General features: G+C 69.8%; 52 protein-coding genes and 2 pseudogenes (1 of these 54 running past the window's edge). 27 read left to right on the top strand and 27 right to left on the bottom strand.

What is annotated here, in order from left to right; genetic code table 11:
• From ACMGFE_RS24275 to ACMGFE_RS24245, 7 genes are all read left to right on the top strand, one after another.
• Positions 1-269: the 3' portion of a DUF7283 family protein gene (locus ACMGFE_RS24275; RefSeq protein WP_436927854.1), read on the top strand. 208 nt of this gene lie to the left of the window's left edge; the window shows 269 of its 477 coding nt (coding positions 209-477); the start codon falls outside the window, past its left edge; the stop codon is at positions 267-269.
• A complete protein-coding gene (locus ACMGFE_RS24270) occupies positions 247-639 on the top strand; it encodes a DUF7285 family protein (RefSeq protein ID WP_436927853.1) in 393 nt (130 codons plus the stop codon). The genes ACMGFE_RS24275 and ACMGFE_RS24270 overlap by 23 nt, the downstream gene beginning before the upstream one ends.
• On the top strand, positions 630-1514 hold the full coding sequence (locus ACMGFE_RS24265; RefSeq protein WP_436927852.1) for a DUF7284 family protein: 885 nt from the start codon (positions 630-632) through the stop codon (positions 1512-1514). The genes ACMGFE_RS24270 and ACMGFE_RS24265 overlap by 10 nt, the downstream gene beginning before the upstream one ends.
• Positions 1511-4762 (top strand): DUF7286 family protein, encoded by a 3252-nt coding sequence (locus tag ACMGFE_RS24260; RefSeq protein ID WP_436927851.1) that lies wholly within the window; start codon positions 1511-1513, stop codon positions 4760-4762. The genes ACMGFE_RS24265 and ACMGFE_RS24260 overlap by 4 nt, the downstream gene beginning before the upstream one ends.
• Positions 4763-4782: 20 nt before the next feature.
• Positions 4783-5205: a DUF5791 family protein gene (locus tag ACMGFE_RS24255; protein WP_436927850.1), complete on the top strand. Its 423-nt coding sequence runs from the start codon at positions 4783-4785 to the stop codon at positions 5203-5205.
• 1 nt (position 5206) lies between these two features.
• Positions 5207-6112 (top strand): SDR family oxidoreductase, encoded by a 906-nt coding sequence (locus ACMGFE_RS24250; RefSeq protein ID WP_436927849.1) that lies wholly within the window; start codon positions 5207-5209, stop codon positions 6110-6112.
• Positions 6113-6259: 147 nt separating this feature from the next.
• Positions 6260-7450: a DHH family phosphoesterase gene (locus tag ACMGFE_RS24245; RefSeq protein WP_436927848.1), complete on the top strand. Its 1191-nt coding sequence runs from the start codon at positions 6260-6262 to the stop codon at positions 7448-7450.
• Between the two features lie 160 nt (positions 7451-7610).
• Here ACMGFE_RS24245 and ACMGFE_RS24240 read toward each other — a convergent pair whose 3' ends face one another.
• The gene (locus tag ACMGFE_RS24240; protein ID WP_436927847.1) at positions 7611-8711 is read right to left on the bottom strand and encodes a glycosyltransferase family protein; all 1101 of its coding nucleotides are present in this window, start codon (positions 8709-8711) and stop codon (positions 7611-7613) included.
• Positions 8712-8935: 224 nt separating this feature from the next.
• Here ACMGFE_RS24240 and ACMGFE_RS24235 point away from each other — a divergent pair, with 224 nt between their 5' ends.
• Complete coding sequence (locus tag ACMGFE_RS24235; protein ID WP_436927846.1) at positions 8936-9106, top strand: HVO_0758 family zinc finger protein; 171 nt, start codon at positions 8936-8938, stop codon at positions 9104-9106.
• A gap of 57 nt (positions 9107-9163) precedes the next feature.
• Here the strand turns inward: ACMGFE_RS24235 and ACMGFE_RS24230 are convergent, their stop codons facing one another.
• Complete coding sequence (locus ACMGFE_RS24230) at positions 9164-10255, bottom strand: aldo/keto reductase (RefSeq protein ID WP_436927845.1); 1092 nt, start codon at positions 10253-10255, stop codon at positions 9164-9166.
• Between the two features lie 95 nt (positions 10256-10350).
• Between ACMGFE_RS24230 and ACMGFE_RS24225 the strand changes: the two genes are divergently transcribed.
• A complete protein-coding gene (locus ACMGFE_RS24225) occupies positions 10351-11685 on the top strand; it encodes a DUF6298 domain-containing protein (RefSeq protein WP_436927844.1) in 1335 nt (444 codons plus the stop codon).
• A 33-nt stretch (positions 11686-11718) separates the two neighbouring features.
• Here the strand turns inward: ACMGFE_RS24225 and ACMGFE_RS24220 are convergent, their stop codons facing one another.
• Positions 11719-12000 (bottom strand): PadR family transcriptional regulator, encoded by a 282-nt coding sequence (locus ACMGFE_RS24220; protein ID WP_436927843.1) that lies wholly within the window; start codon positions 11998-12000, stop codon positions 11719-11721.
• A gap of 114 nt (positions 12001-12114) precedes the next feature.
• Here ACMGFE_RS24220 and ACMGFE_RS24215 point away from each other — a divergent pair, with 114 nt between their 5' ends.
• The 3 genes from ACMGFE_RS24215 (at position 12115) to ACMGFE_RS24205 (ending at position 14049) form a co-directional block, all read left to right on the top strand.
• Complete coding sequence (locus ACMGFE_RS24215; protein ID WP_436927842.1) at positions 12115-12390, top strand: DUF7111 family protein; 276 nt, start codon at positions 12115-12117, stop codon at positions 12388-12390.
• Positions 12391-12499: 109 nt separating this feature from the next.
• A complete protein-coding gene (locus ACMGFE_RS24210; RefSeq protein ID WP_436927841.1) occupies positions 12500-13666 on the top strand; it encodes a thiolase domain-containing protein in 1167 nt (388 codons plus the stop codon).
• Positions 13663-14049 carry a Zn-ribbon domain-containing OB-fold protein gene (locus ACMGFE_RS24205; RefSeq protein WP_436927840.1) on the top strand — a complete coding sequence of 129 codons (387 nt, stop codon included), beginning with the start codon at positions 13663-13665 and terminating at the stop codon, positions 14047-14049. The genes ACMGFE_RS24210 and ACMGFE_RS24205 overlap by 4 nt, the downstream gene beginning before the upstream one ends.
• Positions 14050-14073: 24 nt before the next feature.
• On the opposite strand, the gene ACMGFE_RS24200 is transcribed toward ACMGFE_RS24205, so the two are convergent.
• The 5 genes and pseudogenes from ACMGFE_RS24200 to ACMGFE_RS24180 all read right to left on the bottom strand — a co-directional run bounded on the left by ACMGFE_RS24200 (position 14074) and on the right by ACMGFE_RS24180 (position 18484).
• The gene (locus ACMGFE_RS24200; protein WP_436927839.1) at positions 14074-14292 is read right to left on the bottom strand and encodes a hypothetical protein; all 219 of its coding nucleotides are present in this window, start codon (positions 14290-14292) and stop codon (positions 14074-14076) included.
• A gap of 48 nt (positions 14293-14340) precedes the next feature.
• Positions 14341-15732, bottom strand: a pseudogene (locus ACMGFE_RS24195) (rhamnogalacturonan lyase); the annotation flags it as partial.
• A 52-nt stretch (positions 15733-15784) separates the two neighbouring features.
• Entirely contained in the window at positions 15785-16738 is a 954-nt protein-coding gene (locus ACMGFE_RS24190; protein ID WP_436927838.1) for an alpha/beta fold hydrolase, read from the bottom strand.
• A 124-nt stretch (positions 16739-16862) separates the two neighbouring features.
• A complete protein-coding gene (gene meaB / locus ACMGFE_RS24185) occupies positions 16863-18068 on the bottom strand; it encodes a methylmalonyl Co-A mutase-associated GTPase MeaB (RefSeq protein ID WP_436927837.1) in 1206 nt (401 codons plus the stop codon).
• A complete protein-coding gene (locus ACMGFE_RS24180; protein ID WP_436927836.1) occupies positions 18065-18484 on the bottom strand; it encodes a cobalamin B12-binding domain-containing protein in 420 nt (139 codons plus the stop codon). The genes meaB and ACMGFE_RS24180 overlap by 4 nt, the downstream gene beginning before the upstream one ends.
• Before the next feature lie 156 nt (positions 18485-18640).
• On the opposite strand from ACMGFE_RS24180, the gene ACMGFE_RS24175 reads away from it, so the two are divergent.
• Both ACMGFE_RS24175 and ACMGFE_RS24170 read left to right on the top strand, forming a co-directional pair.
• Positions 18641-19297, top strand: a complete 657-nt coding sequence (locus ACMGFE_RS24175) for a DUF420 domain-containing protein (RefSeq protein ID WP_436927835.1) — start codon at positions 18641-18643, stop codon at positions 19295-19297.
• 64 nt (positions 19298-19361) lie between these two features.
• Positions 19362-20621, top strand: a complete 1260-nt coding sequence (locus tag ACMGFE_RS24170) for an ATPase domain-containing protein (protein WP_436927834.1) — start codon at positions 19362-19364, stop codon at positions 20619-20621.
• Between the two features lie 48 nt (positions 20622-20669).
• Here ACMGFE_RS24170 and ACMGFE_RS24165 read toward each other — a convergent pair whose 3' ends face one another.
• From ACMGFE_RS24165 to ACMGFE_RS24150, 4 genes are all read right to left on the bottom strand, one after another.
• A complete protein-coding gene (locus ACMGFE_RS24165) occupies positions 20670-21461 on the bottom strand; it encodes an ABC transporter permease (protein ID WP_436927833.1) in 792 nt (263 codons plus the stop codon).
• Positions 21458-22399 (bottom strand): ABC transporter ATP-binding protein, encoded by a 942-nt coding sequence (locus ACMGFE_RS24160; RefSeq protein WP_436927832.1) that lies wholly within the window; start codon positions 22397-22399, stop codon positions 21458-21460. The genes ACMGFE_RS24165 and ACMGFE_RS24160 overlap by 4 nt, the downstream gene beginning before the upstream one ends.
• A gap of 362 nt (positions 22400-22761) precedes the next feature.
• On the bottom strand, positions 22762-23937 hold the full coding sequence (locus ACMGFE_RS24155; protein WP_436927831.1) for a polymer-forming cytoskeletal protein: 1176 nt from the start codon (positions 23935-23937) through the stop codon (positions 22762-22764).
• A 91-nt stretch (positions 23938-24028) separates the two neighbouring features.
• The gene (locus ACMGFE_RS24150; protein WP_436927830.1) at positions 24029-24259 is read right to left on the bottom strand and encodes an Rdx family protein; all 231 of its coding nucleotides are present in this window, start codon (positions 24257-24259) and stop codon (positions 24029-24031) included.
• Positions 24260-24730: 471 nt separating this feature from the next.
• On the opposite strand from ACMGFE_RS24150, the gene ACMGFE_RS24145 reads away from it, so the two are divergent.
• Positions 24731-29797: a right-handed parallel beta-helix repeat-containing protein gene (locus ACMGFE_RS24145; RefSeq protein ID WP_436927829.1), complete on the top strand. Its 5067-nt coding sequence runs from the start codon at positions 24731-24733 to the stop codon at positions 29795-29797.
• A gap of 71 nt (positions 29798-29868) precedes the next feature.
• Here the strand turns inward: ACMGFE_RS24145 and ACMGFE_RS24140 are convergent, their stop codons facing one another.
• Both ACMGFE_RS24140 and ACMGFE_RS24135 read right to left on the bottom strand, forming a co-directional pair.
• Positions 29869-30549 (bottom strand): DUF7546 family protein, encoded by a 681-nt coding sequence (locus ACMGFE_RS24140; RefSeq protein WP_436927828.1) that lies wholly within the window; start codon positions 30547-30549, stop codon positions 29869-29871.
• Between the two features lie 3 nt (positions 30550-30552).
• The gene (locus ACMGFE_RS24135) at positions 30553-31941 is read right to left on the bottom strand and encodes a heme o synthase (protein ID WP_436927884.1); all 1389 of its coding nucleotides are present in this window, start codon (positions 31939-31941) and stop codon (positions 30553-30555) included.
• Positions 31942-32204: 263 nt separating this feature from the next.
• Between ACMGFE_RS24135 and coxB the strand changes: the two genes are divergently transcribed.
• Together coxB and ACMGFE_RS24125 are read left to right on the top strand one after the other, a co-directional pair.
• A complete protein-coding gene (coxB, locus tag ACMGFE_RS24130) occupies positions 32205-32993 on the top strand; it encodes a cytochrome c oxidase subunit II (RefSeq protein ID WP_436927827.1) in 789 nt (262 codons plus the stop codon).
• Between the two features lie 94 nt (positions 32994-33087).
• Positions 33088-33525, top strand: a complete 438-nt coding sequence (locus tag ACMGFE_RS24125) for a MaoC family dehydratase (protein ID WP_436927826.1) — start codon at positions 33088-33090, stop codon at positions 33523-33525.
• Between the two features lie 45 nt (positions 33526-33570).
• Here ACMGFE_RS24125 and ACMGFE_RS24120 read toward each other — a convergent pair whose 3' ends face one another.
• Positions 33571-33846: a hypothetical protein gene (locus tag ACMGFE_RS24120; RefSeq protein WP_436927825.1), complete on the bottom strand. Its 276-nt coding sequence runs from the start codon at positions 33844-33846 to the stop codon at positions 33571-33573.
• Between the two features lie 137 nt (positions 33847-33983).
• Here ACMGFE_RS24120 and ACMGFE_RS24115 point away from each other — a divergent pair, with 137 nt between their 5' ends.
• Positions 33984-34565 carry a response regulator gene (locus ACMGFE_RS24115; RefSeq protein WP_436927824.1) on the top strand — a complete coding sequence of 194 codons (582 nt, stop codon included), beginning with the start codon at positions 33984-33986 and terminating at the stop codon, positions 34563-34565.
• Between the two features lie 137 nt (positions 34566-34702).
• Here ACMGFE_RS24115 and ACMGFE_RS24110 read toward each other — a convergent pair whose 3' ends face one another.
• Positions 34703-35176, bottom strand: coding sequence for a redoxin domain-containing protein (locus ACMGFE_RS24110; protein ID WP_436927823.1), 474 nt, complete (start codon positions 35174-35176; stop codon positions 34703-34705).
• Between the two features lie 110 nt (positions 35177-35286).
• Between ACMGFE_RS24110 and ACMGFE_RS24105 the strand changes: the two genes are divergently transcribed.
• Both ACMGFE_RS24105 and ACMGFE_RS24100 read left to right on the top strand, forming a co-directional pair.
• Positions 35287-36063, top strand: coding sequence for a DUF7388 family protein (locus ACMGFE_RS24105; RefSeq protein WP_436927822.1), 777 nt, complete (start codon positions 35287-35289; stop codon positions 36061-36063).
• Positions 36064-37206, top strand: a complete 1143-nt coding sequence (locus ACMGFE_RS24100) for an NAD(P)/FAD-dependent oxidoreductase (protein ID WP_436927821.1) — start codon at positions 36064-36066, stop codon at positions 37204-37206.
• Positions 37207-37234: 28 nt separating this feature from the next.
• On the opposite strand, the gene ACMGFE_RS24095 is transcribed toward ACMGFE_RS24100, so the two are convergent.
• The 3 genes from ACMGFE_RS24095 to ACMGFE_RS24085 all read right to left on the bottom strand — a co-directional run bounded on the left by ACMGFE_RS24095 (position 37235) and on the right by ACMGFE_RS24085 (position 39542).
• Positions 37235-37804, bottom strand: coding sequence for an Hsp20/alpha crystallin family protein (locus tag ACMGFE_RS24095; protein ID WP_436927820.1), 570 nt, complete (start codon positions 37802-37804; stop codon positions 37235-37237).
• Between the two features lie 85 nt (positions 37805-37889).
• Positions 37890-38048 carry a DUF7559 family protein gene (locus ACMGFE_RS24090; RefSeq protein ID WP_436927819.1) on the bottom strand — a complete coding sequence of 53 codons (159 nt, stop codon included), beginning with the start codon at positions 38046-38048 and terminating at the stop codon, positions 37890-37892.
• 81 nt (positions 38049-38129) lie between these two features.
• A complete protein-coding gene (locus ACMGFE_RS24085) occupies positions 38130-39542 on the bottom strand; it encodes an ATP-binding protein (RefSeq protein ID WP_436927818.1) in 1413 nt (470 codons plus the stop codon).
• 170 nt (positions 39543-39712) lie between these two features.
• On the opposite strand from ACMGFE_RS24085, the pseudogene ACMGFE_RS24080 reads away from it, so the two are divergent.
• Positions 39713-41613 (top strand): annotated as a pseudogene (locus ACMGFE_RS24080) (ABC transporter ATP-binding protein).
• A 204-nt stretch (positions 41614-41817) separates the two neighbouring features.
• Here the strand turns inward: ACMGFE_RS24080 and ddfA are convergent.
• Positions 41818-42075: a DdfA family disk-determining factor gene (gene ddfA / locus ACMGFE_RS24075; RefSeq protein WP_436927817.1), complete on the bottom strand. Its 258-nt coding sequence runs from the start codon at positions 42073-42075 to the stop codon at positions 41818-41820.
• 7 nt (positions 42076-42082) lie between these two features.
• Entirely contained in the window at positions 42083-43282 is a 1200-nt protein-coding gene (locus tag ACMGFE_RS24070) for a DUF7344 domain-containing protein (protein ID WP_436927816.1), read from the bottom strand.
• A 303-nt stretch (positions 43283-43585) separates the two neighbouring features.
• Here ACMGFE_RS24070 and ACMGFE_RS24065 point away from each other — a divergent pair, with 303 nt between their 5' ends.
• A complete protein-coding gene (locus ACMGFE_RS24065; RefSeq protein WP_436927815.1) occupies positions 43586-45391 on the top strand; it encodes a radical SAM protein in 1806 nt (601 codons plus the stop codon).
• Positions 45392-45529: 138 nt separating this feature from the next.
• Positions 45530-47377, top strand: coding sequence for a flippase-like domain-containing protein (locus ACMGFE_RS24060; RefSeq protein WP_436927814.1), 1848 nt, complete (start codon positions 45530-45532; stop codon positions 47375-47377).
• A 22-nt stretch (positions 47378-47399) separates the two neighbouring features.
• On the opposite strand, the gene ACMGFE_RS24055 is transcribed toward ACMGFE_RS24060, so the two are convergent.
• Both ACMGFE_RS24055 and yjjX read right to left on the bottom strand, forming a co-directional pair.
• On the bottom strand, positions 47400-47606 hold the full coding sequence (locus ACMGFE_RS24055; protein ID WP_436927813.1) for a hypothetical protein: 207 nt from the start codon (positions 47604-47606) through the stop codon (positions 47400-47402).
• 71 nt (positions 47607-47677) lie between these two features.
• Positions 47678-48199 (bottom strand): inosine/xanthosine triphosphatase, encoded by a 522-nt coding sequence (gene yjjX / locus ACMGFE_RS24050; protein WP_436927812.1) that lies wholly within the window; start codon positions 48197-48199, stop codon positions 47678-47680.
• A gap of 253 nt (positions 48200-48452) precedes the next feature.
• Between yjjX and ACMGFE_RS24045 the strand changes: the two genes are divergently transcribed.
• From ACMGFE_RS24045 to ACMGFE_RS24030, 4 genes are all read left to right on the top strand, one after another.
• On the top strand, positions 48453-49421 hold the full coding sequence (locus ACMGFE_RS24045; RefSeq protein ID WP_436927811.1) for a transcription initiation factor IIB: 969 nt from the start codon (positions 48453-48455) through the stop codon (positions 49419-49421).
• A gap of 183 nt (positions 49422-49604) precedes the next feature.
• Positions 49605-50513: a methyl-accepting chemotaxis protein gene (locus ACMGFE_RS24040; RefSeq protein WP_436927810.1), complete on the top strand. Its 909-nt coding sequence runs from the start codon at positions 49605-49607 to the stop codon at positions 50511-50513.
• Between the two features lie 121 nt (positions 50514-50634).
• Positions 50635-51345 carry a type I 3-dehydroquinate dehydratase gene (locus ACMGFE_RS24035; protein ID WP_436927809.1) on the top strand — a complete coding sequence of 237 codons (711 nt, stop codon included), beginning with the start codon at positions 50635-50637 and terminating at the stop codon, positions 51343-51345.
• Between the two features lie 33 nt (positions 51346-51378).
• On the top strand, positions 51379-51816 hold the full coding sequence (locus tag ACMGFE_RS24030; RefSeq protein WP_436927808.1) for a DUF7575 domain-containing protein: 438 nt from the start codon (positions 51379-51381) through the stop codon (positions 51814-51816).
• A gap of 45 nt (positions 51817-51861) precedes the next feature.
• Here ACMGFE_RS24030 and ACMGFE_RS24025 read toward each other — a convergent pair whose 3' ends face one another.
• From ACMGFE_RS24025 to ACMGFE_RS24010, 4 genes are all read right to left on the bottom strand, one after another.
• Complete coding sequence (locus ACMGFE_RS24025) at positions 51862-52902, bottom strand: glycosyltransferase family 4 protein (protein WP_436927807.1); 1041 nt, start codon at positions 52900-52902, stop codon at positions 51862-51864.
• Positions 52899-53231 carry a winged helix-turn-helix domain-containing protein gene (locus ACMGFE_RS24020; protein WP_436927806.1) on the bottom strand — a complete coding sequence of 111 codons (333 nt, stop codon included), beginning with the start codon at positions 53229-53231 and terminating at the stop codon, positions 52899-52901. The genes ACMGFE_RS24025 and ACMGFE_RS24020 overlap by 4 nt, the downstream gene beginning before the upstream one ends.
• The gene (locus ACMGFE_RS24015; protein ID WP_436927805.1) at positions 53224-53967 is read right to left on the bottom strand and encodes a hypothetical protein; all 744 of its coding nucleotides are present in this window, start codon (positions 53965-53967) and stop codon (positions 53224-53226) included. The genes ACMGFE_RS24020 and ACMGFE_RS24015 overlap by 8 nt, the downstream gene beginning before the upstream one ends.
• Positions 53968-54268: 301 nt before the next feature.
• Positions 54269-55444 (bottom strand): 3-dehydroquinate synthase II, encoded by a 1176-nt coding sequence (locus ACMGFE_RS24010; RefSeq protein ID WP_436927804.1) that lies wholly within the window; start codon positions 55442-55444, stop codon positions 54269-54271.
• Positions 55445-55682 lie beyond the last annotated feature (238 nt).

Below are 55682 nucleotides of genomic sequence, written 5' to 3'. Positions count from 1 at the left end.
ACCGCCTCGGGCTCCGCGGCCCCGGCGGGGACGCACACGCGTCGTTCGCGTACGGTCCCGTCGTCCCCGCGAAAGGAGGCGACGGCGACCGGCTCGACGCGGTCTTACACGGGGTACCGCCGGACCGCGCGTTCGCGAGCCGAGCCCGCTTCGAACGGGCACTAAACCGGTCGCGGACGCGCGACCCGTCGTGGCAGCCAGCGCCCGATGGTCTCGTCGTTCGCCGGGTCACGTGGGGGGAGGTCAATGCCACGCTGGTCGGCGAATAGTGGCCAGACCGAGCCGATCGCGGCCGTGGTCGCTGTATTCGTGGTCGCGCTCGCGCTGGCCCTGTACGCGGGCGCGTTCGAGGCCAGCCTGCCGGGACCCGCCGATCGGAACCACGCAGAGGCTGCCGCCGACCGCGTCGAACGAGCGGTGACGGTCGGGGGCGTCGCCAGGGAAGGACGGTTGGACGCCGCGCTCGACCGCGCTCCGGGCGGATTCGAGGCCAACGCGACACTCACAGTGGGCGACCGGACCGAGCACGCCGGTCCCACCGCACCCACGACCGCGGACGTTGCGAGCCGGCGGGTTAGCGTCCGCATCGACGCCGGACGCGTGATCCCGGGCCGACTGGAGGTGCGCGTATGGACGTGAGAGCGTCGAGTACGGCCTTCGATACCGTGATCTTCGTCCTGCTCGTGGGCGTCGCCGTCGGCGTCCTCGCCGGCGTGGACGCCAGGGGCGACGTCGACGGGAACCGCGTCGCCGAGGAGACCGCCGACGTGCTCGCGACGAGCACGGCCGAGGTGACCTACACCCGCTCGGTGACCGTGGCGTCGTCGCTCCTCGGCGGCAGTGAGAGCCAGTCGGTCAGCGTCACGCGGACCGCTCGCGGCACGCACGCGGAGTTGCTCGCCGCCTCCGCGGTCTCGACGCCGTCGCTCGGCGGGACGTCGCTTTTCGGCACTGGCGGGGAACTCCGTGCGGAGAGCCGCGCCGCGGCCGAGCGGGTGCTCCACACCCGCGAAGCGAACCTCCAGGTCGCCGTCGCCTGGCGACCGTATCCCGGCTCGACACTCGGGTCGTCGTTCGTCGTCGGCGACGCACCACCCCGAGACGCGGACGTGTCTGTCGCGACGGTGACAGCTGCGAGCGGTTTGCCGAACGTGACGTCCGAGGCCCAGCGAGCGGCCCGGCGCGGCGGGTACGGGGGCGTCGCGACCGCGGTTTCCCGGTCGGTCGTCGACGGTCTCTTCCCCGAGTCCGAGATGCGCGCCGCGCTCTACAGCGAAGGGCCGGACCGTGCGCTGACGGCCCACCGGTACCGCCGGACGTCCAGCGTCCTGGGCGTCGAGACGCCCGGGCTATCGCATCCGCGGGGCGTCGAGCCGGCCAACCGGAAGCTCACCCGTGCGCTCGCGAAGCGACTGCACGCGGACCTGCGACGTCGGTTCGAGACGCCAGAAGCGGCCGCGCGTGCCGTCAGGTCCCATCAGGTACGGCTCGTCGTCAGGACGTGGTCGCCGTGAGCCGGCGCGGATTCGAACTGGGGACGCGCGGTCGGGTCCCGTTCGCGCTGGTCGGCGTCCTCCTGGTGCTGTCCAGCGCGCTGTTCGCCAGTGCGGTCCACCGGCCCCGACCCACTCCAGAGCCCGCGGTGGACCTGGCCGTCGAGCGGACGACGGCCGACGCGCGGGCGGCCCTCAGAGCTGCAGTCGCCGACGCGAGCGTCGCGGCCGCCAGCGACCCGGTGTTGACGCCCGCGAACAACGAGTGGGGTGACGTGCTCGACCCCGAGACGGCGTTCGAGGACGCGCTCCGGGCGCGGATCTATCTCGCCGCGCGCGGCCGACTCGACTCGGTCGCACGCACCCATCGCGGCGTCAGGGCGAACGCGACGCTGGCGCCGACGCCGACCCCCGACGCCCTCGGGGAAGCGATCGAGCGGGTCGACGTCGAACGGACCGGTCCGAACGGAGCGAGTCTCCGGGTCGAACTCTCGAACGTCACCGTCCAGGCGACCGACGGCGGTCGGGTCGTGGGCACCGAGGAGGTGTCGTTCTCCGTGGTCGTCGCGACGCCGGTGTTGGCCGTCCACGACCGGGTGGAGACGTATCAGGAGCGGCTGAAAGCCGGGGTCGCCAAACCGGGACTCGGACAGCGGCTGACCAGTCGGCTCTACGCGGTGGCGTGGGCGCGGGGGTACGCGCAGTACGGCGGCGCACCGATCGACAACGTCGTCGCCAATCGCCACGTCGAACTCGTGACCAACGGCGCTGTACTCGACGTACAGCGGTCGACGTTCGGACGGAGCGACCCCGACGGGCGACAGGCGCTCTCCGGCGCGACGGCAGCGGTCGGGATACAGGACCTCGTGTCGGCGCGCGGACCCGCCGATCCGGGCGTCAACAAACTCCTCCAGCAGCAACTGCGGTCGGCGACGACGCCGGCCGAGAGCGCCGGGGTACCCGGGCTGGCGTCGGGCGGCACTGACGCGCCGGCACCCGACGAGACGATCAACGTGTCGGTCGGGCTCTCCGCGGACCGGGCGTTTCGCGATCTGCTCACCGAGGGGGCGATCAACGGGACCATCGATTCGGTCTACCGCGAGCGCGTCCGCGCGCTCTCGGCGACCGAGCGGGTCAGCGGCGGGAAGCCGGGCCGGCCGGGACCGCCGGCGGAGCCGGGTCGCTGGGAGTTCAGGACGGAGACCACCAGCACCGACGTGCTGGGCGTCTCCAACGCCACGCGGGGACCGGGCGTCGCGGTTCCGTCGGGCTACCACCGGCTAGAGACGTACGTCCGGACGGTCCGGCTCCGTCACGAGCGGCGAGCCGTCTGGTATCACAACGGCTCGCTCAACGCGACGACGCGGACGAGCACAGAGACCGAACGTGTGACGGTCTCCGTCGTCGGCAACCACGCCGTCACGCCGTACGCGCCGGACAACCCGATCGCGACGGTACACGAGCGTGGCGGTCCGTTCGACGGCCCGAACCTCGCGGACGTCCCGGCGCGCGTTCGCGAGCACGTCGACGCCGCGGGCGGTCCGGACGCGCTCGCCGGACGGGCCGCTCGCGGCGCGGTCGATACTGGCCCGCGACCGGTTCACGGCGAGTGGCCGGACGAACTGTCGCCGTGGATCTACGCCGGTCTCGTCGACCTGCGGCGGGCAGTCAGGAACGCGTCGGTGTCGGTCTCGCGCGGTCGCATGGGGACCCACCAGGTCAACCCCGCCGCGAAACTCGCCGAGCACCTGCGCCAGCGGCGGGCGAAGTTGGTCGACGCGCCGGACACCTACCCGCACGTCGCAGCGAAGGCCCGCGCCGCCGTCCGCGGTCGGTATCTCGACCTCGTGCTCGAACGGCTGGACCAGCGGGCCGACGACAACTCCGAGCGCGAGAACGCACTCGCGGACGCGCTCGACAGCGTCGGGGGTCCGTCGCTCTCGCAACTGCGTACCGGGTACGACGCCCGTCGGGCCGACGACCGCGGGGATAGACCCGGATCCGGTGGACGCCCTGGCGGGGCCAGCGGTGATCCCGCTACGGATCTCGACATGCACGTCGACGGCGCCCCGCCGTACCTGACGCTGACCGAGGTGAGCCACGGCGACGTCGCGGCGGTCAGCGACGACGATTCGCCGACCTACCCGCTCACCGCGCGGAACGTCAACTACGTCACAATCCCGTACGGCGACGCGACCGACGCGGTGTTGACGGCGCTCATGCCGGGCGGATCGAGTCGCGATCGACGGCTCGTGACGGCCGCCCGAGCGCTCCGTGCGGCCAACAGGACGCTCGACCACCGGCCGAACGCGACCGTCGCGGAGCGCCGCGACCGACTGCGTTCGAAGGTCGACTCGGCCGTCGACGCGATCCGGGGGGACCTGAAACATGAACTCCTCCTCCTGGGGGTCGGTAACGACTCGACGCAACGCGAGCGGGTCGTGGACGACGGGCTCTCGCAGTGGAGGTCGCTCGACGGACGCGCGCTCGCGCTGTCGAACGGGTCCGTGATCGAACCGACCGTCGCGGCCGCCGAAGAGCGGACGACCGACGACGGCTGGACGACCCGAGAGCGCGACCGGGTGCGGCTCCGTCTTCGGACGGCGCTGTACGACTCGCTTGAGTCCGAGCGCGGGAAGGTATCGGGACCGGCGGTGACGGCCGCGACCGAACACGTCAAGGCTGCGGTCAGGAAGCGGGTGAAATCGGAGGTGTCGGGTGTGCTGGAGAAGCAGTTCAACGAGTCTGTGAGCGAGATTCCAGCGGGGATCCCCCTGGCGCCGCCGCTGGGCAGCTGGGTCGCGACGATGAACGTCTGGTCGGTGACGGTGCGCGGGCAGTACGCGCGCTTCGCCGTCGAGACGCCGCGGCGGACGCCCGGTGCAGGCGACGCCTCGCTCAACTACGTCCGCGACGGTTCGAACGCGACGCTGGATATCGACGGCGACGGCGAGGAGGACGTGCTGGGCCGGGCCTCGCGCGTGACGTTCACGACCCGGACCTCCGTCGTGGTCGTCGTCCCGGCCGGCGGGACCGGCGTCGGCGACATCGACGGCGTGGCCGTCGAGGAATCGAAGGGATGGGCTATCCCCGGCCCCGTCGATCGGGAGCGGCCGTGGACCGGCGAGGAGTACCCGCTGTCGATCGACGGGTCGAACGAGGACTGCGAGGGCGAGAGCGAGGACGGGGCCGAGGCGCACGTCGACCCTCGTCCTGCCGGCCTCGACACCGATCCCGGGTGTCGGTCGGAGAGTGACAGTGACTTGTAGGCCGACGGCCAAGGACGGGTATGCTCAGAGGCGAGTTCGAGTCGGCGGGCGAACTGTCACCCGAGGAGTTGCGCAGCGCGTACGGCGAGGCGCTCGCGGCGACGGTCGAGGCAGTCGGCGTCGACACCGTCGTCGAGCGCTCGGGCGTCGACCGCGACGTCGTCGAGGCGGTCGCGGCCGGCGACGAGCCCGAACTGACGCTGGAAGCCGCGGCGGCGATCCTCTCCGCGGACCCGGAGCGACCCGACGGCGAGACCCTGAAGATGGACGCGCTCGACGTGCTCCTGATGGGGATGACGACCGCGGTCGTCGACGTCGACGCCGTCGCGACCGGACTGGACGACGAGATGGGTCCCAAGGAGATCCAGCAGAAAGTCGAGGGGCGCTACCCGATCACCCTCGGCGAGTACGCGGCGATCCACCACTTCCTCGAATCGCGATAACATGCGTGTCGCCATCCTCGGCTGCGGCTACGTCGGCCTGGAACTCGGCCGGCGACTCGCGGCCGACCACGAGGTGGTCGGCGTCCGTCGTTCCGCCGAGGGCGTCGAACGCATCGAAGCGGCCGGGCTCGACGGGGTGCAGGCCGACGTGACCGACGCCGACGCCCTGGAGCGGGTACCGGACGCCGACGCGATCGTCTTCGCCGCCAGCAGCGGCGGCCGCGGCGCCGACGCCGCCCGCGAGGTGTACGTCGACGGGCTCTCGACCGCGATCGATCACTTCTGCGGTCGGTCCGACCCGCCCGACCGCGTCGTGTATACGTCGAGCACAGGCGTATACGGGGACCACGGCGGCGACTGGGTCGACGAGTCGACGCCCATCGAGCCGACCACGCCCAAGACGGAGGTGCTCGCCGAGGCCGAGCGGATCGCGATCGAGCGCCCCGCGGAGTACGGTGCAGATGGGACGGTCGCGCGCTACGCCGGTCTCTACGGTCCGGAGCGCTACCGCCTGTCGCGCTACGTCGAGGGACCGGTGACCGAGGGGTATCTCAACATGGTCCACCGCGACGACGCGGTGGGAGCGGTGCTGTACCTGCTCGAATCGGCCCGCGCTCGCGGCGAGGCGGTCAACGTCGTCGACGACGAGCCCGTCGACAAGTGGGCGTTCGCCGATTGGCTGGCCGACCAGTGCGGCGAGCCGGAACCGCCCAAGCGCACCGTCGAGGACCGGCTCGCCGCCGAGGACCTCTCCGAGACGGTCGAGCGGCGGCTGCGGACGAGCAAGCGGGTCGCCAACGACCGGCTGCGGGAACTGGGGTACGAGTTCGAGTACCCCACCTATCGGGAGGGGTACCGGGCCGCCATCGACGCGTATCTCGGGGACGGCGACGGCGGAGACGAGTGACCACTCCGTCGCGGTCCGATCCCGACTTCCCCACGAACGTAGGTCGCGTATCGCCGTGGAAACCCGTCAGTCGGCCTTGATTCGGTCGAATCACCGACGTGCGGAACAGTGAGAAACTACTTGACCCTCGAAGGCGACAGCCCGGATATGCCACACGCCGCCGCGGGTGGCGCCGGCGTTGCCGCGCCCTCGGACGCCGCGTCGGCGGTCGCCGAGCAGGACCCGCTGGTCCTCGCGGCCGCCGTCGTCGGCCTGCTCGCGGTTCTCGTCGCGCTCTGGTGGGGCATTCGGCGCCTCCGCCGGACGCCCGGCGAGCGGTTCGTCCGCAAGCTCGCGACTCACGAGGACGTCTCCGTCCTCATGCACCCCAACCCCGACCCCGACGCCATGGCCTCGGCACTCGCGGTCGCCGAGTTCGCCGAGGAGGTCGGCGTCGACACGTCACTGCAGTACCCCGGCCAGATCCGCCACCAGGAGAACCGGGCGTTCGAGACCGTCCTCGACCTGGACTTCGACCAGATAGACACCGCGAACGACCTGCTCTCGGAGAACGTCGTCCTCGTCGACCACAACGAACCCCGGGGGTTCGCCGGCGCGGAGGGCGTCGACCCCGTCGCCGTCGTCGACCACCACCCCGGCGACGGCACCGGGTCGGAGTTCACCGACGTCCGACCCGACCACGGCGCCTGCGCCAGCATCCTCGCTGAGTACTTCGAGCAGCAGGGCTGGGACCCCCTCTCGCCCGAGGAGGCCGAGGCGGTCAACGGCGACGCCGACTACGTCCTCGACTCCGACACCGCCACCGGGCTCCTCTACGGCATCCAGTCGGACACCAAACACCTCACCAAGGGCTGCTCCGCCGCGGAGTTCGCCGCCAGCGCATACCTCTACGAGGGAATCGACGAGGACCGCCTCGACCGCATCGCCAACCCGCAGGTCGACGCCGAAGTCCTCGACGTGAAGGCCCGCGCCATCGACGAGCGGTCCGTCCGCAACGCCTTCGCCGTCAGCGACGTCGGCGAGGTGTCCAACGCCGACGCCATCCCACAGGCCGCCGACGAACTGACCCGGCTGGAGGGCGTGACCGCCGTCGTCGTGATGGGACAGAAGGGCGACACGCTCCATCTGTCGGGCCGGTCGCGCGACGACCGCGTCCACATGGGCAAGACGCTCCGGGCGGTCGTCGAGGAGATCCCGATGGCCAACGCCGGCGGCCACGCCCGGATGGGCGGCGGCCAGCTCTCCGTCGAGCACATGGAGGGCCTCGGCCCCGGCGACGGCATGGACCGCCAGGAGTTCGTCGATCGGCTGTTCGACGCGATGGCCGGCGATATCTAGCTGTTCTCCCTGTCTGCGCAGTTGCTGGTACTCCGGTCGTCGTCGGTTTTGACCCGTGTGTGATCTCGACCCGCTCGCGAGGAGTGAACTCGACCGCGAACGACAGCAAGCGATTCCGAGACGACGGCGCGCGCCAGAACAGAAGTCGATCGGTCGACGCTCACTCCCCGGTCACGTCGTCGAGTGCGCGCTGGGAGACGTCGAAGAGCTCGTCGGGGTCCAGGTCCGTCTCGGTCCAGGCTGGGAGTCGGTCGTCGGACTCCGGCGCGCGGACGGACTCGGCGTAGGCGTCGACCTGCTCGCGCTCGGCCGCGCGGTCGAACTCCAGGCCGTTGAACGCGGCGTCGGCGGCGTACTGGTCGACGAGTCGCCGGGCGGTCGTCCGGTAGCGCTCGCGCAGGACCTCGTGGTCGACGGCGACGCCGTGGTCGGCGAGCGCGTTGAACAGGGCGGCGGCGACCTCGTCGGCCATGTCCGAGAGCCCGCCGCGGCCGCTGACGGCGCGGTGGTCGTGCTCGTGGATGCCCAGGTCGACCTGCGCGGTGCCCTCGAACCCGGCTTCGCGGAACGCGTCGCCGAGCGTGCCGACCTCCAGTCCCCACCCGCGGGGCGGTCGGAGACGGCGGACGAGGTCGCTGGTGGCCGCGAACTCCCCGGCGAGCGCGTAGCGGAACGCGCCGAGGTAGTCTATCACGGGTTCGTCGTGCGACTCGGCGAGCGCGGCGACGACGGGTTCGTAGAGGAGGCGACAGAGGCGACCGTAGAGACGGCGGTTCTCGACGCGGGCGTAGTAGCCCTTGACGAACGAGTAGTCCTCGGCGAGCGGGAAGAGCAGGCGGGGGACGTGGTCGGGGCCGTAGGTCGTCGCGTCGGCGTCGTGGACGGCGACGAACTCGCTCCGGGCGGCGGCGACGCCGAGCGCGAGCCACACGTCGCGGCCCTTCCCGGCCTCGCCATTGACACCGTGCTCGTCGAGCAGTGGCCGGACGGCCGGCGCGTTACACCACAGCAGGTCGGCGTCCACGTCGATCGAGTCGACCCACTCGCGGACCGCGTCGACGTTCCCGTCGCTGGCGCGCAGGGCGACGAGGACCGACTGCGGGTCGACGTCGCCGAGCGTCGATAGCACCTGCTCGGCGGCGAGGCTGGCGTGGTCGCGGTCGGTCAGGGGCACGACGACCGTGGCGCGGTCGACGGGGGCGTCGGGGCTCGCGTCGCCGAAGTCGTGCAGCGTCGCGACGCGCTCCTGGACGTACTCCATCGTCGCTCGCTAGCGACTCGATTCCCATATAGTCCGCTGTTTCGACGGGCGAGTCCCCGGACCGGCTCGGCCTCTGGGCGGTCGTCGGTTCTGCTGGGGCCGAAGCTGACCCGACCGCGACCGCCGATCCGTGCCAGTCGCCCGACGTATCGCCGGACTGGACCGGATTCGGTGCGTTCGATCTATGCATGGGGTTTTTGAGAGTCCGTGTCGTACCCCCGGCCATGAAATCGGTCCGGAAGGGGCTCCGTTCGGGCGAGATCGAGAAAGACGTCTACGAGCGACTCGCCTGCACCGAGTGCGGCGAGGAGCTCGGGACGGAGAACGACCCCGACGAGCTCGGCACCGTCCGGGTCTGTCCCGAGTGCGGCAGCAAGTGGAAGAAGGTCGGATAGTCGCGATTCGGCCGCGGATCGACGACCGGACAGCAGCCCGTTTCTCGCGCTCGCCCGTCACTCGAAGACCGCGTCGAACGAGTCCGCGCCCAGCGGCGGCTCGGTCCCCGCGGCGACGTTCTCGGCGACGTGCTCGGGGGACCCCATCCCGACCAGCGAACAGGTGACCCCCGGCGCGCTCCGCGCGAAGTTGATCGCCTTCTGCGCGTTCGTCTCCCCGGCGACGCGCTCGGCCACGTCCTCCGGGAGTCCCGCCGACGCGAGCCGTCCCTGCGCGAGCGACGCGCTCGTGAAGACGTTCAGGCCCGCGTCGTGTGCGAACCACAGCGTCGACTGCGTTCCCTCGCTCCCCTCCTGGGCCTCGACCGTGAACGCGTCGGCCATCACGACGTTGAACGGCAACTGGATCGCCCGGAAGTGCGTCGCGGCGTTGTTCGCACGTTTGGCGGCCTCCCGCGCCCGCGAGACGACTTCCGCCAGCGAGAGGTAGCTGTCGTCGTCGACCGGCACCCGGAACGCCTCCCACGTCGCGACGCCGTACTGGCTGATGTCCCCCTCGGCGGCTCGCTCTTCGAGACGGGTGAACGTGTCCTCTAGCTGGTCGTAGACCGCTTCGGGGGAGCGTTCTGCCAGCTGGGTTTCCGGGTTGTGGACGTAGTACAGGTCGATCGAGTCGAGGCCGAGGTTGGCGAGCGACCGGTCGAGCTGGTCGTCGATGAATCCGGGCGCGATGCAGTGCTGGCCGGCCACGAGGTCGTCCGTGTCGACGATGCCGGTGTCGACGTACTCGCGGTGGATCCACCGGCCCGGGTCGTCGGGGCGCTCGCCGTCGAAGGGGACGAACCCGCCCTTCGTCGCGACGAGCGCGGCATCGCGGTCGATATCGGCTTCCTCGACGGCCCGGCCGACGACGCGCTCGCTGCGCTGGTTGCGGTAGTTGATCGCTGTGTCGACGACGTTGACACCGTTTTCGAGGGCTTCGACGACGGCCTCGCGGTAGGCGTCGTCGGCCTCGTCGGTCGGGTCGCCGAGGTAGGTGCCGACGCCGATGCTGGAGACGACGCCTTCGCCGAACCGCCGGAAGTAGGTCCGGGCGAACCGGTCGCCGAACTCGTCGCGGTACGCCCACGTCGCGTCCCTGGTGACCATACCGACGGTTCGGCCCCGGCGGGGAAAAGCGTGCCATCTCGACCGTACTGTGAGCCAGCGGGCGATTTATTGTTGCCTCCCGCAACGAACCGCGTATGACCGAGCGAATCAGACCGAGCCCCGAGAACCCGTGGTACTGGTCGGACGGCGACGAGCCGATCGTCCTCCTCGGCGGGACGGACAAGGACAACCTCTTCCAGTGGACCGGCCCGCGACTGGAGGACCACCTCGACGACCTCGTCGAAGCCGGCGGGAACTTCGTCCGCAACACGATGTCGGACCGCAAGGACGGGGACGTCCCGCCGTTCGCACGAAACGAGGACGGGACGTACGACCTCGAACGGTGGAACGACGACTACTGGGATCGGCTCGCCGCGTTCCTCGACGCGACCGCCGAGCGCGACGTCGTCGTCGGGCTGACGCTGTGGGACCAGCACGACCTGGCCGGGTCCAGGTGGGACGAGCACGCCTGGAATCCGGTCAACAACGACACGCTCCCCGAGGACTCGCTGCCCGCGACGGGCGGGGACCACTGGCAAGACCGGATCGCCTTCTTCCGCACCGTCGAGGAGGACAACGAGCCCGTGCTCACCCACCAGGAACGGTTCGTCGACCGGGTCCTCGAGCACACGCTCGACTACGGGAACGTCGTCTACAACGTCACCAACGAGGGGTGGGCCGGGATCGAGTGGGAACTGCACTGGGCCGAACACGTGTCGGACCGGGCCGAGGAGCGCGGGGTCCACGTCGAGGTCGCCAACATGAACATGAACCCGGGCGAGTCCGTCGAGAAGGTCGTCGCCCATCCCGACGCGTTCTCCTACGTCGAGGTGTCCCAGCACAACCAGCACTTCGCGGGAGCGACCGGGCAGGACCACTGGGACAACCTCCAGGCGTGGCGCACGGACGTCGAGGACGCCATTGGCCCGCGGCCGTTCAACAACGTGAAGATCTACGGCGGCTTCGACGGCGGGAAAGACGCCGCCGGGGACGCCGACCAGGCGGTCCGGTGGTTCTGGCGGAACGTCCTCGGCGGGTGCGCTGCGTGCCGGTTCCACAGACAGGTCGCGGGCGGCGACGAGGGCTGGGGGATCGGCGGGAGCGAGCGAGCGCTGACGCAGATCCGGTCGGTTCGCGCGATCGAGCAGGTCGTCGACTTCCCCGCCCTGACGCCGCGGGAGGACCTGCTGGCCGCCGCGGCTCCCGACGAAGCCTACTGTGTCGCCGACCCGGGGGACGCCTACGTCGTCTACTTCCCCGACGGCGGCGACGCCACGCTCGCCGTCGAAGCGGGCTCGTATCGACTCCGGAATCTCGACGCCGAAGCGGCCGCGTGGACGGACGAGGAGACGGTCGAGGTCACGTCTGAAATCCCGGTGAACCCCCCGGAACGGCCCAATCAGGTCGTCGTCCTCACCGCCGAACCGTGACCACCGACCGGGTGGATCCAGCCAGGGGGCGAGCTACTCCCCCTCGACGTGCTCGGCCATCCACGCGAACTGCTCCTCGACCATCCGGCGGCCGGCGTCGGTGAGCGCGTACTCGTCGTGGATGCCCGCCTCCCGGAGTTCGAGGTGGCCGTTGTCCACGAGCGTGTCGAGCGCGCCGTAGAACGAGCGCGGTTCGATCCGCTCGTCGTAGTGGGATTCGAGCCGCGACTTGAGCGCCTGGCCGTGGAGCGGCCCCTCCCCGGCGAGGATGATCGCCAGGTCCCGGCGGCGCCCACTCTGGAGCCACTTGGTCATACCCGCCCGTGCGTCCGGCGACGGTTCGACTCTTGCGGTTCCCGGCCGAACAGCTCTCGGCAGGGCCGGCGGGAGATCGAAGCCTACGACTATCACCGCCACTGACTCTCGGCAATGACCGACGCGACCGAGACGAGCGACGGGATCACGGCCCGCTACGAGGAGACCGACACCGAGCGGCTGCTGACCTTCGAGCGCGACGGGCGGACGGCCGCGGTCGCCCAGAACGTGGACGGCTACGCCATGCTGAAAGTCCGGCCGAGCGCAGAGGGCGACGAACTCGAACGCTACTACGGGTTCGATATGGCGCTCGACCACGCCGCCGAACTGCTCGGCGTCGCGGCCCACGACCTGCCCGTGCCGGACGCCGCGGCTGACATGGGGATGTGACGGAAGGGAGTCGATCCCCGCTCGTTCTTGCGATCGGAGCGATCGATCGTGCGATCGGTTTACAGATTAACGCGCTCCTTTTACCGCCTGGAGTACGTACGGATAGTCGATGACTCACCCACGCGTTTCCGGCGTCGGGTTGACCCCCTTCGGGGAGCACTCCGAGCGGACGGGCCGGGACCTGTTCGCGGAGGCCGGCCTGGCCGCGCTGGACGACTCGGGGGTCGACCCCGCCGACGTCGAGGCCCTGTTCTACGGCAACTTCATGGGCGAACTCGCCGAACATCAGGGCCACCAGGCCCCGCTGATGGCCGAAGCCGTCGGGCTCGACGTCCCGGCCACGCGGTTCGAGGCCGCCTGCGCCTCCAGCGGCGCCGCGGTCCGCGAAGCCGTCAAACACCTGCGCAGCGGCGAAGCGGACGTGATCCTCGTCGGGGGGAGCGAGCGCATGACCAACATCGGCACCGCGGGCGCGACGGACGCGCTCTCCATCGCCGCGGACGACCTCTACGAGATCCGCGCCGGGATGACCTTCCCCGGCGCCTACGCGCTGATGGCCCGCGCGTACTTCCGGGAGTACGGCGGCACCCGCGAAGATCTGGCTCACGTCGCCGTGAAGAACCACGACCACGCCCTCCCCAACGAGTACGCACAGCTCAGGAAGGAGATCACGGTCGACGACGCGCTGGGGGCGCCGATGGTCGCCGAACCGCTCGGGCTCTACGACGCCTGCCCGATCACCGACGGCGCCAGCGCGGCCGTCCTGACCAGCGCCGAGTACGCCGAGGAACACGACCTCGACGCCTCGGTCGCGATCACCGGCACCGGCCAGGGCGGCGACCGGATGGCCCTGCACGACCGCGAGCACCTGGCGCAGTCGCCGGCCGCGAACAAGGCGGCCGACGAGGCGTACGCCGACGCCGGCGTCGGCCCCGACGACGTGGACGTCGCCGAGGTCCACGACTGCTTCACGATCGCCGAGGTGCTCGCGATCGAGTCGCTGGGCCTCTACGAACCTGGTGAGGGGATCACCGCCGCGCGCGAGGGAGAGACCCACGCCACCGGCGAGACGCCGGTCAACCTCTCCGGCGGCCTGAAGGCGAAGGGGCACCCGGTCGGTGCGACCGGCGTCGCGCAGATCGTCTCGCTCGCGAAGCTCCTGGAGGGCGAATCGTCGTGGTCCGACGACGTGGGCGACGCGCGGGTCGGCGTCGCACACAACGCCGGCGGAACCGTCGCGAGTGCGACCGTCCACGTGCTGGAGGTGATGGGATGAGCGACAAAGCCAGAGACGGGCAGTACGACGACCTGCTCGACGCCATCGAGGACGGCGAGGGGTACTACGTAGCGTGTGCGAACGGCCACGGCTGGCTGCCGCCGCGGCGGGTCTGTCCGGACTGCGGGAGCCGCGAGCTGACCGAGACACCGCTCCCCGACTCGGGCGAGGTGGCGACGTTCACGACAGTCTCGGTCGCGACGCCGCAGTTCAGCGCCGACACGCCGTACGTCACGGCCATCGTGGACTACGGTCCAGTTCGCGTGACCGGCCTGCTACGGGGCGTCGACCCCGACGACATCGAGGTCGGGATGCCAGTCGGCGTCGAGGTCGGCGAGCGCGAGACCACCGGGGATCGCGCCATCGTCTTCCGGCCGCGGTAGTCCAGCGGGTGTCGACGGCGCAGTTCAGGACGCCACGATCCCCAGCCCGACGACGACGAACCCGAGCACGACGATCGTGATCCCGACGCCGTAGGCCCAGAGCCGCTGGTAACGTTCCGCTCGTTCGGGGTCGTCCCGCCACGTCTGCGCCGAAACGAAGCTCCGGAGATAGTTCGGGAAGCCGATCGAGAATACGCCCAGCCCGATCAACACGACGCCGAGAAAGATGGTGGCCGGGTCCATACCGCTCGGTACGTCCACCGCTGTCAAGGCGGTTTTGTTCCGTGCCCGTTACGCCCCGTTCGAACCGTCGCCCACCAGTTCGATGTCGGGGTCCGGCGGGTCGTCCATGCCGACGCCGAGGAAGAAACTCGGGTGGGGCGGCTGGTTGTAGGCGACGTTCTGCCAGGCGACCGCCGTCCGGTACATCGGGTCGTGCATCAGCGTGGGGATCCGGTGGTCCGTCTCCCGAGTCGTCGCGTACAGCCTGAGCGCCTCGCTGTCTTCGGTCCGCCAGATAACCTCCTCGCGCCAGTCGCCGAGGAGGTCGGCCGAGAGACAGGGGTTGCCCTTCGTCCAGTTGTTCGACCGAGTGCCGTCGAAGCGGACCAGCGTCTCCAGTTCCTCGGCCTCGTGGTCCCAGCGGTCTATCCTCCCGACGCCGACGCCGGCGTCGCCGTCCCAGTCGTGGTCGAGCAGTTCGCGCTGTACGTCGCCGGTCCACCAGATGCCGAAGTTGTACGACTGGGGGATCTCGTCGCCGATCTTCTCGCCGTCGGCGGTCCACAGGCCGACGCCGGCGGGCGCCCACGCCTCCGCGCCCGAATGGGTCGGGTCGATGTCCGCGATCATCCCGCGGCCGGTGTCGGTGCCGGTGTACTCGCCCCAGATGAGGTCGCCCGTGCCGGCCTCGCGCATCGACGCGCCGTGCTCGGCGTCGGCCTCCTCGTGGACCTGGTAGACCTCCAGTCCCTCGCGCTCGGGGTCGAAGTCGCCGACGTGGAGCGCGTCGCCGTGGCCCCAGCCCGTCGAGTAGAGGCCGGTGCCGTCGTGGTCGACGACGCAGGCGCCGTAGACGACCTCGTCCTTGCCGTCGTCGTCGACGTCGGCGACGCTCAACTGGTGGTTGCCCTGGCCCTCGTAGGCCTCGTTGCCGGGGTCGGTGCTGTCGAAGGTCCAGCGGTGAGTCAACTCGCCGTCGCGGAAGTCGAACGCGGCGAGCATCGTCTTCTCGTAGTAGCCGCGGGCCTGCACGATGCTCGGGTACTCGCCGTCGAGGTAGGCGACGCAGGCGAGGTACCGGTCGCCCCGGTTGCCGTAGTCGTCGCCCCAGTCGGCGATGTCCCCGCGGGCCGGCTCGAAGTCCACGGTCTGGAGGGCTTCACCGGTCTCGCCGTCGAAGACGGTGAGATACTCGGGTCCCTCGATGACGCGTCCGGTCTCGTCGGGGTAGCGCGCGTCGGGGTCGCCGATGACGGTGCCCGCGGCGTCGACCGTCCCGTCGGCCGTCCGGCAGACCAGTTCTGCGCGGCCGTCGCCGTCGAAGTCGTAGACGAGGAACTGGGTGTAGTGCGCGCCGGCACGGATATTGCGACCGAGTTCGATCCGCCAGTGGCGGGTCCCGTCGAGCGCGTAGGCGTCGAGGATCACCTGGTTGGTGTGGCCCTCGTGGGCGTTGTCCTCCGCGTTCGACGAGAAACGGTCTGTGACGAGAAACGGTCGGGGACACGCCGGTTTATTCGTCGCTCTCGCCGATCTCCGGGTGTTCGGTGGCCTCGCCGCGGACGACGCGGAGGAACTCGGTCGGGTGCTCGACGTGGGGGAGCAGCGCCGACTCGCCGATGGAGACCAGTTCGACGTCGGCCACCGTCGCGAGGTCGCGCCCCGCCGACAGCGACGGCATGTCGTTCTCGCGGCCCCAGATCAGCGTGACGGGGACGTCGAGGTCGCCCAGCAAGTCGCCCAGGTCGACGTCGGGGTCGAGGTGGCCGCTGACGAAGGAGGCGGGCGCGAAGCGGGCGCCGGGCTGGTGGGCCGTCTGCCACTCGTACTCGACGGTCTCGTCGTCCAGGTTCGACGCGTCGTGGTAGCCGTGGTCGTCGTGGAAGTACCGGATCGAGCGCTCGCTCCCGATGGCGTTGAAGACCGCCTGCCCGACGACGGGCGCGCGGAGCAGCGAACGGAGCCACACCCGCCGACCCGGGACGGTGTCGGCGGTCGGGCAGATCAGGACGAGCCGCGAGAGGTTCAGGTCGCGAGCGGCGTCGGCGGCGTACGCACCGGTGAGCGACGAGGCGACGAGGACGGCCTCGTCGCTCACGTCGGTGACGAAGTCGCGGACGAACGTCGTGTACAGCGACGCGGAGTAGGTCAGCGGGGGCCGGTCGGACAGCCCGAACCCGGGCAGGTCGGGCGCGACGACGTGGTAGTCCCGGGCCAGTTCCTCGAACACGTGCCGCCACTCGTGGCTCGTCGCCACCGCGTTGATCCCGTGGAGGAGGACGAGATCCGGGTCCTCGGGGTCGCCGGCCTCGGTGTAGGCCACGTCGAAGCCGCGCCAGCGGTAGGTGCCGGACGCGCCACGCAGTGGCGGCCCCAGCTCTCCCGCCCGCCGGCCGATCGCGCGGTTGGTCACGGCGGCCGCGCCGACGGCACCGAACGTCGCTCCGACGAGAGTCCGCAGTTTCATGGCCGAATGTAGGGGCCTCTGCCGCTTATAAGTGATGCACTGCACACAGGACCGGTTCACGGCCGGCCGCAAGTGCGCTCGCTGGGCCGGAAAACGGCTCGCAAACCGGCGACCCGGCGGACGCTCACTCCCGGCGCTCTGCAACGCAGTCGGCCAGCGGTTCGAGGATCTCCTCGGCGACGGTGTACGGGTCGGTCTCCCGGCGGAGCACCGCGTCGACGTGCTCGTCCAGGCCGCCCCGCGCTTCGATCTCGTCGGCCAGGAGTCCGCGGACGTCCTCGCGCAGGAGCGTCCGGATCTCCTCGGCGTAGCGAGTCCGCGCCTTCGATTCGAGGCGACCCGACTCTACGAGGTGCGAGCGGTGGGCCGCGAGGGCGTCGATGAAGTCGTCGACCCCCTCGCCCCGGTTGGCGACCGTCTCGACGATCGGCGGGTCCCAGGGCTCGACTGCATCGGCGTCGTCCACCGCTGGGCCATCGGCTGCCGAGTCTCCACCCCCGCCCCCGTTCCCGCTCCTGCCCTCGCCCCCGCCTCCGACGTCGACGGTCGTCTCCTCGAAACCGTGGTGGCCGCCACCCACCTGCACGTCGCCGTCGCGCAACTGGAGCATCTCCCGGAGCTCCTGCACGGTGCGGTCGGCGCCGTCGAGGTCGGCCTTGTTGACGACGAAGAGGTCGGCGATCTCCAGGATGCCGGCCTTGAGCATCTGGACGTCGTCGCCGCTACTCGGCGGGACCAGGACGGCGACGGTGTCGGCCGTGCGGACGATGTCGACCTCGTTCTGGCCGGCGCCGACGGTCTCGACGAGTATCTTGTCCTTGCCGAAGGCGTCGAGCGCTTTCACGGCGTCCGTCGTCGCGGTCGAGAGGCCGCCGAGCGTGCCGCGGGCGGACATCGACCGGAAGAACACGTCCATGTCGCCGACGTTCGAGGCCATGCGGATGCGGTCGCCCAGGACCGCGCCGCCAGTGAAGGGCGAGGCGGGGTCGATGGCGATGACGCCGACGGTCAGCCCCCGGTCGCGGTAGGCCTTCGCGAGCTTGTCGACGAGCGTCGACTTGCCGGCGCCGGGGCTGCCGGTGATCCCGATCACGTCCGCGTGCCCGGTGTGCGCGTGGAGCTGCGAGACCAGCCGGCGGTAGCCCGGCGAGCGGTTCTCGATCTTCGTGATCGTCCGGGCGAGCGCCCGGTGGTTCCCGTCGAGCAGGTCCGCGATGAGGGGTTCGACGTCTCCAGCGCCCTCGTCCCGGTCGGATTGGGTGACGTCCGCATCATCGCCATCGGCCACGTCGGCGTCGTCGCCCCGACCGTCGGGGTCCCCCTCGGTCATCGTCGCTCGGGTGCGTGCTCCCGGATGTAGTCGATCATCTCGTCCATCGACGCGCCGGGACCGAAGATTTCGGCGACGCCCTCGTCGTAGAGCAGATCCTTGTCGTCGTCGGGGATGATCCCGCCGACCAGCACCAGCGTGTCGTCGCGGGCGCCGTACTCTTCCAGCCCGCCCATGATCTTGGGGACGAGCGTGTTGTGAGCGCCCGAGAGGATGGAGATGCCCAGTACGTCGACGTCTTCCTGGACGGCCGCCTGGACGACCTCGTCCGGCGAGCGGTGGAGTCCGGAGTAGATGACCTCGAAGCCCGCGTCGCGCAGCGCCCGCGCGATGACGTGTGCGCCGCGGTCGTGCCCGTCGAGGCCGACCTTGGCGACGAGACAGCGGATCTGGCGTTGACCCTGCTCTGCGCTCATGCCCGGCAGTTGGTCCGGTTCCGGTTTCACGTTTGCGGTGATTTTTGCGAGACGCGCGGTTCCCGGTCCGGTCCGTTCCAGTTCGGCTCGACAGTCCGGTCCGTCCGGCATCCTCGATTCCGAAGCGGGTATACCGACGGCGTCCACAGGATCGGTATGGCAGTCGCCGACTCCCTCCAGTCCAGGGCCCGGGCGAACCCGCGGCGCGTGACGGCCGTGCTCTCGGCTATCGGGTACGTGCTCGTCATCGGCGCGTTCACGCCGTACGCGCCGTTCCCGTCGATCAGCGACGCCGCCGTCATCCTGCTGGGCGACGCGATCGCCGCCGTGAACTCGCTGGCGCTCGTGTCGATCCTGGTCGGCGTCCGGTACATCAAACGCGGCGAGGTGGCGAAACACCGGACGGCGATGCTGACGGCGTTCGCGCTCATCCTCGTCTTCCTCGTCATGTACCTGCTGAAGGTCGGCGGCGGGTTCGAGAAGTCGATCCTCGCCTCCGGCGTCGTCTACTACGCGTACCTCGCCATGCTCGCGATCCACATCCTCCTCTCGGCGCTTGCGGTGCCGGTCGTCCTCCACGCCGTCGTGCTGGGGCTGACTCACAGCCCCGCGGAGCTACGCGACACCTCGCACGCCCGCGTCGGCCGGATCGCCGTCGCCGCGTGGTCGCTCAGCCTCTTCCTCGGCATCGTGACCTACCTCCTGCTCAACCACGTCTACATGTGGGAGAAGCGCGGACACGCCGCGTTGCTGGTGCTCGCCGTCGGGCCGTCGATCCGGGCGTTCGTCGCCCGCGGCTCCGACGACGAGTGACCGATGTCCGGCGCACCCACACGCGCCCCGACTGCTTTTCCGCCAGCGAGTGCTACTCGCTCGCATGGCCGAGCAGCCGAACGCGCCCGCCGACGACCCGCCGGCCGGAACGGACGCAGCGCAGGCGACCGCCCGCCACGGCGGACAGGGCCAGCCCGCACCGGAGACCGGCCGCTGTGACTTCTGCCGGCTCCCGATCCCGGGAGCGCCGGTCACCGCCGAGTACGATGGCGAGCAGTACGCCTACTGCTGTGAGTCCTGCCGGGAGTCCGCCCGGACGCACGAGAAGGTGTTCACCCAGTATCACGGGTTCCGCCGGGTGCCGACGGGCGTCGCGCCGCTCGACGAGAGCCTCCCGCAGGGCGTCCCTCGGAACTCCTTCGTCCTCCTGACGGACCTCGCGGGCACGCGCACCGAGGCGATCCAGGCGGAACTGGTCTGGCGGGCGCTCCTGCGCGGCGAGCCGGCCGTCTACGTCTCGTTCCTCGAACCGCCGATGTCCGTCGTCCAGGAGTTCGTCACGCTGGACTGGAACGTCCTCCCCTACCTGGAGTCGGGACAACTCCAGATCCTCGACTGTTTCACGTACCGTCTGGAGAACCGCGAGCGCATGTACGACCGGCTCAACGAGTGGAACGCCTTCCTCTCGGACGTCGCGGCCGAAGCGACGACGCAGGTCCGCGACCCGACCGAACTGGGTGAACTGAGCAACCGGATCGACGGCGTGCTCGAAGCCCGTGAGATGGAAGACCGTGGTATCGTCGTCGTCGACTCGCTGACGGAGTTCGGCGCGCTGGTCCAGCCGGTCAAGGCCTACGCGTTCCTGAAAGACGTCCGCGCCGAGGTGTGCAAGAGCCGCTTCGTCCCCATCTACGCCGGCGCGACGGTGACCGGCGAGGACCAGCAGTTCCCGCACGACCTCAACTACATGGTCGACGGCATCGTCGAGCTGAATCTCAACGAGGAACTGATCGAGGGGTCGCTCGTCAAGCAGATCCGGGTCCGCAAGATGAGCGGCGTGCTCACCCTCCCGAAGTGGGTCTCCTACGAGTACACCGCTGGCGAGGGGATCGTCACCGTCGACCTCCGGGAGGGACCGCCCGACGAGGACGCGCCCGCCGCGCAGGACGGCGCGGGCCAGACCGCGAGCGATGGACCCCGGTCCGACGCAGGCCAGAACGGGGCTGTGAGCACCGGCTACAGCCAGGGGCCGCCGGTCGGACAGACGGCGGAGGGGGGTTCGGCCGACGACCAGTCGCCGGACGGGAACAGGGACGCCGAGGAAGCGACCGAAGACGACACAGCCGACGGCGGGACAGAATGAGCGTCTCGACGGCCTGGACGCGGGGTGCGGACGGAGAAGGCTAGCTGCTCAGTCCGTCCGCGGGAGCGCGCGAGCGCCGAGCGCGACGAAGACGACCGTCAGCCCCGCGAGGACGAGCAGGTACCCCAGTTCTGGCGCGAGCGGACCGATCGGAGGGACGTCGCCGCCGTCGGTCGTCGCGCGGACGCCGCGGGCGAAGTAGGTGAGCGGCGACAGCGCGGTCGCGGGGCGGAACCACGCGGGGAGCATGTCGAGCGGGACGAACGTCTCCGAGAGGAACAGCAGCGGGAGCGCGATGGTGTTGCTCGTCGCGATGACGCCGTCCTGGGAGTCGGCCAGCGAGCCGATGAGCGCGCCGACGCCGCAGAAGAGCGTGACTCCGAGGACGACGTAGCCGACCAGCAGCCCCACGACCGGCAGGGTGAGCGGGATGGCGGCGTCGGTCAGGCCGACCACGAGCGCGAGGAGCATGAGCGCGGCGAGGCCGATGACGACGACGTTGACGAGCGTCTGGGCGAGCAGCCACTCGGTCCGCGACAGCGGCGTCGTCGCAAGCTTCTCGAAGCGGTTGCCGTCGCGGTGGCGCGCCACCTCGCTCCCGACCCGCGACAGCGGCGTGAACAGGACGACCACGGCCAGGTAGCCGGGGACGTAGTAGACGGCGGGCTCGGTGAACAGTCCACTTCCCCCGCCGGCGGTCGGCTGCGTCTGCACGAGCACGCCGAAGATGACGACGATCAGAAGCGGGAAGAAGAAGGTGAAGAAGACGGCCGTTCGCCGGCGCAGGAACGAGTGCCAGCCGGCGCGGACGGAGGCCGCGACACGGCCAGTCCGTGTCATCGCTCGCCCTCCGCGGGCGTCGCGGTCGCTCGGTCGATCCCTCGATAGTCGTACTCGTCCCCGCCTCCGCCGGCCAGCCGGAGGTACACGTCTTCGAGGTCTGGCTCGCTCCACGAGAGGGCGTCGTAGCTCGCGCCCGCGGCGTCGAGCGCGTCGACCACGTCGCCGATGGCCTCGGGCGGGACGTCCGAGACGACCAGCGAGTCGCCCGACCGCTCGGCCGGATAGGGCAGGTCGAGCGCGGCCGGGTCGGCGTCGGTCTCGACGACGAGGCGGCTCTCGCCGCCGTACTCGGCGACGAGGGCGTCGGGTTCGTCCACGGCGACGAGACGCCCGTCGGCGAGCAGGCCGACGCGGTCGGCCAGCCGGTGGGCCTCGGCCATGTCGTGCGTGGTGAGGAAGATGGTCGCCCCGCCGGCGGCGAGCGATTCGAGGAGGTCCCACAGCGACCGGCGACCGGCGGGGTCGATGCCGGTCGTCGGTTCGTCGAGGAAGAGGAGGTCGGGGTCGTTCACGAGCGCCGCGCCGACGCAGGTGCGCCGCCGCTGCCCGCCGGAGAGGTTCTCGTACCACGTGTCGGCGGCGCCGGTCAGTCCCACGTCGGCCAGCACCGCGTCGACGTCCCGGCTGTCGTCGTAGAGGCCGGCGTAGTAGGTGAGGAGTTCGCGGGCGGTGAGCCGCGCCGGCGGGTCGAACGCCTGCGGGAGGAGGCCGATGCGCTCGCGGTCGACTTCTCGGGGGTCCGCGCCGAAGACGGCGACCGGCCCCTCGGCGTCGGTCGTGCCCGTGAGCGCGCGGACGAGCGTGGTCTTGCCTGCGCCGTTCGGGCCGACCAGCGCGAACACCTCGCCCGCGTCGACCGAGAGGGAGACGCCGTCGAGCGCGACCGTGTCGCCGTAGGTCCGCCGCACGTCCTCGGCGACGAGCGTCGCTGTCATAGGCGATCCCAGCACTCGGGGTCGCAAAGGCGGTTCGGTTCGCCGCGGGCGAGCGGTGAAACGAGGAAACGGCGGTGGGGCGAGAGAGCGCATCGACGGAGGGCCGAAACGAGCGTCAGCGGGGGCGGACGGAGGGCGTCGATGGGGGAGGGCGGCAGGCGTCAGCGGGGGTGGGTGGAGGGCGTCGGCGGGATGACGGTGGGCCGAGCGTCAGCGGGGGAGAGCGGCGAGCGTCGGCGATGGAGGGGGACGGGCGTCAGCGAGGGTGGGTGGAGGGCGTCGGCAGGGCGATGTGGAGGGCGTCGGCGGGGCGATGCGGAGGGGAAGCGCCAGCGGGGGGTACCGTTCGAGAGCCGCCGTCCTCAGACGGCTCCCGGCGCCGGGTCGGGGGGCGGCGTCTCGACGCCGTCGTCGCCGTCACCTCGCCAGCGTGCGGCGACGACGAGCGCCCCCGCGCCGAGGCCGAGGAGGAGGACGACGAAGGTGACCAGGTCGCCGAGGTACGGAATCCAGCCGATCGCTTCGACGCCGACGACGCCGGCGACGAGCGCGGCCCAGCGGTTGTCGACGTCGGCCGCGTTCAGCGCGTACCGTCCGACGAGGTACTGGCCGTAGACGAGCGCGGCCCAGACGGCCAGCCAGAACAGCGCGCCGCCGGCCAGCGCCAGGGGGATGCCGACGATCGTCAGCGTCACCGCGATCAGGAGGACGGGGACGGCGAACAGCGCCGCCAGTCCGGCCGCGCCGGTCCGCGCGGGGTTGTCGACGGCCGTTTCGACCAGTTCAGCCGAGAACTGGGGGAACAGCGCGAGCAGGCCAGTGCCGATCAGCAGGGACAGCAGCGTCCAGTAGAGGCCGAGGAGCGGCGAGAAGACGCCGTCGAACGCCTCGCCGAGACCGACGCCGACCTCGACGTCGCCGACGTGCCAGCCCGTACTCGACTTCTCGGTTATCGTCCCGCCGACCGTCGCGCCGCCCTCGCGGTCGACGGTCTCGTGGTAGGTGACGTCGCCGCCGACGGTCGCGGTCGATTCGAGGACCACCGACTGACCGCTGGCCACGTCGCCGTCGACGGTGCCGGCGACTTCGACGTCGCCGCCGCCGGCGTTCGCGTCCGCTTCGACGGTCGCGCCCTCGGCGACGGTCACCGACCCACCGCCCGCGCTGGCGCTCCCCGCGACGAGGCCGTCACCGGTCACGTCGACCGATCCGGACGCCGCGGTGGCGTCGCCGTCGACCGTTCCCGCGACCGTGACCGACCCGGAGGCGGAGGTGACGTCGCCGTCGACTTCGCCGCCGTCGGCTACTTCGACCGACCCGGCGACGGCAGTGACGTCGCCCGTGACGGTGCCGCGGACGAGGACGTCCCCGGTCACGACGGTCAGGTCGCCGGAGACGGTCTCGTCCGGGTCGACCACTCTGTCGGCGTCCTGGGGCGCTGCGACCGCCGCGCCCGGGAGGAGCGCGAGCGCGACGACGAGGCTACACACGAGTACGATGGCCCGCGACGTGCGCGGGTCTGGAGTGGGAGGGGCCATTGCAGCTAAACCGTCACACCGGTTCCCGGTAAGTACCGAACGCGACTTTCCGACCCGGCAAGTCGGGGAAATAGTTAAGTAAAGTTCTGTCTCAGAGTCGGTTCCGCACGTCGCGGACGATGCCGTCGACGTCGAAGTCGTCGACCTCCTTGTCGAAGACGATCTCGTCGTCGACTTCGACCCGGAAGACGCCGTGGTCGCCCATGACGAGTTCGAAACTGTCGAGCTCCGTCTCGAGACTCGTGAGTATCGCTTCCTGCGTGTCGAGCGCGCGCTCCCTGAATCCGCAGGGGACACAGTACGTCAATGTGACTCGTGTCATACCGCGTCTTCGGTCGCGAGCGCCGATAAGCGTGTCTGGATTCCGATCCCGATCGACGATCGGAGCGGCCGAGACCAGCACGAGCGGAACGAGTGCGACCGAGACCAGCACGAGCGGAACGAGTGCGACCGAGACCAGCACGAGCGGAACGAGTGCGACCGAGACCAGCACGAGCGGAACGAGTGCGACCGAGACCAGTGCGAACGAGACCAGCGCGACCGATATCGAAGCCGCTGACTCCGGCGTACTGTCAGTGAAGGCACGATATCGCCCGGAGCAAGACGCAAACATACGTTCGACGATATTATAGTAAAAGTTATGAGAACGTGAGCAGTTGGTAGGGACAGTCGAAGACTGGGCCGTCCGTCGTGGGTACGGACGGGGGTTTTCGTGGGTAGCAATGACGACGCAGGACAAGCAACGGCGACGGGGAGCATCGCGCAGGGAAACAGCTGTTCGAGGACCCGTCCGATGAAGCGGACGGTTCAGTCGGGTCTCGCGACGCTGGTCGCGTCGATGGTGCTGCTCTCGGTGATCGCGCCGGGGGTCGGCCTGGTCGGCGCGGCGAACGCGACGACGCAGATCAACGGATGTCAGACCATCGACTCGCCCGGGACGTACTCGCTGTCGGCCGACGTCGCGACGGGCGACACGAGCAACTGTATCCAGATCAACGCCGACGACGTCACGTTCGACGGGAACGGCCACGTGATCGAGTTCACGGGGTCGAACGGTCCGTCGGCCGTCAGCGTGAGCGGCGGGTCGAACGTCGTCGTCACCAACGTGACGACTCGGTACTTCGGGACCGGCGTCCGGTTCTACGGCGCGACGGGCGGCGAGATCTCCGACGTCGTCGTCGAACCCGAGTCCGGTGACAGCCGACCTGGGGCGTACGGCAACGGGATCGCCCTCTACGGCGGCTCGACGGGCAACCTCGTCAGGAACAACACCGTCGACAGGCTCGGCGAGTGGGGCGCCGCGGGCCAGTCGGGGAGCGGGATCTACGTCGCCGACTCCGCTGACAACGTGATCGAGAACAACGACGTCTACGATCCGGCGGACGTCGGCATCCAGCTCGAGGCGGCGCCGGACAACACGCTCTCGGGCAACGAGATCCGCGGGAGTCCGTGGGTGTCGACCCGGACGGTTCGGGCCGGTATCCTGCTCGACACCGGCAGCGACCGAACGACCGTGGACGGGAACTACGTCTACGGGCAGAGCACGTCGAGTTCACAGGTCGTCCAGCGGGGGATCTACGTCCGGTCCGCCGACAGCGTCCTGACCGCCAACACGGTCAGGGACGTCTACTGGTCGGGCGCGGTCGTCACCGGCGACGGGACCGAACTCGACGGCAACACCTTCAGCAGTAACGAGGAACACGGGCTCCGGGTGAGCGGCGTGACCGCGGTGACGGCGACGAACAACGCCCTCGACTACAACAGGCAGTCGGGGCTCTCGCTCTCGAACGTCGGGAGCGCGACGGTCAGCGACAACACGGCCATCGGAAACACGCAGTGGGCGGCGACGCTCGACTCGTCCGGTCCGCTCACCGTCGAGCGCCTGGTCGTCGAGAACGGCGGACCGGGCGTCTCCTTCACCGCGTCGACCGCGTCCGTCGACGGCCACGCTCCCGTCGAACCGCCGGCCGACCGCGACGACGTCGACCGGTTCGTCGAGGTCGAGGGGTCGCTGTCGCTCGACGTTCACTACACCGACACGCAGGTCGCGGACGTGACCGAGGCGGACCTGTCGATGTGGAACTACGACGGGAGCTCGTGGACGGAGACCGGCGGCACGCTCGACGCCGCGGGCAACACCGTCTCCGCGACTGTCGGGACGGGCGTCTACGCACCGCTCGCGCCCGACACGAAGGCACCCGCGATATCGAACTTCGCGGCGACCAGCCCGGCCGACGGGCGGCTCGCGGTGTCGTTCGACTCGGACGAGGCGCTCGCCGCGCTCGACGTGACCGTCTCGAACGCCTCGGGGCAGGTCGCGGCGCTCGCGCTCGCCGACTTCACCGAGGCCGGCTCCGGAACGTACACCTACGAGAACGAGAGCCGTATCGCGGCCGGCGAGTACGACGTGACGCTCGTGACCGCCGCCGACGGCAACGGCAACGACGGCGCGAGCGGCCAAACGGTCCAGGTCACCGTCACGGAACCGCTCGAAGTGACCTCCTTCGAACTGATTCACGCTGGCGACGGGGACAGACTCGTCGTCGACGACGACGTTGTCGACGTCAGCGCGAGGGTCGAGGGCTCGGACGTGAACTCGGTGACAGTCAACGCCAACTGGTTCGGTGCGGGCACGGTCTACCTCTCCGACCCGGACGGCGACGGGCTGTACACGGGGTCGTTCACCGTCGACGTGCCGTACCCCTCGGAGGGACGCAAGTGGCTAGAGGTCGAAGCGGCGGACGGAAGCGGCCGAACCGCCACACGGACCGCCTGGCTCGACCTCGACACGAAGTACCCGACGGTCCACGACTGGAGCATCACCGACGCGGACGACGACGGCGTCGTCGGCCACGGGGAGGACGTCACGTTCGTCGTCGAACTCGAGGACTTCTCGAACGTGACGGTCGTGGCCGTCACGGAACCGATCGGCGTCCCCAACGTGACGCTCCAGCCCACCGCGACCGGGCAGGGCGACAGGTACGAGGGCACCGTCGCGGTCGACGCCGTCGAGGCCGGCGCGGACGGCGTCAAGTACGTCCGGATCGAGGCGACCGACGAGGCCGGCAACTCGTGGTGGCGCAGCCAGTGGCTCGTCCTCGACGCGGACAGCACCGGGCCGGAGGTCACCGGCGCGACGCTGTCGAATCGCGACGGCGCAGACGACGACGTGGGGGACGGCGACCGCATCGCCGTCGCCGCCACCGCGACCGACGCGTTCGGCGTCGACACCGTCTCGGTCGACGCCACCGAGTTCGGCGCCGGAACGGTCGAACTCGCCGACCCCGACGGCGACGACGTCTACGAGGGCGAGTTCACGGTCGACGCGGCGAACGCGTCCATCGACGGCGCGTACTCGCTCGACGTCGAGGCCGTCAACGCGCGAGGAACGAGCGGCTACGCGACGACGAACGCGCTGACGCTCGTCACTGCGCGCGATTTCACCGCCCCGACGCTGGTCGTCGAGGGCATCGACGACCCGCTCGGTGACGGGTTCGTGACCGACGGTGACGTGATCACCGTGCGCGCGAACGCGAGCGACGCGAAGAGCGGCGTCGCGTCCGTGACCGTCGACGCCTCGCGGTTCGGCGCCGGCGTCGTCGCTCTCACCGACGGCGACGGAGACGGTCACTACGACGGGACGTTCACCGTCGACGCCGCCAGTGCGGACCCGGACGGGTTCCTGAGTCTCACCGTCACCGCGACCGACGCGTCGGGGAACGCCAACAGCGACTGGCGGTACCTCGAACTGGACCGCTCTATCGCGACCGACGCGACGGCGCCGACGATCCACGAGTTCCGCGTCGACGAGGGCCCCGGCCGCGACGTCGCGGTCGCGGTCAACGCCAGCGAACCGCTCGCGCGACTGTCGGTCGAGATCCGCGACGACGCGGGGACGCTCGTCGCGACGCTCGACGAGCACGACTTCGACACCCTGTCCCGCAGCGGCCCAGTCACCGACGGCCCCATCGACGGCGGGCCCGCGTCCGCATCGATGCGAGCCCCCGAATCGGCGGTTCCGACCGCGGGTTCGTCGCTCTACGTCGCCCTCGCGTCCGTCCCGGCCAACGGGACGTACACCGGGACGCTCGTCACCGCGGTCGACCGCGCGGGGAACGACGGCGCGGGCGGCGAGTCCGCGACGGCCGCCGTGGGTCCCCTCACGGAGGCCGGTTCGAACGCCATCCGCGTCGACGGGACGATCACGACCGCCGACGGCTCGCCCGCCGCCGGTGACGCGATCGTCCTCCTGCCGGACGGCGAACTCGACGTCGACGACGGCCTCGTCGGGCAGACCGACGCGAACGGCGAATACTCGCTCCTCGCGCCGAAGGGCCCGACGTACCACGTCCTCTACGTCCAGATCAACGCGTCGGGCGGCCCGGCGCCCGCCGACGGCTCCCCCGACCTGTTCACGCTCGGTTCGGTCGCCGACAACGCGACCCTCTCGCGCGCGCTCCCGTCCGCACACGCCGTCACGTTCCGCGTCGTCGAGCGCGATAGCGGTGCCGGCGTCGCCGGCGCGCGGGTGAACGTTTCCCACGAGACCAGCGCGCTGCTCGGGCTGTTCGGCGCCACGACCGGCGCGGACGGTCGACTGACCGGTTCGGGTGCGGCGAACGCCATCGAACTGGCCGGGATCGTCCACGCCGAGGCCGCGCCGAGCGCCGAGAGCGGCCTCGCGGCGGCCGCGACGACCGTCACCGTCGACGGACCCAGGGAGATCGTCCTCTCGCTCCCGAGCACCGGCCAGCCGTCGAACGAAGTCGCGGCAGACGAGACGGCGGTCGACGGCGACAGCGCGCGCGTGACCCCGGACAGCGGTCCGGTCAGCGAACTGGACTTCGCGTTCGACGACTCGGTCACCGGGACGCTGCGGACCGCGACGCTCCGCTCGCTGGACACACCTGGCGGGAAGAGCGCGCTCGCCACACAGATCGGAGGGCTCGACGGCGTCGTCGCCAACCTGTCGCTGGACGTCAGCGGCCTCAGCGACCCCGACGTCGGCGCGACGGTGACGATCACGCTGGACCTGCCGGCGGGCGTCTCGGCGTCGTCGCTGACGGTCGCGCGGTTCGACGACGACGCGGGCCAGTGGGAGTCGCTGCCGACGACCGTCGTCAGTACGAGCGGCTCCACGGCGACGATCCGGTTCACGACGCCGGGGTTCTCGACGTTCGCAGTCGTCTCCCAGCCCTCGGAGGAGTCGACGGACAACTCGTCCGACGACCGCGGCCCCACGGCCGACGCGGGGTCCGACCGGACAGTCGAGAGCGGCGGACGCATCACGCTCGACGGGACGGGGTCCGGCGACGGCCTGACCTACGAGTGGACCCAGGTGTACCCGCGCACCGACCCGCCGGTGACCATCCGTGACGCCGACAGTTCGCGACCGACCGTCACGGCGCCCACCGTCGAGTCGCGAACCGAGATCGAGATCCGGCTCACGGTCTCCGACGGGAGCGGTGGGACGGACGCGGACATCGTCGACGTCGTCGTCCTGCCGGAGTCCGCGTCGACGGACACGCCGACCGACGCGCCGACGCAGACGCCGACGCCCGCACCGACGACCGACACGGCGACGCGGACCGCCACTCCCGCGGAGACGACCGTGACGCCGACGGTCGGGACGGGGACCGCGACGCCGACGACTTCGCCCCCGACGACCGCGCCGTCCACCGACGCACCCGCTCCGACGCCGACCGCCACGCCGCCCGCGCCGGCCACGGAGGCACCGACAGCCCCCGAGGACGCGACGGCGACCGCGACGAGCGCGGACGGGCCGGGCTTCACCCCTATCGGGACACTCGCGGCGCTAGGCGCTGCGCTGATCGCGATGCGGCGCAGAGACGAGCGCTGATCGTTCGGGAGACCGGTCGCCAGTCGCGGTCGGCTACTTTTCGCGGTCGAACTACGTGAGCACCTCGCGACTCACTCGTCGCGGCCGAACGGTCGCCAGTACAGCAGGGCGACCGTGACGACGAAGACGACGGTCGAGATGCCGTAGGAGCCGTCCGAGACGGCGGCGGCGACGCCCGTGCCGCTGCCGACGAGGCCGGTCGCGAGCGAGGTGATGACGGGCCAGCTACACGAGACACAGGAGAGCAGCCCCAGCACGCCGGTGACGGCCGACCGCGCGGCGTCCAGAACCGTGGCGTACACCAGGTACGCGAGCGTCGCGTAGCCGATCAGTTTGTAGGGGATGAGCGTCAGGGAGAGCCCGCCTCCGTTGAGGAGGAACGCGGGCGACCAGCCGGGCGGGAGCGCCCACGAGACCCGGTAGGTCGTCGGCCCGTGGCCGGGGCCGACGAGCCCGCCCGTGTACGCGAGGACCCCGAAGTACCCCACCGCGAGTGCCGCCGCGATGCGGCGGTTGCGGGTCGACGCCGCTGCGGGGTCGGTCCGCACGACCGCCCACAGCGCGACGTTGATCCAGACGAACGGGTAGATCCACAGCCGCAGCCCACCGATCGAGAGGAGGTCCTGCGCGCCGAACGCCGCGTACGCGAGGACGAGGAGCACCTCCGTGTTGAGCACGAGCGCGCCCCACAGCAGCGTCTGTCGGCGCGGTCGGAGCCGGTCGCCGAGCGCGTCGGTGTCGATGGTGGCCATCGGTCAGACCGCCAGCGCGTCGACGACGATGGCGACCAGGAGCGTGCCGAGGTAGGCGTTCGAGGCGTGGAACGCTCGGAACGCCGCGGACTCGGTGCGCTCGCGGTGCAGTCGGAGGACCGTCCAGAGGAAGACGCCGCCGAAGGCGCAGGTCGTCGCGGCGTACAGCCAGCCCAGTCCCGTCATCGCCGCGAGCGCGACGGCAGCGACGAGGGTGGCGGCGAGGTAGTACAGGATGTGCTTGCGGGTTGTGGCCTCGCCGCGGACGACAGGCATCATGGGGAACCCGCCCTTCGCGTAGTCTTCCTTGTACGCGAGCGCGAGGTTGTAGAAGTGCGCCGGCGTCCACAGGAAGATGACGCCCGCGAGCGCCAGGCCCGGCAGGCCGAAGGTCCCGGTGACGGCCGCCCAGCCGATGAGCGCCGGGAGCGCCCCGGCGAACCCGCCGATGACCGTGTTCTGGACGGTGTTCGGTTTGAGCACGAGCGTGTAGACGACGCTGTAGAAGAGGATGGCCGACAGGCCGAGCGCGGCCGCCAGCAGGTTCACCTGCGCGAACACGGCGAGCGAGAGCCCGGCGAGGCCGACGCCGAACGCGACCGCGCGTCGGACCGGGATCTGGTGGGTCGCTATCGGGCGGTCCGACGTGCGGTCCATCTTCTTGTCCTTCTCGCGTTCGAGGACGTGGTTGAACGTGCCCGACGCGCCGATGGCGAGGACGCCCCCGCCGAGCGTGAGGACGACCGTGCTGACGGTCAGGTCGTCGCCGCCGGTCGAGGCCAGCGCCATGCCGGCGGCGGCGACGAGACAGAGCAGCCACATCAGGCGCGGCTTCATCAGGCGGAAGTACGCGGAGAGCGTCGCCGTCGCGCGCCGAACCGGCGGGAGGTCGGCCGGCGAGGCGGGCGACGTCTCCGCGGCGGCTGCCGCGGGCTCGTCCGACGAATCCGCTGTCCCCTGTCCCGGTTCGACGGCCCAGCCCTCGGAAGGCGCGTCGGACGTCTCGGGTTCGAGGTCCCACGCGAGCGCGACGACCAGCGCCGTGAACAGGACCATCCCGACGACGAGATGCGCGCCGGTCAGCAGGTCGGTCGGGCCGGACGTGACGACGACGGCGCCGATGCCGACCTGCACGGGGAAGAGGGCGATCCCGAGGGCGAGTGCGGCGAGGACGCGCCGTCGCAGTCGGTGGCGGGCGCGGAACGCGGCGACGGCAGTCGCGAGCGCGAGGCAGCCGACGAGCAGCGCAACCGCCCGATGGCCCCAGGCGATGAGTAGCGCGGGATCGGCGAATGTGACGGGGCCCCGACAGCCCGGCCAGGTGGTACACGCCCGCGCGGCGTCCGCGATGGACGCCGTCGCGCCGGCGACGACGAGCAGGTAGACGCCCATCGCAGTCGCTGCGAGCAAACCGGAGACGTCGGGTCGTACGTCGCGTTTGAACACGTGGGTACCCCGCTGTTGCCCCGACTTTGGGGCGTTTGCACTTAGTGTTCGCGCTTCGGTCCCGTCCTCTGCGCCAAAAAAGGCGGCGAGCGCTCGCGACACCCGCACACGTTCGGCGAAAGATTCAGTCTGGAAGTATCATCATCTTTCGAACACGGCGACGGGATTCAGCACGTTAATATGCGGACAATCCCAAGCCCGATCCAACAATGAAGGGTAAGCGCGTCGCACTTCTGGCGCTGTTCGCGGCCGTCCTGGCCGCGGTGGCGATCGAGCCCGCCGCCGCCCAGTCCGGGGCCGACTCGACCACGGAAAAACTCATCTGGGACCTCAACAACCAGCTGATGTACATCGCCGTGCCGATCACGGTGCTCGTCGAGGCCATCCTCTTCTACACCGTCTGGAAGTTCAAGAACAACGAGTCGCCGCTCCCGACGCGGGAGAACCGCCGGCTGGAGATCACCTGGACCGTCGCGACGGCCGTCATCCTGCTGTTCGTCGGCGTCGCCTCGTATCAGGTGCTCGCCGAACCCTACGTCACCGCCACGGGGGCCGACGCGGGCGTCGACACCGTCGCCGAGGACGAGGAGATCCTCGACGTGCAGGTGACCGCACAGAAGTACAACTGGCAGTTCAACTACCCCGAACAGGGCGTGACGAACGCGAACACGCTCGTCCTGCCGACGGACCGGCCAGTGCGGTTGAACGTGACGTCGACGGACTGGCTCCACGCGTTCCACGTCCCCGGGATGGGACTCAAGACCGACGCGTTCCCCGGTCAGTCGAACTACCTCCTGACCAAGCCCACCGACACCGGTGAGTACCAGCTATACTGCGCCGAGTACTGCGGCGTCGGCCACTCCCAGATGCTCGGCACCGTCGAGGTGCGGAGCCAGGACGAGTTCCAGAGCTGGCTCGCCGAGAACGGCGACTCCGGCGGTGACACCGCGTCCGGGAACGAGACCGCGGGCAACGAGACCGGCGCGCTCAGTCCCTGAATCCGACTCGCGGCTGGTTTCTCCGGGTTCTTTCGAGACGCTCTGACAGCGTCGGCTAGTGCGCTTTTGACCGGCCGGCCCCTACCGCCGCCTGATGCAGTACTTCGAGGACCTCACCGTCGGCGAGACGGCCGAGTTCGGGAGTTACGAGGTGACGAGCGAGGAGATCACGACCTTCGCCGAGCGCTACGACCCGCAGCCGTTCCACACGGACCCCGAGGCCGCGGCGGACTCGCCGTTCGGCGGGCTGGTGGCGAGCGGGTGGCACACCGCCGCGATGACGATGCGGCTACTCGTCGACCACCACCTCGCAGACGGCGCGACGCGTGGCGCGATCGGCGTCGACGAACTCCGGTGGCGTCGACCAGTCAGGCCCGGCGACGAACTCACCGTTCGGACCGAGATCGCGGACAAAGACGACTGGGACGACGACAACGGCCTCGTCTCCGTCGCCATCACGACCGAGGCCGACGGCGAGGAAGCCCTCTCGATGGTCGGCCTCGTCCTCTACGAACGCCGCGAAGCGCCGTAGCTCGCCGACGGCCACGGAGCCGTCGCGAAACCGGAGCGCTCGCCCTCAGTTGCCGGCGACCAGTCCCGGCTCGGGGACGCCCTCGCGTTCGGTGTAGGCCTCCAGGTGTCGCTCGCCGTCCTCGGTGATCCGGTAGACGACCTCGGCGCTCACCGGCTCGACCAGGTCGCTCTCGACCAGTTTATCCGTCCGCTCCTGGACGTAGTCGGTCGGCATTCCCAGACGGTTGGCGATGAGCGGGACGTACGTCGGCCGCTCCCGCGAGAGGTAACTCAAGATCGCTGCGTCCGCGCCGCGGAACCAGTCTGGGTGCTGTGGCATCAGTATCCCCGACGTATCGTGGGACTTGTTCACATATAACACTGTCGCCGGAACACTCCGGCTCCGGCGAGCGGGCGGGTGGGTCGGTCACAGGTCAACAGAGTCAAATCCGGGCAGTCCCGAGGGGGACCAGAGCCGTGTCCCCGAGTGTCGGCGGTCGACCGACAGTCCTCGTCGTCGACGACGAGAAAGAAGTAGCGGACGTGTTCGCGCTCAAGTTACAGGATGACTACGAAACCCGCGTGGCGTACGGCGGGGAGGAGGCGCTGGAGGCGATCGACGAGGACGTCGACGCGGTGTTGCTCGACCGGCGGATGCCGGACGTGCACGGCGACGAGGTGCTCGCGGCGATCCGCGAGCGCGGCTACGACTGCGTGGTCGTGATGACGACGGCCGTCGACCCGAACCTGAACATCCTGGAGATGGACTTCGACGACTACCTCTCCAAGCCCATCGAGACGGAGACGCTCCTGAGGACGCTGGACCAGCAGATCGACAGCAAGCAGTCTGGGGACCCGAAGCTGGAGGAGTTTTTCGCCGTCGTGTCGAAGATCGAGGTCCTCGAAGCGGAACTCACGCCCGCGGAACTCGCCGAGAGCGACGAGTACGAGGAGCGAAAGCGCGAGGCCGAGCGCCTGGGTCGCGAACTCCAGGCGTCCCGTGACGACTTCGAGGAGATCCTCGCGACCTTCCGGGACATCGGCCGCAACTCTCCGTGAGCGGCCCGCGACCGCAGTGGCCAGCGCACGTCCGCGTCACGGGTCCGTCCGCGTCACGGGTCCGTCCGCGTCACGGGTCCGTCCGCGTCACAGCCCGTTCGCGTCACGAGCCCGTCCGCGTCACGAGCTCGTTCGCGTCACAGCCCGTCTAGCGCAGCTCGCACCTCGTCCCAGTCGGGCTGTTCGGACGGGTCGGCGGCGGCCCACGCGTAGCGGACCTTCGTCGCCGCATCGATCACGAACACGGCGCGGTTCGAGACGTCCCGGTGGCCGGCGAGTTCGTCGAGGCGGACGCCGTAGCGTTCGCTGACGGCGCCGTCGCTGTCAGCGAGGAGCGGGAAGGTGATGTCGTGCTCGCGGGCGAACGCCCGGTGGCTGAACGCGCTGTCGCGCGAGACGCCGAGCACGGTCACGTCGTCGCGCACGTCGAACCACCCGAGGTTCTGGATCGCGCACAGCTCGTCGGTACAGGCCGGGTGGAAGTCGAACAGGTAGAAGGCGAGGACGACGGGCCCGTCTCGTGTGTGTTCGGCGAGCATGTACTCGCGGACGTCGTCGCCGTCGGTGCCCGGGAGGATGAAGTCGGGGGCGGCGTCTCCGTCGGTGAGCATCTGGGGTCTCGACAATTGGGTGCAGATCGGCATAAAGCGGTCGGTGGTCGCGACGGTCGGGCGAAGCGACAGAGCTTTTCCCCGCCGCTCGATAGCGACGGGTACCACAGATGCTCCAGGGCGCGACGCTCGCACGGGCGGGGATCGACGCGGTCGCCATCAAACCCGCGGAGGTCGACGTCGAGCGCGCCGTCGACCTCGACGTCGACGCGCTCGCGGTCGACTACGAGGGCCGCGAGCACCTGCCGTCGCCGGAGACGATCGCGGACGTGGCCGCCGAGACGGACTTGCGCGTCACCACGCCCGTCCGCGCCGACGGCTTCGACCCGCTGGGCGACGACGACCTCTCGACGGCGCTCCCGGACGGCGTCCGACGCGTGCTCGTCGCCGGCCACCCGGCGTACCTCACCGACACCGAGCGTCAGCGCGCTGTCGCCCCGCGACTCCGCGCGGCGGCAGCGCGGAGCCGCGACCCCTGGGTCGGCACCGAGGGGATCGAACGCATCGCGCTCGCGGTCGGCGGCACCCAGTTCGAACTGCTCGGCCCGGCTACCGACCGCCGCCTCCGCGCGCTCAGACAGGCCGGCTACGACGGCGAGGTCGCCGTCTACGCCCCCACCGTACTAACCGACGAGGAAGACGCGGTCCTCGACGCCCTCGGGGCCTACGCCGCCCGTCGCGCCCCCGTCAGATCCGCGCTCCCTGACGGGGCGTCGACGGACGCCAGCGCCGGCGGGCGCGCCCGAGAGGTCCTCTCGCAGGCCGTTCGCGACTACGGGCTCGTCGGCGACGTCGACCGCGTGACCGAGCGCGTCGAAGCGCTCCGGGACGCCGGCGCCGACCACGTCGTCGGCTACCCGGCCCGCGGGCTGGAGCCCTTCCTGTAGATGTCCCGGCGCGTGGCCGTCGTCGGCGGCGGGGCCCTCGGCGTGACGGCCGCTCACGACCTGGCGAGCGGCGGCGCCGACGTGACCCTCTACGAACGCGGCGAGGTGGGAAGCGGCGCGTCCGGCCGCGCGGCGGGCATCGCCTACGACGCCTTCGCCGAGGACGTCGACGCCGCCGTCGCCGAGCGCGCCGTCGAACGGTTCCGCGAACTCGGCGCAGCGGGGGCGATCGTCTTCACCGACCACCCCTACGTCTGGTTCGCGCGAGCGGGCGACGACCGCCGCGCCGACGCCGTCCGCGAGAGTGCCGAGCGGATGCGCGCGAACGGGCGCGACGTGGAACTGTTCGACGCCGACGCAGACGAACTCGGCGACCGGTTCCCGGCGCTCGCGTCGGTCGACGTCGCGGCCGCCGCGGTGGCGCGCAACGCGGGCTATCTCGACCCCGCGACGTACGTGCGCGCGATGGCCGAGCGTGCGGCCGCGGCCGGCGCCTCCGTCGAAACGGAGACGCAGGTAGCGCTCGCGGACGACGGCACCGCGGTGGAGACGCCCGCCGGACGGGAGTCGTTCGACGCCGTGCTGGTCGCCGCCGGGGCGCACACCAAACGACTGCTCGCCGGCGTCGGCGTCCCGATCCCGATGAAACCCTACCGCGTGCAGGCGCTCGCGACCAGGGCGTTCGCCGACGCCGAGACCGTCCCGACCTGCTACGACGCCACGGAGGGCCGGTACGCGCGACCCCTCGACGGCGGGCTCCTCGTCGGCGACGGGACACAGGAACGGGAGTTCGATCCCGACGACTACGACGCTGACGCCGACCCCGCCTTCGAGCGCGCGTCGCTCGACTGGCTCGCCGAGTCCGTCGGCGACCGCGGCGCGGCCCGCGAATTCGCCATCCGCCGCTCCTGGGCGGGCCTCTGCACGGCCACGCCCGACCGCGACCCGCTGCTCGGTCGGATCGAACCAGACCTCTACGTCGCCACGGGCTGGCACGGCCACGGGTTCATGCGTGCGCCGGCGCTGGGCGAGCGGATCGCAGCGGAGATCCTCGGAGGCGACGGGATCGACGCGTTCGATCCGCGCCGCTTCGAGGGCGACGAGACGTTCGAGGTCGTCGAGGGGATGACCGTCGAGGAGTAGCGGCGAGATACGGCGCGGTCGCGGCCCGTTACTCGGTCGCGTCCGTCCAGCCGTCCTCGTCTGTGTCGTCCGCGTCGGCGGTGGTGTCGACGTCCGCTTCGGCGTCGCCCTCGTCGCCGGCGGTGGCGGTCGCGTCGGCGTCGAGTTCGTTCGCGCCGGCGTCGGCCTCGTCGACGCTCTCGGTTTCGAGCGCCTCGTCGACGTCGGCCTCGACGGGTTCGTCGGTCTTCGGAATCTCGACTTCGAGCGTGCCGTTGTCGCGGAGCGTCGCGGTCGCGGCTTCGGCGTCGACGCGGGCGTGCTCCGGGAGTTCGACGCGGCCGTCGAGCGCGAGGCCGCGACCGGGGTAGCGCATCTCGAAGCCCTCGTGGAACCCGCGGAAGCGGTCGACGCGCACCTCGACGGCGCCGTCGTCGTACTGCACCTGCACGTCCGACCCGCGGACGCCCGGCGCGTCGAAGACCGCGAGGTACGCCTCCTCGCTCTCCAGCAGGTCGACCGGCAGGGGCGTCCGCTCCTGGGCGCGTCCCATCGCGCGACCGACGTTCTCCAGGACGGCGTTGCCGAGCGACTCCCCGATGTGACGGATCTTGCTCATACCTGCGGGTTAGAGCGGTGTTCCCTTCAGGATTGTGCCCGCCGACGCAGGACAGAACGGTGCAACGTGGGAGACGGCGCGACCGCTACAGTTCGATCGCTTCGAGACAGTCTGTCCCGCCGCAGACTGGACACTGCAGGTCGTCGACGGAGTGGTCGTCGGGCATGTCGTAGGTGTAGTGGTTCTCGAACATGTCGAGGAAGCAGTCCTCGCTCGTGCACTTGATCTCCTTCGTCGGTGGCATGGTCGCGGGTTCGGACGGCCGACGGATACTGTTTTCGGCGCCCGGACGCGTGCGAGCTCGCCGTCCAGTAGCCCGCGCAGGTCAGGCGTGTCTCGGGAGCGAGACGGTGAAGTCGCAACCGCCCGGCTCCCCGTCTTCGAGCGCGATGGTCCCCCCGTACTGTTCGACGAGCGTGTGCGCCAGGTACAGCCCGATCCCGGTCCCCGGGCTCTCGGGCCCCATCTCGCCCTTGCCGAAGACGGACTCCTTCTGCGAATCGGGGATACCCGGTCCGTTGTCGGCCACGCGGACGGTGACGTCGGTCGCCGAGGCCTCGGCGCTGACCGTGACGCGCGGGTCGGTCCCCTCGTTGTGGCGGACGGCGTTGCTGAGCAGGTTCCCGAAGACCGAGGAGAGCAGTTCGTTGGCCCTGACGTCGACGTCCGGGATCTCGCCGTCGAGTGTCACCGTCAGTTCGTCGTGTCGCCGGTCGGCCTTCTCGACCTCGTCTTCGAGGATGTGCCGGAGGTTCACGGCGTCGAGCGCGAACTCCGCGTCGCTGCCGATCGAGTCGACGAAATCGCGTGCGATGGTCGTCAGCTCCGCGATGTGGTCGCAGGTGTGCTGGATCCGGTCGACGTACTCCTGGCCCTCCCCGTCGACGTGGCGTTCGATGCCGTCGGCCCAGCCGACGAGCAACTGGACGTCGTTGTTGATGTCGTGGCGGACCAGTCTGTTGATGACCGCGAGTTCCTCGGTCCGGGTCTGTAACTCCCGCTCGCGGCGCTTCTGCTCGGTGATGTCGCGGGTGATGAGCTGGAAGGAATCGGACTCGCTCCCGACCCTGACCGGCGCGGCGACGTTGTGGAAGTGGCGGACGCCGTACCCGTCCTGGAAGGTGACCGCCGAGCCGGCCGTGAGCGCCTTCCGACCGTTCTCGATGCGCGTCGCCGCCGTGTCCGTCGGGAGGACGTCCGCGAGGTGGCTCCCGATCAGTCCGTCGCGCGTCGTGTCGAACGACCGCGCGGCCGCGTCGTTCGCGGCCGTGATCGTCCCGTCGATCGCGACCTGCGTGATCTCGTCGGGCGTGTTGTTGACCAGTAGTTCGTACTTCTCGTCGGCGCGGCGCTGGGCGACGACGTTCTCGATCCGGTTGGCGAGCAACTGGAGCTGTCCCTCCTCGGCGATGTCGTCTTTCCGGAGGTAGTCGTCGATCCCGGTGCCGATCGCCCGGCTCGCCGTCTGTTCGTCGCCCTGGCCCGTCAGCAGGATGAAGGGGAGGCCGTACTCGGCCTCGACGCGTTCGTACAGTTCCAGCCCGTTCAGCCCCGGCATCTCGAAGTCGCTCACCACGCAGTCGACCGAGCGGTCGGCGAGGACCTCCAGCGCCGCCTCGCCGCTGCTCGCATTCGAGACCGAAATGTTCTCCGTCGCGCCCAGTCTGTCCGAGACGATCTGCCGAAAGAAGCCGCTGTCGTCGACGAGGAGCACGTCGATCGACGACGTCCGTATCATACTGTAGATTTCCCAGAAGGGGTGTTATAGCTATCTGCCGGATTTTCCCAGACGATAACTCTGGTGGCAGCGGTCGAACACGAACCCGACGCACGGGTCGGTCTCGGTCCCGAACCGGAGCCGTTGGCTGCAAGCCCGGGATATTTCAGTCCGGAGTCGAACTGGCTCGCATGGCAGACGAACACGGCGGGTTCGAGGGGGTCCGGGAGAACCTCGACGGCAACCCGATGTGGCGGCTGTTCGGCTACGCGACGCCGTACTGGCTCCGCCTGACCGTGGGGGTGTTCGCCTCGTTTCTGACCCGGTTCGCCCGGCTGGTCCCGCCGATCATCGTCGCCGCGGCCATCGACCGCGTCGTCCTCAACAACGGCGAGCCCGGTCTGCTGACCCAGGCGGGCGTCCTCCCGCCGGGGGACATCACGACAGAGGCCGCGAAGGTCGCCTTCCTCCAGCGGCTGGTCGCCATCGCCGCAGTAGCCTATCTCGTCCGGTCGGTCTCCCGCTTCGCCTCCCGCTATCTCCTGCAGTCCACCGCACAGAAAGTACAGCGCGACCTGCGAAACGACACGTACGACCACCTGCAGCACCTCTCGATGGACTTCTTCGCCGACCACCAGACCGGTGGGATGATGTCCATCCTCAACAGCGACATCAACCGGCTTGAGTCGTTCCTCAACACCGAGTTCCGCCAGTTCATCCGCGTCGTCGCCACCGTCGGCGGCATCGCGATCATCCTCTCGACGTACTCGGTGAAACTCGCGCTCATCGCGCTCGCGCCCGTCCCGATCATCGGCCTCGCGAGCGGCCTCTTCCTCAGCTGGATCGAGCCGCGCTACCGGTCGATCCGCCAGACCGTCGCACGGCTCAACACCCGTCTGGAGAACAATCTCAGCGGCGCGGCGGTGATCAAGGCCTTCGACCGCTACGACTTCGAGCGCGAGCGCGTCGAGGCCCAGAGCCAGACGTACCACGACGAGAAGGTCGCCGCGTTACGGATCCGCCGGGGCTTTTTCGCCGGCCTGCGGCTGCTGACCGGCGTCGTCTTCGTCGCCATCCTCTACGTCGCCGGGATGGACCTGATCAACAACCCCGAGAGCGAGGCGGCGCTGAGCGCCGGGACGTTCGCCGTCTTCTTCCTCTACCTGCGGCGGCTGTACTCCCCGATGCGCCGCGTCGGCAAGTCAGCGAACAAGTACCAGCTGGCAAAATCCAGCGCCGAGCGCGTCTTCGGCCTGCTCGGGCAGGCCCCCGACGTGACCGAACCCGACGACCCCTACGAGCCCGACCGGATCGACGGATCCGTCGCGTTCGAGGACGTGGCGTTCGCATACGATGAGGAACCAGTGGTGCGGGACGTGACGCTGGACGTGTCGGCGCGGGCGACACCGTCGGGCTCGCGGGCCCGACCGGTGCGGGGAAGTCGACGCTGTTGAAACTCGTCCCGCGGTTCCACGACCCCGACGAGGGAGTCGTCAGCGTCGACGGCCGCGACGTGCGCGAATACGGTCTCCAGAGCCTCCGCGACCACGTCGCCGTCGTCGAGCAACAGCCGTACCTCTTCTCGGGGACCGTCGCGGAGAACGTCGCCTACGGCGACCGCGAGGTGCTCGACGGCGAGGAAGCCGGCGACGACGCGGCCCGCGAGCGCGTCCGCGAAGCCGCTCGCGCCGCCGAGGCCGACGCGTTCATCGAGGATCTCCCCGAGGGCTACGACACGCAGATCGGCGAACGGGGAATCAAGCTCTCGGGAGGCCAGCGCCAGCGCGTCGCCATCGCCCGCGCACTGTTGAACGACCCCGAGATCATCATCTTCGACGAGGCGACCAGCGACGTGGACACCGAGACCGAGGAGCGCATCCAGGAGAGCCTCGACCGGCTGGTCGAGGACCGCACCGCGTTCGTCATCGCCCACCGGCTCTCGACTATCCGCGACGCCGACCGCATCGTCGTGATGGACGACGGCGCGGTCGTCGAACGCGGGACCCACGACGAGTTGCTCCGCGAACGGGGCGACTACGCCGACCTGTGGTACGCACAGGCCGGCGAGCAACCCGCGCGTGCCGACGACTAACCCGGGCGCCGGTCTCTGGGGGTGGTCCCCGTTCGAGACGGACCTCGGTAGTCCCCGCGCGGAGCACTCGCTTCCCGCGCCTCTCGCGAGAACGCACAGTCAGCGACGATTTCGACACGACCCGAACGGTTTTACGACGGATTCAGAACCGACTCGACAGTCTCGCGACGGATTCTCGGTAGCGGCGGTGGGGGCACTCTGGACTCAGCCGCTCGTGACGGTCACCCGCTGTCCGCAGTAGTCGAACGTGACCGACACGGACGAGAGCTGGTCGCGCTCGCCGTCGAACAGCGAATTCAGCGCGTCGGGGTCGATCACCTCCGGAAGCGGTTCCATCTCCAGCGGGGACTGCCCGGTCACCTCCGCCACCGCGATGACCACGGCTTCGGCCGGTTCCTCGCCGATCTCGTCTCCGGACAGCGAGATCGATCCGTCGTGATCGCCGTCGTCTGGCCCAGACATGGTCGAACTACAGCGGGAGCCGGGCCTCGACGTCTTCGGCGCCCTCCTCGATCGCTTCGAGGTGGGGGCCGAGCAGCTGACAGATCATCGTGACCAGGGTGTTGTGTTCGCCCTCGCCGACGATGGCCTGTTCCTCGTGGACGCCGTCGGTCCGTTCCTCCAGGAGGGTCCCCAGCATGACGGCTTCGCGGTCGGCCACGAGCAGACGTCCCACTCTATCGCCGGCGACGGGCAGGTTCAGCCAGTCGGTGTTGGGTTCCCACAGAACTACCTCTGGGGCGTTCTCCCGGACGTATTCCCGGATGACCGGGTCTCGCGTCCCGAGGTACACGTCCACGCCGCGTCGGGAAGCGTCCCTGATACGGGTGAGACAGCCCGCTTCGAGCAGTTGCGTGTCCGTGAACATACAGAACAGCTCTTCGTCGGCCCGGTCGCACAGCGACTGGCCGAACGAGACGACGTTTTCGCGGCCCTCCATGTCCCCGATCCCACTGGGATCCGCTTCGCCAGTGAGGCTCTGGCGGAATTCGGGCTGGAGCACCGAATGCATCCACGGCACGCGCAACTGCGGATGGCCGTCGTACGCGACAGTCTGCTCGTCGGCGTCGTACGTGACCACCCCGGCGTCCGAGAGGCGCGGCAGATCGACGTGGTGGAGGCGGCCCAGCACCCGCTCGACGTCCTCCGTGGCGACGTCGGATTCGTTCACGTCTCGGCCGTAGGCCCCGATCTCACGTGCGAGCGTCTCCAGGCGGATTGGACCGAACTGGTGACTGAGCACGTCGAGGACGGCGCGACGCCGACCGTCGGTGATCGCGCGGAAGAGCGCGTCGAGCGATTCGGGATCGGCGGTGGTCTCGCCCTGGAGGACTTCGAGGAGACCCGGATCCCGAAACGCGGGGTGGTCTGTGAGCGCGACCGTCTCGTCGTCGCGCTCGACGAGATTCGCGGCCGCCAGTTTCGGTAGATGGGCGTGACGGAGAGTAACCAGAGCCTGCCGGCGTTGCTCGCCCGTCACTTCCTCGGGCGATCTCCCGTCCGACGGGGCGGCGAGCGCCGTCGCCAGTTCTTCGCAGGTGACTGGTTCGGGGGCCCGTTCGGACAGCAGGCCCAGGATTCGGCGGCGGTCCTCGGATGCCACGCAGGCAAAGACGTCGTCGATCGGAGCACGGTCCGCTCCGCCGTCCTCGCTCGTAGGGTCGACCATACACGCTCAAGATAGCTGATAATAAAAGGGGTCGCGCCTAATTGTTTTATGCAACTCGAAACCCGCACATAACTGATCGTAACGGTACGCTATTCCGGAATAGTCGGGTTCCTGCTGGGGAGTATCGGGGCGTTCCGGCCCGGTAACGAACCGCTAGGGTGCTCCGTGGTCCGGTTTCCCGCTCCGAGGGTGCGGCACCGAGTCCACCGTTTCTGGCCGGTAGCCGCCGGCCGGGCGACCCGTCGGCGACCGCCCTCGTGCAGACACGTCGTCCTTTTATCCGTCGAGACGGTATCCGAGCCCATGACTACGGACCCCGCGACGCTCGACGTGACTATCGTCGACGGGTACGTCGACGAGCCGGCGCACTTCGGCGTGCCGCCCTACATCTCGACGTACCCGCGGTACACCGCGGGGGCGCTCGTCGATGCCGGCGTTCCCGCGGCGCAGATCACCTACCACACCATCGACGCGCTCCGCGAGGACCGCCAGCGCTGGTCGGACGTGGCCGCGGCTGATCTGATGATCTACGTCGGTGGGATGACCGTCCCCGGGAAGTACGTCGGCGGCACCCCCGCCGAACCGGACGAGGTGCGCCGGCTCACCTGGGAGGCCGACGGGACGACCCTGCTGGGGGGGCCGATCCGCTTCGGCGTCGGCGAGGAGAACAAGGGCGCCGAGGAGACCGAGCGCGACGACCTGGACTACGACTTCGTGGCGAAAGGCGACGTGGAGGCCGCCGCGTACGACCTCGCGGCGAACGGGCTGGAGGGCTTCGGCGACCGGATGCGCGACAACGAGGAGATCGCCCGCTGGGCCGAGCAGGGCGCGTTCGTCGTCGAGCAGCACCCGAACCACCCCGACTACCTCATCGCCGAGATGGAGACCTCGCGGGGGTGTGCCTACCGCTGCTCGTTCTGCACGGAACCGCTCTACGGCCACCCCGCGTTCCGCTCGGCGCAGTCCGTCGTCGACGAAGTGGACGCCCTGTCGGACCACGGCGTCCGCGACTTCCGACTCGGGCGACAGGCCGACATCCTCGCCTTCGGCGGCGACGGCGAGGCGCCCAACCCCGAGGCGCTGCGGGACCTCTACGGCGGGATCCGCGAGGTGGCGCCAGACCTGCGAACGCTGCACCTCGACAACATGAACCCGGTGACGATCACGGACTACCCCGAGAAGTCCCGCGAGGGGATCCGGATCATCGCCGAGCACAACACGCCCGGCGACACCGCCGCGTTCGGCCTCGAATCGGCCGACCCGCTCGTCCAGGAGGAGAACAACCTGCTCGTGAGCGCCGAGGAGTGTCTCGAAGCGGTCCGCGTCGTCAACGAGGAGGGCGGCTGGCGCCCGGGCGAGGACCCGGACGACGCCCCGCAGTTCGGCGACGGCGCCGCGCGGCGCCTCCCGAAACTCCTGCCGGGGATCAACCTCGTCCACGGGCTGAAGGGCGAGCGTTCGGAGACGTTCGAACACAACAAGGCGTTCCTGCAGAGCATCCTCGACGAGGGGCTGATGGTCCGCCGGATCAACATCCGGCAGGTGATGGCCTTCGAGGGGACCGAGATGAGCGAGACGGGCGCGGAGATCGCCCGCGACCACAAACAGCAGTTCAAACAGTACAAGCGAGAAGTGCGGGAGGAGATCGACAACGCGATGCTCCAGCGGGTGGCGCCTCCGGGGACCGTCCTGCCGGACGTCCACCTGGAGTACCACCAGGACGGCAAGACCTTCGGCCGACAGCTGGGGACCTACGCGCTGCTCGTGGCGGTGCCGGGCGAGCGCGAACTCGGACAGATCGTCGACGTGGCGGTCACCGACCACGGCTATCGCTCGGTGACGGGCGTGCCCTATCCGCTGGACCTCAATTCGGCGTCGATGGACGAACTCCGGGCGATCCCCGGCGTCGGTCGGTCGACCGCCGGCGACATCGTCGTCGACCGACCGTACGAGGACGTCGACGCAGTGGGGACGGACGCGGACCTGGCGACGTTCGCGACGGTCGACGGCGCGACACCGATCGAGATCCCGGGACTCGCGGACCGGGCGGACCGAGACGACTACGCGGACGTGCGCGACGCCCCCGGTCAGTTCGAAGTCGGCGACTGAGTCGGCCACAGTCGCCGACCGGACACGTCCAGGGCTCGCGATCGAAACCCCCAGATCGGGCGACGGCCACCCGTCGACGGGCCGACCTTGCGCAGGCGAACAGAAGGTTCTTGGCCGTCCCTGCCGCTACCTGGACCAATGAGTGACGTCGAGGTGAGCGTCGTCCTCCCGGCCTACAACGAGGAGGCCACCATCGAGGCGACCGTCGAGGTCGCGCTGGAGACGCTCGCCTCGTTTCTGCCCGCCGGCGCGTTCGAGGTGATCGTCGCCGAGGACGGCTGCGACGACCGCACGCCCGAGATAGCGTCGCGGATGGCGAGCGAGGACGACCGCGTGCGCCACATCCACAGCGACGAGCGCCTGGGCCGCGGCGGCGCGCTGGAGTACGCCTTCGAGCGCGCGGCCGGCGACACGCTCGTCTACTTCGACACGGATCTGGCGACGGACATGAAACACCTCGAAGAGCTGGTCGAGAGCGTCCGGTCGGGCGAGTACGACGTGGCGACGGGCTCGCGCTGGATGCCCGAGAACAAGGCCGACCGCCCGCGCAAACGCGCCGTCTCGAGCCTCGGGTACAACACGCTGGTGCGCCTGTTCCTCCGCTCGGACATGCAGGACCACCAGTGTGGCTTCAAGGCCATCTCCCGGGAGACGTTCGACGCGCTCCGCGGCGAGGTCGAGGACGAACACTGGTTCTGGGACACCGAGGTGCTCGTGCTCTCCCAGCGCCGGGGCTACCGGGTCAAGGAGTTCCCCGTCGACTGGGAGCCCAAGGGCGACACGAAAGTCGACCTCGTGCGGGACGTGTTCGGCATGGGGAGCCAGATCCTCCGGACGTGGTGGCAACTCTCCGTGAGTCCGCGGCTCTCCCAGCGTGTGAGCATGGCGGCGGGCTCTGTGCTCGTGATGCTCGCGCTCGCGGTCGCGGTCAGCGTCGTGTTCGACCTGGACGCGGTCTTCGACGCGATGAGCGGCGCGGACCTCGGACTGGTCGCGCTCTCCGGCGTGGTCTACCTGTTCTCGTGGCCCCTGCGAGGGCTGCGATACCGCGACATCCTCGACCGACTCGGCTACTCGGGCGAGACGTGGTTCATGACGGGCGCCATCTTCATCAGTCAGACCGGGAACCTCGTCTTCCCGGCGCGACTCGGCGACGGCGTCCGCGCCTACATCGTCAAGGCGCGCCGCGACGTGCCCTACCCCAGCGGGTTCGCGTCGCTGGCTATCGAGCGCGTGTTCGACCTGCTGGCGATCACGGTGCTCGCGGGCACGGTGCTGGTCGGCCTCGTCCTGACCGGTGGCACCGACCAGATCGCAGAGGCCATCGCCGCCGAGGTGCCGCCGGTCTCCATCGGCGGCGAGACGATCGATCCGGGGGCGGCTGCGCGGACGGCGCTGCAGGTCGCGGCGTTCGTGGGCGGGGCCGCGGTCCTCGCGGTCACCGGGGTCCTCCTCAGCGCTCGCCGGGACACCGACTACGTCCACCGCGTCGTGACGGCGGTCAGCAACGACTCCTACGCCGACTACGTCGCCGGCGTCATCGAGCAGTTCGTCGGTGACGTCCAGACGGTCATCAGCGACCGGGGCGCGTTCGCCCGGGTCGGCGTCGGCAGTCTCGTCATCTGGGTCGTCGACGTGCTGACCGCGCTGGTCGTGTTCTACGCGTTCGGCGAGGAGATCACGGTCGCGCTCGTCGGGACGGCCTTCTTCGCTGTCAGCGTCGGCAACCTCGCGAAGGTCCTCCCGCTCTCGCCCGGCGGGATCGGCCTCTACGAGGGCGCGTTCACGCTCATCGTCTTCGGGCTCACGTCGGTCACCGCGCCGGTCGCGTTCGCCATCTCCATCGTCGACCACGTCGTCAAGAACGTCGTCACCATCCTCGGCGGCCTCGTCTCGATGGCGTGGCTCAACGTCTCGCTGACCACCGCCGTCGAGGAGAGCCGCGAGGCCGGCGAGGTCGAGGCCGCCGCGGCGACCGAGGACTGACCGGGCGGGTTCTGCGACAGGGTCAGCCGCTCGTGTCGACCTCGACGGATTCGGCGGCCGTCTCGCGGGAGCGTGCCCAGCTGAGCCACACGAACGCGACGGAGAGCAGGACGAACCCGAGTGCGGACGTGAACGGCTCCGGGAACAGGAAGAGGACGGCCCCGATCAGCACGAGCACGAGGATCGACACGTACCGGAACGCGACTCTGAGCGGATGGTCGACGTCCATAGGAGACGTATCGATCCGCGCGCCGAAGGACCTTGGGGGGAGCGACCGCCAGACCGAGCGGAGCGCGAAACTCAGTACAGATCCGTTGCGAACGGGCCGAACGCACAGGCCACCGCGTGAACCAGCGCCGACTCCCGATCGATAGCGCCGTCTGTGAGCACGCCCGCCGCGCCCGCTCGCTCTTTGAGCCCCTCGGTGTCGAGCAGGTCGTCCAGTACCGGCCCGAGTTCCTCCCCCGACCGAATTCGCGCGGCGACGTCGTCCGGGAGCCGGAGCGACGCGCCGCCGCCCCGCTCCAGTCGTTCGCCGTCGGACACTGCGGCCCACATGATCAGGTACAGTCCCGGCCGGTCGTCGAGGTCGGCGACGCCGCCCTCGATACCGACGCCGTAGGCCGCCTCGGGGGCTGCTTCGAGCGCGCGGGCCGCGCGGTTCTCCGCGCCCGTCACCGTCTCCGCGCGCCCGGTCGGCTGTTCCGACACGCCCGAGTCGACGGCGACGCCCGTCACGTCCGCTTCGAACAGTTCGTCCGCGACTCGCTCGGTCGCCCGGACCTTCACCGGATTCGTGCTCCCGACTGCGACGCGTTCCATACCCTCGGCTCCCGCCACCGAGCGCTTGGTCGTTTCGCTCCCGGCTCGGTCGCCGTCCGTATATAAACCCGCAATTAAACGGCGTGAAACACGTTCACACACCGTCCGAAACCGGTTCGTTCCGCCGTTTCGAGCGAAGTGCGAATCCGATACCAACAGATTTATAAAGGTATCTCCGAATGGTTGTCTCACCATCGGACGCGTCCGGGATTTTTGCGGCGCTACCCACCCCGGATGAGTACGCCCCAGAGCTATGAGCGACTCTCGACTCAGAACCCAGCCGACGGACGAACGAGAAGACGAACAGACCGACGAACGAGCCCACCAGTCGTGTCCCGAGTGCAGCGGCCACCTCGTCGTCGACGACGAGCGCGGCGAGACCGTCTGCGAGGACTGCGGCCTCGTGGTCGAGACCGACGAGATCGACCGCGGCCCCGAGTGGCGCGCCTTCGACGCGGGCGAGAAGGACGAGAAATCGCGCGTCGGCGCGCCGACGACGAACATGATGCACGACAAGGGCCTCTCGACCAACATCGACTGGCGCGACCAGGACGCCTACGGCAACTCGCTGAACTCGAACCAGCGCCAGAAGATGCAGCGCCTGCGCAAGTGGAACGAGCGCTTCCGCACCCGAGACTCCAAAGAGCGCAACCTCAAGCAAGCGCTCGGCGAGATCGACCGCATGGCCTCGGCGCTCGGCCTGCCCGAGAACGTCCGCGAGACCGCCTCGGTCATCTACCGCCGCGCGCTCGACGAGAACCTGCTGCCGGGCCGCTCCATCGAGGGCGTCTCGACGGCCTCCGTCTACGCCGCCGCCCGACAGGCAGGCGTCCCCCGTAGCCTCGACGAGATCAACGAGGTCTCCCGCGTCGAGAAGTCGGAGATCGCGCGCACCTACCGCTACGTCATCCGGGAACTCGGCCTGGAGGTCGCGCCCGCCGACCCCGAGAGCTACGTCCCGCGATTCGCCTCCTCGCTGGAGATGTCCGACGAGGCCGAACACCGCGCTCGCACGCTCCTCCAGAACGCCAAAGAGCAGGGCGTCCACTCCGGCAAGTCGCCCGTCGGCCTCGCCGCTGCTGCGGTCTACGCGGCCGCCCTGCTCACGAACGAGAAGACGACCCAGGCCGCCGTCTCCGAAGTGGCCGACATCTCCGAGGTCACCATCCGCAATCGCTACCACGAACTACTGGAGGCCGAGCAGGGCCTCCCGATGGCCTGACCCGGCCGACGTTCGCACCCCGCCACGACGAACCTGTGCGCCGGCCGACTGCGACTCCGTTCGCACCGCTCCCGCCGGAGGGTATCGCCGAGCGGCAGCGCTCGAACGGACGGTATTCCCTCGAAAATCAGGCCTGATAACCGCGGAGGTACGCTTAATTCGCTCGCTTCCGCGGGTACGCACATGGCTTCTGAATCCGGCGATCTCGCCTCCGACACACGCGACGTCTCTGACGAGGCGGGGGACATGACGGTAGACAAACTCGGCACGGCGATCGACGAGCTGTTGCGCGCCTCCGAGAGCGTCTCGGGTAGTACCCAGCAGATCAGCGACCTCGCGAACGAGCAGTCCGAGACGATGCGAGAGGTCGCGGGCGAGATCTCGAATCTCAGCGCGACCGTCGAGGAGGTCGCCTCCAGCGCGAACCAGGTGCGGCAGGTCAGCACGGAAGCGCGCGACCTCGCCGACGACGGTCGCGAGATGGCCGACGACGCCATCGACGCGATGGAGGCGGTCGACGAGGCGAACACCGACGTCTCCGACGACGTCGAGCAGTTGCGCGACCGGATCGACGAGATCGACGACATCGTCGAGGTGATCAACGACATCGCGGACCAGACGAACATGCTGGCGCTCAACGCGTCGATCGAGGCGGCGCGGGCCGGTGAGGCGGGCGAGGGTTTCGCCGTCGTCGCCAACGAGGTCAAGAGCCTCGCCGAGGAGTCCCAGCAGAACGCCACGGAGATCGAACAGCTCGTCTCGAACATCAAGAGCGACACCGAGAGCACCGTCGAGAGCATCGATCACGCCAACGAACAGGTCGATGAAGGGATCGAACAGGTCGACGACACCGTCGACGTGCTCCGGGAGATCGACGCCGCCGTCGAAGAGGCTGCCCAGGGCGCCCAGGAAGTCGCGAGCGCCACCGACGAGCAGGCAGCGTCGACCGAAGAGGTCGCCTCGATGGTGGACCAGACCGCCGACAGCGCCGAGGAGGTCGCCAGCGAGATCGAACGCATCGCCGCGGCCAACCAGCAACAGACCGCCCAGATCACCGAGATTCAGAACCTGATCCGCGATCTGGCCCGGTAGGCCGAGCCGCAAGCGCGCGGAGGCGGACGCGACCGGTTGGCGACCGACTGCCGCCCCGCACCGGCCGTCCGACTGCGCGCAGATCCGGACGCTTTTTTCCCGCCTCGCCGAACGATGCGACATGGACCTCGATTTCTCGTCGTTCGTCCTCGCGGCCGCGACCGCGGACCTGAGCGACGAACCGCACGCGCGCGACCACGCCGACGCCGTCGAGTTCCGCCTGGACATGGCGAGCGACCCGCTGGACGCGCTCGCGGCGTACGACGGCGACCTGCCGCTGATCGCGACGAACCGGCCGACCTGGGAGGGCGGGGAGGCGCCCGACGGCGAGGAACGCCTCGACGCGCTCCGGACGGCCGCCGCTCACGAGGCGGTCGCCGCGATCGACGTGGAACTGGCCGCGCTGGAAGACGGCGACGCCGCGGGCGTCGTCGACTACGCACGCGACCGCGGGACGGCGGTCGTCGTCTCGACGCACGACTTCGCGGAGACGCCCCATCGCGACTCGATGCGGGAGGTGCTCGCCGAGGCGAGCCGCTGGGGCGACGTGGCGAAACTCGCCGTCACCGCCGAGGGCGCCGGCGACGTGCTCGACCTGCTCGGCGCGACGTGGGACGCGACGACCGACGGCGAGACCGTCGCGACGATGGCGATGGGCGAAGCCGGTCGCCACTCCCGGGCGGTCGCACCGCTGTACGGCTCGCGAATCGGCTACGCGCCGGTCGACCCCGCGGACGCGACCGCCCCCGGGCAGTACGACCTCGCGACGCTGTCGGCACTCGTCGAGCGACTGCGGAGCGAGGGGCCGAAAGCCGGGGAGTCGGAACCTTAACAACGCGGGACGCCCGAACTCGGGCAACTAACAGTGAGTACTCGGAACAACACGCGGCCGTGGCTGGCTGTCGTCCTCGCCTTCCTCTACCCAGGGCTCGGGCACGTCTACCTGCGCGAGTGGCTCCGCGCACTCGTCTGGTTTTTCCTCAACGTGACGAGCTTCGCTCTCCTGATGCCCGAGGACGCGATGCCCGAGACGGTCAGCGTCGAGTCGCTCTTCCGCGCCGCCGAGAACGTCCCGCCCGAGGCAGCGCTCGCACTCGTCTCCATCACCGTCTTCAGCATGATCGACGCCTACTGGATGGCCAAGCGCCAGAACCGCGACGCCGCCGTCCAGGAAGGGACGACCTGTCCCAACTGCGGTCGAGACGTCGACCCCGACATCGACTTCTGTCACTGGTGCACCGAGCGCATCGCCCCCGAACCCGAGTCCGAGTCGGAGTCCGACGACTCCGGCACGGGCGTCTGATCGGCGGCCTCCGCACAGGCCGGAGAACTGTTCCGCACCGTTGCCTCACCCCGTCGGCGTCCGCTCGTTCGTCGGTCCGCTCACGACCTCGTCGTAGAGCGTGATCAGCTTCTCGCCCACGGCGTCCAGGGTGAACTGCTCGGTCGTCTCCGCGGCGTTGTCGCCGACCCGGTCGCGTTCGTCGGCGTCCTCGCAGAGCCGGGCGATCGTCTCGGCGAACGCCGCGGTCGTCTCGCACTTGCGGCAGTCCTCGCCGTCGGCCAGCCACTCGTAGGTGGGGATGTCGCGGATGACGGGTGGCTTCCCGCAGTGCATCGCCTCCAGCAGCGCCATCCCCTCGTTCTCGTTTCTCGACGGCCAGAAGAACACGTCGCCGGCCGCGGGCGCACCCCGCGGGTCTTCGATGTAGCCCGTGAAGGTGCAGTTCTCGGGGGAGTACTCGACGAGTTTGCGCGTCTCGCGGGGCTGGAGGAACCTGTCGAGTCGCCCGCCGGTCGGGTTGAGGTAGCCGAACCAGGCGAAGTCGTACTCGGGGAGTTCCTGGGCCGTCTCGACGAACGTTCGCAGACCCTTGCGCTTGATGACGTGACCGAACATGAACACGACCGGCGGTTCCAGGTCGTAGCGGTCGAGGTACTCCTCGCGGAGGTCGGGGTCGTCCCAGCCGGCGAAGCGCTCGTGGTCGAAGCCGTTGGAAATGACCGTGGAAGGCGTGTCGGTGTAGCTGGCGATCACCTCCTGGTTGTGCTCGGAGGGGCAGATCAGGTGGTCGGCCTGGTCGTAGGCGTAGGCGAGGTAGGGGCCGAGGGGGCGGGCGAGCGCGTTCGAGAAGACGAAACTGTCCCGGAAGTCAGCGGCGGTGTTGTGCGTGTGAAAGAGGACGGGGATCCCGCGCCGGCGAGCGCGCTTGGCGTAGTAGATCGAGCGCGGGCCGGCGTTGTTGAGGTGGAGGAGGTCGACGTCCAGCGACGGTTCCGTCGTGTAGTCGATCCCGTGGCGGTCGAGGATCGCGCGCTGGTTGTTGACCGACTGGGCGAACCCGCCGGTGACGACGCCTTCGCCCTCGAAGTAGTGGCTGACTCTCATAGCAGTCGCGCCACGGCCCGCCCCGCTTCGGTGAGCGCGTAGCCGTCGTCGGTCTTCGCGACGAGGTCGCCGCGGAGCCGGTCGAGGTGGTAGTTGAACTGGCCGGAGTCGGCCATGCCGACACGACCGCGCAGGTCCGAGAAGCACACCGCCTCGCGGTCGGCGTCGGCGAGCGCCGCGAGGATGCGCACCCGCGTCTCGTCGCTGAGCAGCGTGAAGGTGTCCGTCACTGCCGCGGGGTCCACTCGCTCGCCGGGACTCGCGCCGATAGGTTGGCGACCGTCGTCGCCGTCGCTGGGCGCCTCGCCCCCGTCGGCGCGCTCACTCATCATCGAACAGCACCTCCGGGATCCCGACGTCGGAGACGATCGGCGCCCCGTCGTCGTCGCGGCGCCAGGCGATTGCCGGGCCCACCTCGTAGGTCTCCTCGTCGTCGAACGACAGCGTGGCCGTCCCGCCGCGAGCGAGGTGTTCGTTGATGGACTGGCGGGTCTCGCGGTCGAAGCGGTTCATGCCGGAGACGGACTTGCCCCCGCGGACGGCGACGACCTCGAAGTCGAGACCGCCGCGGCTCGTCTCCAGACGGACGCGAAGCGGCACCCGGTAGCGCGGGTCGTCGCCCGTCACGTCGTCGAACCGGAGGACGGCGTCCTCCGCGCGTTCGAGTTCGGTCATCTCGCGTTCGAGGTCCGCGCCGGTCGCTTCGACGGACTCCATCGACGCGCGCAGCGACTCACGGACCTGGTTCTGGACCTGCCCCTTGATCTCGTCGACCATCGCGCCGATAGAGTCGCCGGGGTCGACCGATCCGGCGTCGAACTCGACGTTCACGTCGTGGCCGTGCCGACCGCGCTGTTCGTCCTCGGGACGGCGACGATCCTCCCGGCCTGGGCCCACACCCGCGCCTGCGCCGGGCGGACTCGGCTCTCCCTGGCGCTCCTCGGGCACCTCGCGTAACCCCCGGTGGAGGACCTCCTCCCACGAGAGGTCGAGGTCCCGCTTGCGGGCCTTCATCCGCTCGAAGACCTCGTCGTCGTCGATAGTGATCCGCACTTCTCTCGCCATAGTGTGAGTTCTCGGCGAGATATTATTTAAATCTTTCCTCGAAAACTCACATCGAACTCACATCGAACTCACATCGAACGCCTCGGCCCGGGTTCGAACGCGGGTCAGCGGCCCGGACCAGCGTCGATCGGTGACGAGACGTGCGGAGAAGGGTCTGTTGCCGTGAGAGCGTGAGCGAGCCACAGCGAACGGGAGAGAGGGCCGGCGAGAGAAAGAGAGGAATAGAGAGAAAGAGGGGAGCCGGGAGAGAAGGCGAGGAACTGCGAGAGAAAGAGAAGAACGGCGATGGGGAGTGCGCGCGTTACTGCTCGATGATGCTCTCTTCGATGGCTTCGCCGAAGTGGCGGGCCTTGTCGCCGTAGTAGACGAGCACGTCGTCGCCCACTTCGAGGTCGGTGACGGCCTTGCGGCCCTCGGAGGTGGCGACCTTGATCGTCTCGGCGTTCTGGAGGAGCGTCTCGATGCGGTCGACGCCGTCGTCGGTCTCGACCTCGGCGCTGACGCGGAACATCGGGCGCTTCTCGATCTTGACGCGGCCGACGATTGCCTCGCGGGTGCGACCCTCGGTGTCGACGACCTGCACCTCGTCGCCGCTGCGGAGCTCCGAGAGGTACTTCGTGCCGCCGTCGGGCGTGCGGACGTACGCGTGGACGGCCCCGGCGTTCACCCGGAACGGCCGCGAGGCGACGTAGGGCGACTCGGCGGTCTCGGCGTGGACGAAGAACAGCCCCCGAGACATCGACCCGACGAGCATCCCCTCGTCGTGTTCCATGAGGTTGCCGGTGTCGATGCAGACGCGGTCGGCGGAGCCGGTCTGTTCGATCTCCTGGATCTCGGCCTCGACGAGGTCCACCTGTTCGCGGCCCATCTCGTCGCGGACCTCGACGGTCTTGCGGATCTCGTCGAGGTCGTCGGTGTCCAGCAGGACGGAGTCGGCGCCGATCTCCAGCGTCTCGTAGGCGGTGCGGGCCTCCTCGGCGGTCGTGACGCCCGCGACCAGGTTCGTCTCGTCGCCAATGCGGGCGATGAGATTCTCCAGGGGAATGATCTGCCAGTCCTCGCCGACGACGATGGTGTAGTCGGCGGCGGTCGCCACTTCCTCGGCGAACTCCTCGTAGCGCTGGTCGAAGATGCGGACGTAGCCCGCCGTCGCCTTGCCGTCCTGGCGGAGGACGGACAGATCCGCCGACCCCGAGAGGTCGCCGGGGATGTCCATCGACCCGTCGCCCTCGCCGTCCTTGCCGACGACCGCGACGTCGGGTTCGTCTTCCTCGTCCGCTTCCGCGTCCATGACGTGGACGTCGCCGTTCGTGAACGCCGCGACGTTCACCGCGCCGAGGTCGCGGACCCGCTCGACGTCCGCGTCGTCGACGAGGACCCAGTCGACCCCCGCCTCGAGTCCGGCGGTTATCCGCCGCTTGCGCTCGTCCCAGTCGCCGACTTCGTCGTCGGCTTTCAGCCACACTTGCCGTGTCATGTATCCACGCTCGCCCCCGTCCGATTTGAACGTGGCGGAACCGGCGCTATCGGTAATTTGCGTCTGACGCTCTGTCGTTTGGCGTGTATGCCTGTTTCTTTCGGCCTGATCTCGCGAGAACCGTCTGATACGTACGAGTGCGAACTGACCACTGGCATTCGCGCGAGCGGAGCGAGCGCGATTCACTGAATCCGAGCGAAGCGAGGATTCAGCCTTTTTCACCCATGTTTTTCGAGGA

The sequence above is a fragment of the Halosimplex amylolyticum genome, assembly GCF_051414035.1.
GTDB classification, from domain to species: Archaea; Halobacteriota; Halobacteria; order Halobacteriales; family Haloarculaceae; genus Halosimplex; species Halosimplex amylolyticum.
This window is presented reverse-complemented; position numbering and strand designations above follow the sequence as displayed.

Bases quoted from the DNA above. Each gene is read 5' to 3' on its own strand.
- ACMGFE_RS24270 (WP_436927853.1), top strand. From the start codon at position 247: ATGCCACGCTGGTCGGCGAATAGTGGCCAGACCGAGCCGATCGCGGCC.
- ACMGFE_RS24265 (WP_436927852.1), top strand. From the start codon at position 630: ATGGACGTGAGAGCGTCGAGTACGGCCTTCGATACCGTGATCTTCGTC.
- ACMGFE_RS24255 (WP_436927850.1), top strand. From the start codon at position 4,783: ATGCTCAGAGGCGAGTTCGAGTCGGCGGGCGAACTGTCACCCGAGGAG.
- ACMGFE_RS24250 (WP_436927849.1), top strand. From the start codon at position 5,207: ATGCGTGTCGCCATCCTCGGCTGCGGCTACGTCGGCCTGGAACTCGGC.
- ACMGFE_RS24245 (WP_436927848.1), top strand. From the start codon at position 6,260: ATGCCACACGCCGCCGCGGGTGGCGCCGGCGTTGCCGCGCCCTCGGAC.
- ACMGFE_RS24240 (WP_436927847.1), bottom strand. From the start codon at position 8,711: ATGGAGTACGTCCAGGAGCGCGTCGCGACGCTGCACGACTTCGGCGAC.
- ACMGFE_RS24235 (WP_436927846.1), top strand. From the start codon at position 8,936: ATGAAATCGGTCCGGAAGGGGCTCCGTTCGGGCGAGATCGAGAAAGAC.
- ACMGFE_RS24230 (WP_436927845.1), bottom strand. From the start codon at position 10,255: ATGGTCACCAGGGACGCGACGTGGGCGTACCGCGACGAGTTCGGCGAC.
- ACMGFE_RS24225 (WP_436927844.1), top strand. From the start codon at position 10,351: ATGACCGAGCGAATCAGACCGAGCCCCGAGAACCCGTGGTACTGGTCG.
- ACMGFE_RS24220 (WP_436927843.1), bottom strand. From the start codon at position 12,000: ATGACCAAGTGGCTCCAGAGTGGGCGCCGCCGGGACCTGGCGATCATC.
- ACMGFE_RS24215 (WP_436927842.1), top strand. From the start codon at position 12,115: ATGACCGACGCGACCGAGACGAGCGACGGGATCACGGCCCGCTACGAG.
- ACMGFE_RS24210 (WP_436927841.1), top strand. From the start codon at position 12,500: ATGACTCACCCACGCGTTTCCGGCGTCGGGTTGACCCCCTTCGGGGAG.
- ACMGFE_RS24205 (WP_436927840.1), top strand. From the start codon at position 13,663: ATGAGCGACAAAGCCAGAGACGGGCAGTACGACGACCTGCTCGACGCC.
- ACMGFE_RS24200 (WP_436927839.1), bottom strand. From the start codon at position 14,292: ATGGACCCGGCCACCATCTTTCTCGGCGTCGTGTTGATCGGGCTGGGC.
- ACMGFE_RS24190 (WP_436927838.1), bottom strand. From the start codon at position 16,738: ATGAAACTGCGGACTCTCGTCGGAGCGACGTTCGGTGCCGTCGGCGCG.
- meaB (WP_436927837.1), bottom strand. From the start codon at position 18,068: ATGACCGAGGGGGACCCCGACGGTCGGGGCGACGACGCCGACGTGGCC.
- ACMGFE_RS24180 (WP_436927836.1), bottom strand. From the start codon at position 18,484: ATGAGCGCAGAGCAGGGTCAACGCCAGATCCGCTGTCTCGTCGCCAAG.
- ACMGFE_RS24175 (WP_436927835.1), top strand. From the start codon at position 18,641: ATGGCAGTCGCCGACTCCCTCCAGTCCAGGGCCCGGGCGAACCCGCGG.
- ACMGFE_RS24170 (WP_436927834.1), top strand. From the start codon at position 19,362: ATGGCCGAGCAGCCGAACGCGCCCGCCGACGACCCGCCGGCCGGAACG.
- ACMGFE_RS24165 (WP_436927833.1), bottom strand. From the start codon at position 21,461: ATGACACGGACTGGCCGTGTCGCGGCCTCCGTCCGCGCCGGCTGGCAC.
- ACMGFE_RS24160 (WP_436927832.1), bottom strand. From the start codon at position 22,399: ATGACAGCGACGCTCGTCGCCGAGGACGTGCGGCGGACCTACGGCGAC.
- ACMGFE_RS24155 (WP_436927831.1), bottom strand. From the start codon at position 23,937: ATGGCCCCTCCCACTCCAGACCCGCGCACGTCGCGGGCCATCGTACTC.
- ACMGFE_RS24150 (WP_436927830.1), bottom strand. From the start codon at position 24,259: ATGACACGAGTCACATTGACGTACTGTGTCCCCTGCGGATTCAGGGAG.
- ACMGFE_RS24145 (WP_436927829.1), top strand. From the start codon at position 24,731: ATGAAGCGGACGGTTCAGTCGGGTCTCGCGACGCTGGTCGCGTCGATG.
- ACMGFE_RS24140 (WP_436927828.1), bottom strand. From the start codon at position 30,549: ATGGCCACCATCGACACCGACGCGCTCGGCGACCGGCTCCGACCGCGC.
- ACMGFE_RS24135 (WP_436927884.1), bottom strand. From the start codon at position 31,941: ATGGGCGTCTACCTGCTCGTCGTCGCCGGCGCGACGGCGTCCATCGCG.
- coxB (WP_436927827.1), top strand. From the start codon at position 32,205: ATGAAGGGTAAGCGCGTCGCACTTCTGGCGCTGTTCGCGGCCGTCCTG.
- ACMGFE_RS24125 (WP_436927826.1), top strand. From the start codon at position 33,088: ATGCAGTACTTCGAGGACCTCACCGTCGGCGAGACGGCCGAGTTCGGG.
- ACMGFE_RS24120 (WP_436927825.1), bottom strand. From the start codon at position 33,846: ATGCCACAGCACCCAGACTGGTTCCGCGGCGCGGACGCAGCGATCTTG.
- ACMGFE_RS24110 (WP_436927823.1), bottom strand. From the start codon at position 35,176: ATGCTCACCGACGGAGACGCCGCCCCCGACTTCATCCTCCCGGGCACC.
- ACMGFE_RS24105 (WP_436927822.1), top strand. From the start codon at position 35,287: ATGCTCCAGGGCGCGACGCTCGCACGGGCGGGGATCGACGCGGTCGCC.
- ACMGFE_RS24100 (WP_436927821.1), top strand. From the start codon at position 36,064: ATGTCCCGGCGCGTGGCCGTCGTCGGCGGCGGGGCCCTCGGCGTGACG.
- ACMGFE_RS24095 (WP_436927820.1), bottom strand. From the start codon at position 37,804: ATGAGCAAGATCCGTCACATCGGGGAGTCGCTCGGCAACGCCGTCCTG.
- ACMGFE_RS24090 (WP_436927819.1), bottom strand. From the start codon at position 38,048: ATGCCACCGACGAAGGAGATCAAGTGCACGAGCGAGGACTGCTTCCTC.
- ACMGFE_RS24085 (WP_436927818.1), bottom strand. From the start codon at position 39,542: ATGATACGGACGTCGTCGATCGACGTGCTCCTCGTCGACGACAGCGGC.
- ddfA (WP_436927817.1), bottom strand. From the start codon at position 42,075: ATGTCTGGGCCAGACGACGGCGATCACGACGGATCGATCTCGCTGTCC.
- ACMGFE_RS24070 (WP_436927816.1), bottom strand. From the start codon at position 43,282: ATGGTCGACCCTACGAGCGAGGACGGCGGAGCGGACCGTGCTCCGATC.
- ACMGFE_RS24065 (WP_436927815.1), top strand. From the start codon at position 43,586: ATGACTACGGACCCCGCGACGCTCGACGTGACTATCGTCGACGGGTAC.
- ACMGFE_RS24060 (WP_436927814.1), top strand. From the start codon at position 45,530: ATGAGTGACGTCGAGGTGAGCGTCGTCCTCCCGGCCTACAACGAGGAG.
- ACMGFE_RS24055 (WP_436927813.1), bottom strand. From the start codon at position 47,606: ATGGACGTCGACCATCCGCTCAGAGTCGCGTTCCGGTACGTGTCGATC.
- yjjX (WP_436927812.1), bottom strand. From the start codon at position 48,199: ATGGAACGCGTCGCAGTCGGGAGCACGAATCCGGTGAAGGTCCGGGCG.
- ACMGFE_RS24045 (WP_436927811.1), top strand. From the start codon at position 48,453: ATGAGCGACTCTCGACTCAGAACCCAGCCGACGGACGAACGAGAAGAC.
- ACMGFE_RS24040 (WP_436927810.1), top strand. From the start codon at position 49,605: ATGGCTTCTGAATCCGGCGATCTCGCCTCCGACACACGCGACGTCTCT.
- ACMGFE_RS24035 (WP_436927809.1), top strand. From the start codon at position 50,635: ATGGACCTCGATTTCTCGTCGTTCGTCCTCGCGGCCGCGACCGCGGAC.
- ACMGFE_RS24025 (WP_436927807.1), bottom strand. From the start codon at position 52,902: ATGAGAGTCAGCCACTACTTCGAGGGCGAAGGCGTCGTCACCGGCGGG.
- ACMGFE_RS24020 (WP_436927806.1), bottom strand. From the start codon at position 53,231: ATGAGTGAGCGCGCCGACGGGGGCGAGGCGCCCAGCGACGGCGACGAC.
- ACMGFE_RS24015 (WP_436927805.1), bottom strand. From the start codon at position 53,967: ATGGCGAGAGAAGTGCGGATCACTATCGACGACGACGAGGTCTTCGAG.
- ACMGFE_RS24010 (WP_436927804.1), bottom strand. From the start codon at position 55,444: ATGACACGGCAAGTGTGGCTGAAAGCCGACGACGAAGTCGGCGACTGG.